General features: G+C 56.5%; 46 protein-coding genes and 1 tRNA gene (1 of these 47 cut by a window edge). 23 read left to right on the plus strand and 24 right to left on the minus strand.

The features are described from left to right. The first annotated feature begins 38 nt into the window (after window positions 1-38). On the plus strand, window positions 39-467 hold the full coding sequence (locus tag HY010_15230) for an STAS domain-containing protein (GenBank protein ID MBI3477084.1): 429 nt from the start codon (window positions 39-41) through the stop codon (window positions 465-467). Window positions 468-548: 81 nt separating this feature from the next. On the opposite strand, the gene HY010_15235 is transcribed toward HY010_15230, so the two are convergent. After that, entirely contained in the window at window positions 549-1,466 is a 918-nt protein-coding gene (locus tag HY010_15235; protein MBI3477085.1) for a LysR family transcriptional regulator, read from the minus strand. 185 nt (window positions 1,467-1,651) lie between these two features. On the opposite strand from HY010_15235, the gene HY010_15240 reads away from it, so the two are divergent. After that, the gene (locus HY010_15240; protein ID MBI3477086.1) at window positions 1,652-2,995 is read left to right on the plus strand and encodes a 2-isopropylmalate synthase; all 1,344 of its coding nucleotides are present in this window, start codon (window positions 1,652-1,654) and stop codon (window positions 2,993-2,995) included. A 192-nt stretch (window positions 2,996-3,187) separates the two neighbouring features. Then, on the plus strand, window positions 3,188-4,306 hold the full coding sequence (gene leuB, locus HY010_15245) for a 3-isopropylmalate dehydrogenase (protein ID MBI3477087.1): 1,119 nt from the start codon (window positions 3,188-3,190) through the stop codon (window positions 4,304-4,306). A 405-nt stretch (window positions 4,307-4,711) separates the two neighbouring features. Here leuB and HY010_15250 read toward each other — a convergent pair whose 3' ends face one another. Next, the gene (locus HY010_15250) at window positions 4,712-5,461 is read right to left on the minus strand and encodes a glycosyltransferase family 2 protein (protein ID MBI3477088.1); all 750 of its coding nucleotides are present in this window, start codon (window positions 5,459-5,461) and stop codon (window positions 4,712-4,714) included. 97 nt (window positions 5,462-5,558) lie between these two features. Further along, complete coding sequence (locus HY010_15255) at window positions 5,559-6,605, minus strand: response regulator (GenBank protein MBI3477089.1); 1,047 nt, start codon at window positions 6,603-6,605, stop codon at window positions 5,559-5,561. A 79-nt stretch (window positions 6,606-6,684) separates the two neighbouring features. On the opposite strand from HY010_15255, the gene HY010_15260 reads away from it, so the two are divergent. After that, window positions 6,685-7,368, plus strand: a complete 684-nt coding sequence (locus HY010_15260) for a hypothetical protein (GenBank protein ID MBI3477090.1) — start codon at window positions 6,685-6,687, stop codon at window positions 7,366-7,368. 119 nt (window positions 7,369-7,487) lie between these two features. Here HY010_15260 and HY010_15265 read toward each other — a convergent pair whose 3' ends face one another. The 7 genes from HY010_15265 to hemE form a co-directional block, all read right to left on the minus strand. Further along, complete coding sequence (locus HY010_15265) at window positions 7,488-9,218, minus strand: alpha,alpha-phosphotrehalase (GenBank protein MBI3477091.1); 1,731 nt, start codon at window positions 9,216-9,218, stop codon at window positions 7,488-7,490. Between the two features lie 154 nt (window positions 9,219-9,372). Continuing rightward, window positions 9,373-10,293 carry an EamA family transporter gene (locus tag HY010_15270; GenBank protein ID MBI3477092.1) on the minus strand — a complete coding sequence of 307 codons (921 nt, stop codon included), beginning with the start codon at window positions 10,291-10,293 and terminating at the stop codon, window positions 9,373-9,375. A gap of 146 nt (window positions 10,294-10,439) precedes the next feature. Further along, window positions 10,440-11,732 (minus strand): amidohydrolase, encoded by a 1,293-nt coding sequence (locus tag HY010_15275; GenBank protein MBI3477093.1) that lies wholly within the window; start codon window positions 11,730-11,732, stop codon window positions 10,440-10,442. Between the two features lie 138 nt (window positions 11,733-11,870). After that, the gene (locus HY010_15280) at window positions 11,871-12,383 is read right to left on the minus strand and encodes an outer membrane beta-barrel protein (GenBank protein ID MBI3477094.1); all 513 of its coding nucleotides are present in this window, start codon (window positions 12,381-12,383) and stop codon (window positions 11,871-11,873) included. A 293-nt stretch (window positions 12,384-12,676) separates the two neighbouring features. Beyond that, complete coding sequence (hemG, locus tag HY010_15285) at window positions 12,677-14,113, minus strand: protoporphyrinogen oxidase (protein MBI3477095.1); 1,437 nt, start codon at window positions 14,111-14,113, stop codon at window positions 12,677-12,679. A 90-nt stretch (window positions 14,114-14,203) separates the two neighbouring features. Further along, a complete protein-coding gene (gene hemH, locus HY010_15290) occupies window positions 14,204-15,190 on the minus strand; it encodes a ferrochelatase (protein MBI3477096.1) in 987 nt (328 codons plus the stop codon). Next, entirely contained in the window at window positions 15,187-16,230 is a 1,044-nt protein-coding gene (gene hemE, locus HY010_15295) for a uroporphyrinogen decarboxylase (GenBank protein ID MBI3477097.1), read from the minus strand. The genes hemH and hemE overlap by 4 nt, the downstream gene beginning before the upstream one ends. A gap of 110 nt (window positions 16,231-16,340) precedes the next feature. Here hemE and HY010_15300 point away from each other — a divergent pair, with 110 nt between their 5' ends. The 7 genes from HY010_15300 to pobA all read left to right on the plus strand — a co-directional run bounded on the left by HY010_15300 (window position 16,341) and on the right by pobA (window position 21,891). Beyond that, window positions 16,341-16,781: a cytochrome c gene (locus HY010_15300; GenBank protein MBI3477098.1), complete on the plus strand. Its 441-nt coding sequence runs from the start codon at window positions 16,341-16,343 to the stop codon at window positions 16,779-16,781. 69 nt (window positions 16,782-16,850) lie between these two features. Continuing rightward, complete coding sequence (gene pcaH, locus HY010_15305) at window positions 16,851-17,555, plus strand: protocatechuate 3,4-dioxygenase subunit beta (protein ID MBI3477099.1); 705 nt, start codon at window positions 16,851-16,853, stop codon at window positions 17,553-17,555. Beyond that, a complete protein-coding gene (pcaG, locus tag HY010_15310; protein ID MBI3477100.1) occupies window positions 17,556-18,128 on the plus strand; it encodes a protocatechuate 3,4-dioxygenase subunit alpha in 573 nt (190 codons plus the stop codon). It begins immediately after the preceding gene. A 10-nt stretch (window positions 18,129-18,138) separates the two neighbouring features. Beyond that, complete coding sequence (locus HY010_15315) at window positions 18,139-19,482, plus strand: 3-carboxy-cis,cis-muconate cycloisomerase (protein ID MBI3477101.1); 1,344 nt, start codon at window positions 18,139-18,141, stop codon at window positions 19,480-19,482. A 9-nt stretch (window positions 19,483-19,491) separates the two neighbouring features. Beyond that, window positions 19,492-20,286: a 3-oxoadipate enol-lactonase gene (gene pcaD, locus HY010_15320; protein MBI3477102.1), complete on the plus strand. Its 795-nt coding sequence runs from the start codon at window positions 19,492-19,494 to the stop codon at window positions 20,284-20,286. Then, the gene (pcaC, locus tag HY010_15325; GenBank protein ID MBI3477103.1) at window positions 20,279-20,692 is read left to right on the plus strand and encodes a 4-carboxymuconolactone decarboxylase; all 414 of its coding nucleotides are present in this window, start codon (window positions 20,279-20,281) and stop codon (window positions 20,690-20,692) included. Before pcaD ends, pcaC begins: the two co-directional genes overlap by 8 nt. Continuing rightward, window positions 20,689-21,891 (plus strand): 4-hydroxybenzoate 3-monooxygenase, encoded by a 1,203-nt coding sequence (pobA, locus tag HY010_15330; protein MBI3477104.1) that lies wholly within the window; start codon window positions 20,689-20,691, stop codon window positions 21,889-21,891. The genes pcaC and pobA overlap by 4 nt, the downstream gene beginning before the upstream one ends. Here the strand turns inward: pobA and HY010_15335 are convergent, their stop codons facing one another. The 4 genes from HY010_15335 to HY010_15350 are packed head-to-tail and all read right to left on the minus strand — an operon-like array spanning window position 21,892 to window position 28,509. Beyond that, window positions 21,892-22,344 (minus strand): acyl-CoA thioesterase, encoded by a 453-nt coding sequence (locus HY010_15335; protein ID MBI3477105.1) that lies wholly within the window; start codon window positions 22,342-22,344, stop codon window positions 21,892-21,894. Window positions 22,345-22,389: 45 nt separating this feature from the next. Continuing rightward, on the minus strand, window positions 22,390-24,027 hold the full coding sequence (locus HY010_15340) for an alpha-L-fucosidase (GenBank protein MBI3477106.1): 1,638 nt from the start codon (window positions 24,025-24,027) through the stop codon (window positions 22,390-22,392). Between the two features lie 12 nt (window positions 24,028-24,039). Further along, a complete protein-coding gene (locus HY010_15345) occupies window positions 24,040-26,139 on the minus strand; it encodes a beta-galactosidase (protein ID MBI3477107.1) in 2,100 nt (699 codons plus the stop codon). A gap of 15 nt (window positions 26,140-26,154) precedes the next feature. After that, window positions 26,155-28,509, minus strand: coding sequence for a glycoside hydrolase family 31 protein (locus HY010_15350; protein MBI3477108.1), 2,355 nt, complete (start codon window positions 28,507-28,509; stop codon window positions 26,155-26,157). Window positions 28,510-28,841: 332 nt separating this feature from the next. Here HY010_15350 and HY010_15355 point away from each other — a divergent pair, with 332 nt between their 5' ends. From HY010_15355 to HY010_15365, 3 genes are all read left to right on the plus strand, one after another. After that, the gene (locus tag HY010_15355; protein ID MBI3477109.1) at window positions 28,842-30,542 is read left to right on the plus strand and encodes a sodium:solute symporter family protein; all 1,701 of its coding nucleotides are present in this window, start codon (window positions 28,842-28,844) and stop codon (window positions 30,540-30,542) included. 9 nt (window positions 30,543-30,551) lie between these two features. Then, a complete protein-coding gene (locus HY010_15360) occupies window positions 30,552-30,755 on the plus strand; it encodes a hypothetical protein (protein ID MBI3477110.1) in 204 nt (67 codons plus the stop codon). A gap of 110 nt (window positions 30,756-30,865) precedes the next feature. After that, window positions 30,866-32,302: a fucose isomerase gene (locus tag HY010_15365; protein ID MBI3477111.1), complete on the plus strand. Its 1,437-nt coding sequence runs from the start codon at window positions 30,866-30,868 to the stop codon at window positions 32,300-32,302. Between the two features lie 35 nt (window positions 32,303-32,337). Here the strand turns inward: HY010_15365 and HY010_15370 are convergent, their stop codons facing one another. The 3 genes from HY010_15370 to HY010_15380 form a co-directional block, all read right to left on the minus strand. Then, complete coding sequence (locus tag HY010_15370; GenBank protein MBI3477112.1) at window positions 32,338-32,862, minus strand: cytochrome c; 525 nt, start codon at window positions 32,860-32,862, stop codon at window positions 32,338-32,340. A gap of 100 nt (window positions 32,863-32,962) precedes the next feature. Then, complete coding sequence (gene xylB / locus HY010_15375; protein MBI3477113.1) at window positions 32,963-34,456, minus strand: xylulokinase; 1,494 nt, start codon at window positions 34,454-34,456, stop codon at window positions 32,963-32,965. Between the two features lie 32 nt (window positions 34,457-34,488). Next, entirely contained in the window at window positions 34,489-35,604 is a 1,116-nt protein-coding gene (locus HY010_15380) for a LacI family DNA-binding transcriptional regulator (protein MBI3477114.1), read from the minus strand. Window positions 35,605-35,833: 229 nt separating this feature from the next. Here HY010_15380 and HY010_15385 point away from each other — a divergent pair, with 229 nt between their 5' ends. The 3 genes from HY010_15385 to HY010_15395 all read left to right on the plus strand — a co-directional run bounded on the left by HY010_15385 (window position 35,834) and on the right by HY010_15395 (window position 41,926). Further along, on the plus strand, window positions 35,834-37,225 hold the full coding sequence (locus HY010_15385; GenBank protein MBI3477115.1) for a M20/M25/M40 family metallo-hydrolase: 1,392 nt from the start codon (window positions 35,834-35,836) through the stop codon (window positions 37,223-37,225). Window positions 37,226-37,334: 109 nt separating this feature from the next. Further along, a complete protein-coding gene (locus HY010_15390) occupies window positions 37,335-39,041 on the plus strand; it encodes a D-aminoacylase (protein MBI3477116.1) in 1,707 nt (568 codons plus the stop codon). Window positions 39,042-39,637: 596 nt separating this feature from the next. After that, entirely contained in the window at window positions 39,638-41,926 is a 2,289-nt protein-coding gene (locus HY010_15395) for a VCBS repeat-containing protein (protein ID MBI3477117.1), read from the plus strand. Between the two features lie 502 nt (window positions 41,927-42,428). Here HY010_15395 and HY010_15400 read toward each other — a convergent pair. From HY010_15400 to HY010_15415, 4 genes are all read right to left on the minus strand, one after another. Further along, complete coding sequence (locus tag HY010_15400; protein ID MBI3477118.1) at window positions 42,429-45,929, minus strand: RHS repeat-associated core domain-containing protein; 3,501 nt, start codon at window positions 45,927-45,929, stop codon at window positions 42,429-42,431. Between the two features lie 1,250 nt (window positions 45,930-47,179). Then, window positions 47,180-47,986, minus strand: coding sequence for a hypothetical protein (locus tag HY010_15405; protein MBI3477119.1), 807 nt, complete (start codon window positions 47,984-47,986; stop codon window positions 47,180-47,182). 432 nt (window positions 47,987-48,418) lie between these two features. Next, window positions 48,419-49,030, minus strand: a complete 612-nt coding sequence (locus HY010_15410; GenBank protein MBI3477120.1) for a hypothetical protein — start codon at window positions 49,028-49,030, stop codon at window positions 48,419-48,421. A 4-nt stretch (window positions 49,031-49,034) separates the two neighbouring features. Continuing rightward, entirely contained in the window at window positions 49,035-49,430 is a 396-nt protein-coding gene (locus HY010_15415; protein ID MBI3477121.1) for a helix-turn-helix transcriptional regulator, read from the minus strand. A 123-nt stretch (window positions 49,431-49,553) separates the two neighbouring features. On the opposite strand from HY010_15415, the gene HY010_15420 reads away from it, so the two are divergent. The 3 genes from HY010_15420 (at window position 49,554) to HY010_15430 (ending at window position 51,443) form a co-directional block, all read left to right on the plus strand. Further along, window positions 49,554-49,928, plus strand: coding sequence for a hypothetical protein (locus HY010_15420; protein MBI3477122.1), 375 nt, complete (start codon window positions 49,554-49,556; stop codon window positions 49,926-49,928). A 160-nt stretch (window positions 49,929-50,088) separates the two neighbouring features. Continuing rightward, the gene (locus HY010_15425; GenBank protein MBI3477123.1) at window positions 50,089-50,319 is read left to right on the plus strand and encodes a helix-turn-helix domain-containing protein; all 231 of its coding nucleotides are present in this window, start codon (window positions 50,089-50,091) and stop codon (window positions 50,317-50,319) included. A 383-nt stretch (window positions 50,320-50,702) separates the two neighbouring features. Next, window positions 50,703-51,443, plus strand: coding sequence for a site-specific integrase (locus HY010_15430; GenBank protein ID MBI3477124.1), 741 nt, complete (start codon window positions 50,703-50,705; stop codon window positions 51,441-51,443). 45 nt (window positions 51,444-51,488) lie between these two features. Here HY010_15430 and HY010_15435 read toward each other — a convergent pair. The 3 genes from HY010_15435 to HY010_15445 form a co-directional block, all read right to left on the minus strand. After that, a tRNA-Ser gene (locus HY010_15435) sits at window positions 51,489-51,582 on the minus strand. 21 nt (window positions 51,583-51,603) lie between these two features. Next, window positions 51,604-52,707 carry a tyrosine-type recombinase/integrase gene (locus tag HY010_15440; GenBank protein ID MBI3477125.1) on the minus strand — a complete coding sequence of 368 codons (1,104 nt, stop codon included), beginning with the start codon at window positions 52,705-52,707 and terminating at the stop codon, window positions 51,604-51,606. Window positions 52,708-53,672: 965 nt separating this feature from the next. Next, window positions 53,673-54,107, minus strand: coding sequence for a hypothetical protein (locus HY010_15445; GenBank protein MBI3477126.1), 435 nt, complete (start codon window positions 54,105-54,107; stop codon window positions 53,673-53,675). A gap of 544 nt (window positions 54,108-54,651) precedes the next feature. On the opposite strand from HY010_15445, the gene HY010_15450 reads away from it, so the two are divergent. The 3 genes from HY010_15450 to HY010_15460 all read left to right on the plus strand — a co-directional run. After that, complete coding sequence (locus HY010_15450) at window positions 54,652-55,401, plus strand: hypothetical protein (protein ID MBI3477127.1); 750 nt, start codon at window positions 54,652-54,654, stop codon at window positions 55,399-55,401. Window positions 55,402-56,065: 664 nt separating this feature from the next. Continuing rightward, complete coding sequence (locus HY010_15455; GenBank protein ID MBI3477128.1) at window positions 56,066-56,398, plus strand: hypothetical protein; 333 nt, start codon at window positions 56,066-56,068, stop codon at window positions 56,396-56,398. Beyond that, window positions 56,391-57,671: the 5' portion of a hypothetical protein gene (locus HY010_15460; GenBank protein ID MBI3477129.1), read on the plus strand. The gene runs 99 nt beyond the window's last position; the window shows 1,281 of its 1,380 coding nt (coding positions 1-1,281); its start codon is at window positions 56,391-56,393; its stop codon lies off the right edge, out of view. Before HY010_15455 ends, HY010_15460 begins: the two co-directional genes overlap by 8 nt.

A 57,671-nucleotide genomic window follows, 5' to 3' on the forward strand; every position in this document is an offset into this window, starting at 1 on the left:
GCAACCACAGATTACTGCCCTCAGCCTAAGTTAGAGCTATGAAACCGGAAAATCTAGCTGGCGTCCTGGGTTCGCGGGGCCTCCCTGTTCCGCCGTCGCGGGGCAAGGGACTAAACCTCGATCTGGAGGCGCAGGGCGGAGCGGTTGTGCTGCACTGCCAGGGCCGAATTATCTTTGGACCGGAAGCTCGGGCGCTGAGCGACATCGTCGCCGATGTTCTCCCGTCGTCGCGCCGGATGATCGTGGATCTGGCTGGTATCGAGACTGTGGATAGTGCTGGCTTAGGAGAATTTGTACTTTTGCACATGTGGGCGGAGGCTGCCGGATATTCCCTGAAGTTCGCCAGCCCGCGCCAACCGGTTCGACGATTACTGGAGTTGACCAATCTGGTGGCCGTATTCGATGCCTACGGCAGCGTCGCGGAAGCGATGGACGCTATGCTCCAGGAAGAAGTCTGCTCGGCGTAGAGAAGCATTTCAGCACTCAGCACTGACCAAACGGAGCGGCGACAGGGCACGGGTTGGCTGAGTGCCGACTGCTGCCTCTCCTCACTTTTCCCGCTGGAAGCGATAGTGTCCGCCGCGTTCTTTGGCGAATTGTTCTGCCACTTTCAGGAAGGCGCGTCCGGCGTGGGACACAGTTGACTCCTGCCGGTAGACGAGGCGCAATTTTCGCTGGAGATGGATTTCGCGTACGGTGATGCGCACCAGTTCCCCTCTAGCGATTTCATTCTCCACGCTGATCGCGGGCACGAGCGCCACGCCATTCCCCATGCTGACAAAGCGTTTGATGGCTTGCAGCGTAGGCAACTCGACGTCCATGTGAAGGGGAGTCTTGTGTTGGCGAAAGGTCTCAATGACTTTGTCCCGGTAGGGAGAGGCCACGTTGTGCGCGACAAAGGATTCGGCGCCGAGCTGACGAATACTGACTTCTCCGGCCGATGCGAGCGCATGTCCCGGCGGCGCGACGAACACCAACTCATCCAGGTACACCACTGCCGAGCGAAGCTGCGGCTCCTGCGGATCGTAGGAGAGGACGCCGATTTCGACGTTATGTTTGAGGACGTCGTCGGGGATGGTGCTGCCCAACGAACGACGCACGGCGATGCGGATCATGGGATGCAGACGGCGGAACTCCGCGAGCACCGGCAGAAGATACAGAGCGGTGAATTCGTTGGCGGCCATTACCAGCCTGCCTTTTTGCAACTCGCGGAGTTCGACCAGCGCTTCCTGCGCGTCCTGTCGCAGATTGAGGAGCTTTTCGGCATACTCCTGAAGAACACGTCCGGCGTCGGTGAGGACCCCGTCACGCGAGGAGCGGTCGAAGAGAGGCTCGCCGATCTCCAGTTCCAACTTGCGGACGGTCTGGCTGACTGCGGACTGAGTGCGGAAAAGCTTCTCGGCGGCGCGGCCAAAGCGGCGCTCACGGGCGACGGTGAGAAATACTTCCAGTTGAGAGAGGTCCATAGGTAGATCTCAGTCCAGATTCAGCAATCGACTAGAGCGTGAATCGCACTACATTAATGAATGTCGTGCTGTCCATCAATATTACTAATAATAGTAATATATCTAATTATTATGTAAAGATAATAAACTTTTCTTTTGCCTCGCCGATTCTTACTCTATAGGAGTAGGTGAGGAGGATGGCATCCATGGATCGGCCGCGCATCACTATTTTTGACACCACACTTCGGGACGGCGAACAATCACCGGGTTGCAGCATGAACGTGCAGGAGAAGTTGCGCCTGGCACAGCAACTCGATCGCCTCGGTGTGGACGTCATTGAAGCGGGCTTTCCGATTGCCTCCGACGGCGACTTTGAAGCGGTACAGACAATTTCCGCTTCCGTACGACGGCCGATTATTGCGGCGCTGGCACGCGCGGTTAAGGGCGACATCGATCGGGCATGGCAGGCGTTGCAGGGAGCGGCGCATCCGCGGATTCACGTGTTCCTCGCTACCTCTGACATTCATCTCAAATACAAGCTGCGGATTACGCGCGAGCAGTGTCTGGAGCAGGCGCGGGAAGCGGTGCGGCATGCCAAGTCGCTGTGTCCGGATGTGGAATTTTCTCCGGAAGATGCGACCCGTACGGACCAGGATTTTCTGTGCCAGGTAGTGGAAGCGGTCGTGGCTGCGGGCGCGACGACGGTCAACATTCCGGATACGGTCGGCTACACCACGCCGGACGAATACGGCCGCTTGCTGCGGATCCTGCGGGAGCGAGTTGCGGGGATCGATAAAGTTACGATCTCGACGCACTGCCACAACGATCTCGGATTGGCGGTGGCAAATTCACTGGCGGGCGTACAAGCAGGGGCGCGCCAAGTGGAATGCACGATCAACGGAATTGGGGAGCGTGCTGGAAACGCATCTCTCGAAGAAATTGTGATGGCGATGCGCGTTCGGCCCGACCGGTATGCGTTCGAGACGGGCGTGGTTGGCGAAGAGATCTATCCGTCGAGCCAGATGCTGGCGGAAATTACGCGGGTCGCAGTCCAGCCCAACAAAGCCATCACGGGACGCAATGCGTTCGCGCACGAGGCGGGCATTCACCAGGACGGAATGCTCAAGAATCCGCTGACTTACGAAATCATGACGCCACATTCGGTGGGCGTTCCGGACTCGCGGCTGGTTCTCGGCAAACATTCGGGCCGGCATGCGCTGGCCTTGCGTTGCGAACAACTGGGCCATCAATTCGATCGCCGGGAACTGGATGAGGTCTATCGCAAGTTTGTAGTTTTGGCGGACCGGATCAAGAAAGTTCAGGACAGCCACCTGCTCGAACTGATCCAGGAAGTTTGCACGCAGGGCAAGAGGATTCCTCCAGCGCCTGCATCGATTCCCTTTACACGGGCGGCTTCGGCCGTCGGGGGATCTCACGAGACTCCGTTACCGTTTCCTGCTCCTGCGCCGAATCACAACGGGCCGGCATCCGTGCCCGTGACGTTCAGCGATCACCACAGCGAACAGGAAGACTATCTCTGGGGCGTGTAGCGGGAAGCCTGATCGGCGTCCCGCGTCCCCATACTTCTGCCGGCCACCCGGTCCCATAGCCACAAATCGGCCTGTGGTTGGCTCGCGCAACGGCTATTTCCTTTCGTTGCGATCTCTTACGAGTAGTGACAGTTTTTCTCACGCCTTGATTCGTTTTTGGCGTATCCTTGCACATTAATTTTTGAGGATTCCATGCAACTGCGCGTTACTTCCCTGCCTGGCGACGGAATCGGTCCTGAAGTTACTCTGCAAGCGATTAATGTCTTGAAGGAAGTAGCGGGTGGCTTCGGGCACGTCCTGGAACTAAGCGAAAAGAAAGTGGGTGGCGCGGCTCTGACTGCGGCGGGCGATCCCTTGCCAGCTGCCACGGTAGAGGCATGTCTTCGTTCCCACGCGGTGTTGCTGGGAGCGGTTGGAGGACCCGCTTTTGATCACTACGCGCGCGAACTTCGTCCCGAGGCAGGATTGCTCCGCCTACGGCAGGCGTTGGGTGCGTATGCCAATCTTCGCCCAGCCGTTTTCTATCCAGCATTGCGCGACTGCTCACCCTTGCGCGAGGAGATTGTCAGAGGAACCGACATTCTCATCGTTCGGGAATTGCTGGGCGGGCTCTATTTTGGTCAGCCTCGTTCCATTGCGGGCGAACCCGGGAGCCTGCAGGCGATCAACACCATGAGCTATGGCGAAGGGGAGATCCAACGAATCGCGCGCACTGCATTTACGCTCGCTCAGAGTCGTCGTAAGCGCCTGTTGTCGGTCGACAAAGCGAATGTGTTGGAATGTTCGCGCTTGTGGCGGGAAGTTGTGACGAACGTGGGTCGCGACTTTCCGGATGTCCACCTATCGCACATGTATGTAGACTCGGCGGCCATGACCCTGGTTCTGAAGCCGACAGAATTTGACGTGGTACTTACGGAAAACATGTTTGGCGACATCCTCTCGGATCAAGCGGGAGGCGTGGTGGGATCACTGGGCCTGCTTGCGTCGGCCAGCATCGGGGGGCCGGTTGGCCTCTACGAGCCGGTGCATGGATCCGCGCCGGATATTGCCGGCCAAGGCATCGCCAATCCGCTGGGCGCGATCCTGTCAGTTGCGCTGATGTTCCGGCATACCTTCCAGCTACATAAGGAGGCCGCTTGCATTGAGGCCGGCGTGATGTCGGTACTCAAAGGGGGACTCCGAACGCGGGACTTGGCGCGTAACGGAGAACGCACCGTTACTACCGAAGAAATGGGTTCGCAGATTGCGAGTTTTGTGAGGGCAGCTGCCAAGACGAATGGCTCGTACCAGGATGTGTCTGCGTCCGCGTGATTTGCAACCTGTCCAACAGGTCATTCCCAGTTACTGAAGAAGTTTGCGGATAGAAGAACTCCAACTGGAGTTCGGCCATGGACCTCCGTGTGGTTTTTCACACAGCCGACGACGAACATTAGTCGTACCATCGGACTATAGATTCCGAGTCGCCCGATGGTTTCGAAGTGCTCCAACCCGCTCTGTTCTGCCTCGTTTCGCTATCTGCATAGTGGGAAACTCTTTCGCTTCGACACGCCGAGCGGACCAATGGAAACGGGGTGGGACGCTCCGAAACCGCCAAAAAGAGTTGAGTTCTTCTGGTTGTGTGAAGCGTGTGGGACGAAATTCACGCTCGTAACGGATACTGAAGTTGGTGCTCGTGTCGTTTTACTTCCGGTGAGGGCGCGAGCTGCCGCCGCATCGTTATAACCTTTCGGGAGAAGCCACCGGCGTGCTGCTGTAGGCCCCCGTTAGAGAATTCCAACGAATCCGCATTACATCCCCAAACATCCGGATGCCGTCGCGAAATGGATGCAGGCGCGTGCCTTCGCTGTGCGCCCAGACCACCGGAACCTCAACGGTGCGGAGCTTCCGGCGGCGGGCCAGGAAAAGAATTTCGGGATCAAATCCCCAGCGTTCGATCTTCTGCATCGGGAGAATCTGTTGTGCGGCGTCGCGGCGAAACGCTTTAAAGCCGCATTGTGTGTCCATGAAATGCAATCCCAGAGCCAGTCGGAGCAGCAGGTTAAAGATTCGCCCGAAGAGCTGCCGGTAAAGAGGCTGACGCTCGGTTTGCAGTTCTGCGCGAAGCCAGCGGGATCCAATCGCGATGTCGGCTCCATTCCGGATAGCCGTGAATAGCTTTTCCGCCTCTTCAATGGGAGAGGACAAGTCGGCATCGGTGAACAAACATATCTCGCCGCGAGCGTGCATCATGCCGCTGCGCACGCTGAAACCTTTTCCGCGGTTTCCCGGATTTCGCACCAACTGGACTTGAGAATGGGAGCGGCTATATTCGCGAACGATTTCGGCCGTGTCATCGCGCGATCCGTCGTCAACGACCAGAATCTCGACATCCCATTTGTGTTCTTCGACGTAGCGTAGGATTTCGTCAAGCGTGGGACGAATCCGGTTGCTTTCGTTGTACGCGGGGATGACGACGCTGTAAGTCATGGAACAGTTTCTTAGTTGCCGGTTTCTTGTTTCTGGTCTTCGGTTCCCATCGAACAACTAGAAGGCCGTTTCCGAGAACCGGGAACGGACAACTGTACTACGCCACCTGGCTGCGCTGATCTAGCATACGGAAAAATTCGGCGACCAGTTCGTGGTCCCACAGGCCGGCCCGAGATTCTTCGTGCATGGTGATGGCGGCCTGTTCGTGTGTGAGTGCGGGCTTGTACGGGCGTGCGGTTCGCAACGCATCGTAGACGTCGACGACCTGCAGGATGCGCGGCAGCAGCGGGATTTCATCGTGACGCAGTCCATCGGGATAACCGCTGCCGTCGGAATGTTCGTGATGGCTGCGGATAATCGGCAGCACCAGGCGCAGGGACTTCAGCGGGCGGCAAATCGTTTCGCCGGTGACGGGATGCTTCTTCATGATCTCCCATTCGGCGGGAGTAAGATTACTGCCTTTTTTCAGAATTTCATCGGGCACCGCAATCTTGCCGAGATCATGCAGGAATCCGCCGCGCCGCAACGCGACGATGCTGTCTTCGTCTAATTGGAGGTGCCGGCCCATTTCGGAGGCATTCTGGGCCAGACGTTCACAATGTCCTTCGGTATAGGGATCGCGCGATTCGACGCTCAGGCCGAGGGAGCAGATCACCGACTCGGCAGTCTCCAGTTCGTCGGTAAATTCTTTCAGTTTCAGTAGCGAACTTACGCGCGCAAAGAGCTCTTCCGGACAGATCGGCTTGCTGAGAAAATCGTCAGCGCCGGCCTCGATACCTTGGAGGCGATCTTCGCGAGCGCTCAAACCGGTAATCATGACAATTGGAATGAGGCGGGTGAGCGGGTCGCCTTTCAGTTCACGGCACAGTTCGTAGCCAGTTTTTCCGGGCATGATAACGTCGAGCAAGATCAGGTCGGGAGGATCGCGACGAATTTCCACTTCGGCCGCGGCGGCATCATGCGCCACAACAATGCGATAGCCGCGAGTTGCGAGGAGTTCACTTAAGACCGACGCGATTTGCGGATTGTCGTCCACCACCAGGATGGATGACCTTCGCCGGCTTGTAAGCACGTCCCCCATACTCTGATAAGAGCTAGTCGCGGCAGAAATAGTTGTCCGGCGATGCCCGGGCCGAGGATTCATAGCTTTAAGTAGTGTAGATCATTCGAGGGAAACCGAACATTTTCGATGTTCATTCGTCATAGCAGGCTTCCGCCGGACTATGCCACGCTGGCCCACCATGCAGAAAACACTTGTGTTGCTGACCATCGTCCTTGGAGTCGCGGTTAGCGAGAGTCGCGCGCTTCCCAAGGCCCACGTGATCACGTTTGGCAAGTGGATCGCAGTGAAATGGCCCGATGCTTCCGGCAAGAAATTGCTGGACTTGAAAGTCCGTCCCTTATTTGTTGATACACGATTGAAGGAATACACCACCGGCACTGCTCACGATTTAACAGACCGGCTGTTTGGCGTGCGCCGCGTATTTCGCGTGAACGATGCGTTGCCCGAAGACACTGTCGCGCGCTGGCAATGGCAGCGTGGGGGATGGCTGCTGGTGGATCGGGCGAGTGGGAAAGTTTCGCAATTAACTCTGCCGGAGTTCGATCCGTTCTACTCCACGGCGAGCTGGTATCGCGACTACATCGCGTATTGTGGCGTATCGGAAGATGGAAAGAAACTGACCGCGATGGTGATGCAGGTCGGCCGCCGGAAACCGGTCCTGAAAAAAGTGTTGGGCGAACCGGACGGCGATGACGAGCCCGATTCGGAATGTCCTGCACCGAAGTGGGAGCGCGCACCTGCACGGGTAACCTTCGAGCCCGACGACACGCAAAAACTGATGTTTTCCATTCGCGGACGGGTCGTGGATATCGTCAGCGAACCGGATGAGGAGGGCGAGGAATAGTCAGAGGAGGAACGGTCATCTTCGCCGCATGGCCGGCTTCCTCGGTGCATGACAGGGAATCAGATCCTTCCCCCTCGGCTTCGCTCGGGGTCAGGATGACAATTCTGAGTGTGAGTTCGTTACTTGCTGCCACTCGCGACTTTGTAAACTCGAGCCTCCCAGGCCTTCAGATGGAGTTGGCCTGTCTGTTCTTCCGCCTTGCCTAGGTTCGAAAGTTGCAGTTCGCCGGCGGTAATCCCGCCTGGAACTGTGTATGCGATTTCTTCTTTCGAGAAATTCAGCACGACCAGGTACCCATCTTTGCCTGCGGTCCGCGTGTACGAAAAAATGTGCGAATTTGCTGGGTCGAGATCTTTGTAATCTCCGTAGAGGAGGGCGGGAGTTTTTCGGCGAAGGTCGATCATGCTGCGGTAGTAGTGATAGATGGAGTCGCGATCGGCGAGCGCCGACTTGGCATTGATTTCCGTGTAGTTCGGATTCAAGGCTAGCCACGGCTTCGCGGCGGCGGTGAACCCGGCGTTCGGCGCGGCGTCCCACTGCATGGGTGTGCGGGCATTGTCGCGGCTGGTCTTGCGCATGTTCGCGAGGAAGTCTCCGGCGCTGACTTTGTGTCCGAGCACATAATCCTTCCAGGCATTTTTCACGGCGATGTCGTCGAAGTCTTCAATGCCTTTGAAAGGGTAGTTGGTCATCCCCAACTCATCTCCTTCATAGACAAACGGAGTGCCTTTCAAAGTGAGGATCATGGTCGCCACTAACTTCGCAGACGGCACGCGATGGGCGGGCGAGTCATCTCCAAATGAAGAGACGATGCGCGGGTTGTCATGATTGGACAGGAAGACAGTGTTCCAGCAATGGGCGTCGAGCGCGGTGTCCTGGCGAGTGAAGATGGACTTGAGTTCGGGCAAAGTCCAGTTTTTCGAGACTCCGTTCTCCTGATCAATTCTGACCGCGTCGAAGTTGAAGATCATGTTCAGTTCGTGGCGACGGTCATCGACTAAGAGCGGGGTTTGCTGCAACGTCGTGCCAAACGCTTCGCCCACGGTCATGACGTCATACTTCGACAGCACTTCGCGATTCATTTCCTGCAGGTACTCATGCATGTGCGGTCCGGCCGCGTAGATGTATTCGGCGTGGCCATCGAAGTTAGCGGGGAAATCGGGGAACTTCTGGTCTTTCGAGACGAATGGAATGACGTCCATGCGAAAGCCATCGACACCTTTGTCGAGCCAGAATTTCATCAAGTCATACACTTCGTGGCGGACCTTGGGATTGTCCCAGTTGAGGTCAGGCTGTTTTTCCGCAAACAGGTGCAGATAGTATTCGCCGGTTGCGGGATCCAGCTTCCAGGCTGAGCCGGAAAAGAATGATGTCCAGTTATTCGGCTCCTTGCCGTTCTTACCGGGCCGCCAGATGTAGTAGTTGCGATATGGACTGTCTTTCGATTTTCGGCTCTCGACGAACCAGCGATGCTCGTCGCTGGTGTGGTTCACGACCAGGTCGAGCACGAGTCGCATATGCCGCTGTTTGACCGCCCGCAGCAGTTCATCGAAATCTGCCATCGTGCCGAATTCAGTCATGACTTTGCGATAGTCGCGAATGTCATAACCGTTGTCAGCGTTAGGGGAATCGTAGTGCGGACTGAGCCAGATTACGTTGACGCCGAGCCCTTGAATGTAATCAAGCTCTGATGTGATGCCTTTGAGATCGCCGATGCCATCGCCGTTCGAATCCTTGAACGAGCGTGGATAGACCTGGTAGACCACCGCTTCTTTCCACCAGCGGGGCTGATAGTTGTTGATCGATGCGTGCTCCGGAGAGTTTGGCTTAGTTTGAGCGGGTGAATAGATCGAGAACGGTACGAGTATAAGAAAGAAGGTTAGGGCGAACGAGATTCGGGAACAATGCACGGATTCCTCCTGCGCGAACGGTTATGAATGTATGTGAGCACATTCTATCGCCCGGTGGAGCCCCACGGCGTACAACTCTAACGACGGTTCGTTCTTAGTCGCCGGCAGCTTCTACAGGAGGAAGTTCGTCCGCGACGGTGCGAGTCTTGATTTTTGCGCTCGTAACAAGCACAACGGAGGTCACGACGATTGCGGTTCCGAGCAGAATGAAATGATCGATGCGCTCGTGTAACACGAGCCATCCCAGAAAAACCGCAACCACGGGATTCACGTAAGCATAGGTCGCTACTTTGGACGTCGGGACGTGCTGCAGCAGCCAGATGTAGGATGTGTAGCCGATCCAGGAACCGCACACCACCAGATAGAGCATTGCACCGATGCCGCGTGCGTTCCAGGTCGCGTCAGAAGTTCTTTCAAACAACATCGCAAAAATGAAGTTACCGATACCTGCGAACGTCACCTGCCAGGCTGTCGCGCTGAAAGGATCAGCGCTCTGCCATTTTTTCGAGAGCACGGAGCCCAACGCCCAACTGAACGACCCAGCAAGCAGGGCGAACGACCACCATAGTTCGCGGCGTCCGATGGAAGCGGGAGTGCGTAGTTCAGGCCAAATCAGCACCACAATCCCCGCAATCCCCAACACCAATCCAGCTTTGCCGCGCGGCGAGATGTGGTGATCCCCAAGCAGCAGGCTGTCGAGCACCATAAACCAGAGCGGGGTCACCGCAATCAGGAGAGCCGAAAGGCCGGTCGGAACCACACGCTCCGCATAGGAAAGCGTGAGATTGCCGCCCATCAAGAGCAATAGGCCGACCACGGCCATGTGAAATAGTTGGCTCGGAGAATGGAGGACGCGGCGTCCGGTGAGCGCGCACCATGCGAGCATCACGACGCCGGCAATCGTAAACCGCGTCGCGCACATCAGGGCAGGTGGAATATGTTCCACCGCAATGCCGATGCCGAGATAGGTCGATCCCCAGAAGACATAGACCAAGCCGAAGGCAAGGACAATCATCCAGCGACTTGGTTGCGTTGAGGTCATGGGAACAGGGGAGAATCAGGATAGCAGAGCGCCGTGATTTTTCAGCGCCACCAGGAATCAGTCGTAGAGACGCGGCTTGCCGCATCCCTACTCACCGGTTCGTCGATTCATTGCGAAGATTAGTGAAGCAGATTACGCAACGCTGCCACTTCTGCCTTGATACCGGCTCGTATCGCCGGCTCGGCGTCCGGCGCAAAAAACGGAGAGTGGTTGGAGGGCAATCCTCCTTCGACGCCCTTGGTCTCGGCGTATTTCTGCGGATCCGCGCCGCCCAGGCTGAAGTAGAGAGAGGGCACGCCCGCCAGAACGAATACGGAGTAGTCCTCGGAGGGCATGATTGGCTCGGTGGTGATCACATTCTCTTTGCCAAGCGCAGCTTCGAGGGGCGCGCGCAAGCGCTCGGCAAGCGCGGGATCGTTGTACACCGCGTCAGTGCCTTCGATCATCTCCACCAGCGGCTCCTTTTGCGCTCCGCCAGCGGCCGCTTCGGCCTTGGTGATTCGTTCGATGGCCGCGAGTATCTGCTTCCGCACGTCCGCGTTGCGAGTGCGAACGGTGATGCCGAATTCAGCCTGATCGGGGATGATGTTGTTCTTGGTGCCTGCGCGGATATACCCGACTGAGACTACAGCCGTAGCGCCCGGCTTTACTTCGCGGGAAACGATCGTCTGCAACGCGAGAATCGTGCGCGCCGCGATCACGATGGGGTCAATCGTCGTATGTGGCATCGACCCGTGCCCGCCTTTGCCGTAGATCGTGATGCGGACGGAATTGGAACTGGTGTTGTAGACGCCGGGCGTGATCCCGATTTGCCCGGCAGGAAGATTGTTGCCGACGTGGAGAGCGATACCGACGGACGGCTTGGGGAAGCGCGTGAACAAGCCATCTTTGATCATGTTGGCAGCGCCGCCAACCGTTTCCTCAGCGGGCTGGCCAATCAGCATGAGCGTGCCGTGCCAACTTTCCTGGCTGTGCGCCATGATGGCGGCCGTTCCAACGAAGGACGCCATGTGCAAATCGTGGCCGCAGGCATGCATGACGGGGACGTCGCGTCCGCCGTCGTCCTTGGCATGTACCTTACTCGCGAAGGGAAGCCCGGTTTTCTCTTCAACCGGAAGAGCGTCAAGTTCCGTGCGAAGCATGATCACAGGCCCGGCCCCGTTCTTCAGGATCGCGACCACTCCAGTGCCGCCGACGTGCTCGGTAACGTCGTAGCCAAGAGTCCGCAAGCGTTCGGCAACCTTGGATGCGGTCTGCGTCTCATGAGTCGAGAGTTCGGGATTCTGATGAAGGTCGACGTAAAGGTCATGAGCCGCGGGATAAACGGCGTCGACTTCTTTGGGAGTCGCTACATTTTGCGCTGCGACCGGTACTGCCAGAGAGAGGAGGAGAAAGAGCTTCGCTGTTTGCATAGTCACCGGGATGATATCCGGCTGATGCCGATCATGCAAAGTGTTTGCGGCCCTCGATTTGAGAAAGAGCGCGATCCGATCAAAAAGCCGCCCAGAGATCGGGCGGCTTCGCTTTCAACTACCGTGAGTGTTCCGGGATCAGAAGCGGATCAGAATGCCGGACGAGACGCGCACGTTCTTCTTGGACCACGAACCTTCCGCGTGCAGCCCTTCCCAATCCACTTGGGCCAGACGATAGCCCCAGCGGTCGTTGATCTTCGCATCGATGCCGCCGCCGGCGAATATTGCGAATCCGGAGGTGGCAGCACTGAGGCCGAATCCGCTACCGGAGACATGGAACCCGCCTACCAAAACATGCGCAAACGGAGTGATGCGCTCGTTCTGGCGCGCGGTGAATACCGGGCCGAACGTAAAGGTGTAGTTCTTGACGTTGACACCGCTGATTGTTTTATAAGCGCCGCTGAAATCGCCAGCTACACCGAACCACTTATTGACATTGCCAGTGAGCGACGCGTTCCAGCCGTTCAAGTTTTCTCCCTCAGCGTGGGTGAACTGATAGCCGCCGAAAATTTCAGCCTTCGGATAATCCTGCGCCATTACCGGCGTCACCACGACCGCCAGACACAGAATGGTAAGGCATAAGAAACGCATGACGATCCTCCTTAACTGTATTTGTGCATAGGTTGATTGTCGGAAACAAATGCCAGCTCGGGGTGTGCGTCGCCCCGGGCGGAAACTACACTTCGGGGGAAGGTGAGATGCACCAATTTCATGCGAACAGGAATCGGCTGCTATTTCAGTGAAGTACGTCACCGAGTCGTGTGCGGTTTCGAGAAGGACTCTGAAGCAGACGGTGCGTCCGCGCAAATCATGGTGCGAGTTCAGGTTCGCTCTAGTTGTGGGACGTCACTTCGACCAGGAAAAGCATTGCTGGTGCGAAGACCTCACGAACCGGTGGGCCGAATGGCGTCGGCTGAGCCCAAGCCGAACACACTGGACAATTGGTCGGCGGCTTGCGTGCCCGAGCGCACGCAATCGGGTACGCCGATCCCGCTGAATGCGTTGCCGGCTAGGACGAGTCCGGGGACGTTTTCGCAATGGGCCTGAATTCGCTGAATGCGTTCCAGATGTCCCACTTCATACTGCGCCATGGCACTGCGCCACTTGTAGACGCGCGCGAAGAGAGGTTCGGCGCTGATCCCGACGATTTCCTGTAATTCCTTGCGAACGATCCGAAGGATCTCGTCATCTTTGCTGTCGAGGACTTTTTCGTCACGAGCTCCGCCCAGAAAGCAGCGGACAATGGCGCGATTTTCGGGTGCGCGGTGAGGGAATTTGTTGTGGACGAACGTTGCCGCGAGCATGCGCCGGCCTTCACTGCGCGGAACCAGAAAACCGAATCCGGGTGGCAGTGCCGCTCGAACTTTCTCGTCGTATCCGAGTGTGACCGTCACGGACGAACTGTAGCGGATTCCGGCCAGTTCGGACGCCAGTTTTTCCTGAGTAAAGCGCAGCAAGTTCGCGGCCGCGGGCGCCGGAGTGGCGACGATGACGGCATCGAAGTGATCGCTATGGTAGCCGGCGGAGACGGTGAAGCCGCTATTTTCGGCCATCACACTTTCAACTTTCGTACAGAGACGCAGTGCGCCCGGATCAAGGCGGGCGACAAGAGCGTCCACCATTTGCTGCATCCCAAGCTTTAGCGAAGTGAAAAGTGGAGGAGCCGGACGGGAGGGACCGCTGGCCATTTTTTTTCGCGCGGCGAGCATGGCCCGTCCCAGGCTGCCATGTTTTGCTTCCATGTCAGCGAAGCGCGCGAGTACGGCTCGAACACTTAATTGTGATGCTTCGCCACCGTACACGCCCGAAAGCAGCGGGTCGGCAAGGCGATCGACCATTTCAGGGCCATAGTGGCGCGCTACCAATTCGGCTACGGTTTCGTCTTCGGATGCAGTACGCGGCGGATGAAACCACTCTGCCGCCATGCGGATCTTAGTGCGCAGCGAAAATAGCGGAGACAGCACGGTCGGCATGATCTTCGTCGGGACCATGAACATCAAGCCGTCGGGCATCACGACTAATTTGTTTTTTACAATGATGTACGTCTTGCGCTCGGAATCGTTGGAGCCGATAAGTTGATCGCCGAGATCGAGTTTCTTGCAGAGTTCAATCGCCCAGGGCTTTTCGGTGAGAAACGAATCCGCTCCCGCTTCCACCAAGCAATCCTGGACGCGGTCGGTGACAAGCACGCCGCCCAGCCGCCGGCCGGCCTCGAAGAGAACGTATTCCACCGACACTCCCCGCATGCGCCTCTCCTCAAGCGCGTACGCGGCCGCTAGCCCGGAGATTCCGCCGCCGATGATGGCAATACGTTTGGGCATTTGACAGTCCGTACTTGGCAGTTAGCACCTAGCTTCGTGCCGCGTGGGTGAAGCGCTTCGAGCTACGAGCCACGAGCCAAAAGCTGCGAGCTAAAGGCTAACAGCCGTTCTTCTGCTTCTTACCAACTCGGCCAGGGCTGCGGTCAGGGTTGGCGATCCATTCAGCGATTCGGCGCGCCAAAGGCGCATGCCTTCTTTCTCCGCAAAAGCTTTGAAGAAGATGTCGATATCGTAGAGTACTTCGACGTGATCGCAAAGAAAACCGATGGGATGAACGAAAACGCCGCGATGACCTTTCGCCTTCAGACCAAGAATCGTTTCTTCGACCGTCGGGCCAATCCAGGCGCCGCCCGACATGCCTTGACTCTGAAAAGCAAAAGTCCAGTCACCGGCAGACAAGCCCGCTTCTTTCGCGACGAACGCGGCCGTCTCTTTCGACTGCGCCTCATAGAGATCGCCATCGGTAATCGTGCGCTGGGGCACGCTGTGCGCGGTGAAGATGATCGGCAGCCTGCCGCCGTACTCGGCACTTGCTTTCTCGTGACCGGTCCGCAGTTTTTCCGCGAACGCCTTTGCGAGCAGAGGTTGATCGTGCCACTCTTCGACAAAATCCAATGTGAAGGGCAGTTTACGTTCGCCCAGCACGGCGCTGCGATAGAGTCCCACGCTGGTGCGCGAATTCTGCGGCGCGAGACAGACCGCGATGACGCGCTCGAAACCCTCATCCGCAATGGCTTTCACTGTGTCGGCAATGAAGGGCTGCCAATTTCTCATGCCTGCAAACACGGGCATCTGCAGAGCGTGCGATAGTTGATCCGCCTGCAGTAGAGTCCAGCAGGCGAGCGGTGAAAATCCGATCAAGGAATAACGGTGGCGAATTTCTTCGATCACCTGAGCCGGCAGAGGGCGTCCGCCGGTGACGTAGCGTAAGTATTCAGGGATCTGGCCGGGATTTTCGGGAGTACCGTGCGCCAGCAACAGGACAGCAGTCCTCGACGCTGGGCCTGGGAATGAACTGACGCGATTTGCGCAGTAGCATCGGTCGCCGCGACCGAGTGCGCAGTCGGCGTGTTTCATTTCTTGAACTCCGCAGAATGATCACGTACGAAATCGCACAGCGACTTCACATTCTCGACCGGAGTTTCCGGCAGAATTCCGTGACCCAGGTTGAAGATATGTCCGGGCCGTCCGGCGGCCGCGTGGAGAATTTCCTCTGCGCGCGATTTGAGGAATTTCCAATCCGCAAACAAAAGGACAGGATCGAGATTGCCCTGCACTGCGCCGCGATAGCCCAGGCTCTGCCATCCCGCGTCGATCGGAGTACGCCAATCCACGCCGATCACCTCCGCGCCGCTCTCTTTCATCGACGGGAGAAGAGTCGCGCTATCCGTGCCGAAGTAAATGATAGGCACGCCAGTCTTTTGGAGCCGCTTCACCAGGTCGGTGACGTGCGGTAGAGCGTAGCGGCGATAATCTTCGACGCTCAAGCATCCAACCCAGCTGTCGAATATCTGAATCGTGTCCGCACCCGCGCGTACTTGCTCCGCGGAATACTCAGCGGTTACCGAAACCAGTTTGCCCATCAGTTCAGACCACGCGTCCGGCGCGGAATACATCAACTTTTTGGTGAACACGTAGTTCCGCGAGCCGCCCCCTTCGATCATGTAGCTGGCGAGCGTAAAAGGTGCTCCGCAAAATCCGATGACGGGCAGATTGTTGCCAAAGTGTTTGCAGACTAATTTGACGGCTTCCGAAACGTATCCGAGATCGGAGGCCTGATCAGTGCGCAGAGCGGCAATATCCTGCGGCGTGCGAATCGGCTTTTCGATCTTCGGTCCTTCGCCGGCAGAGAAGTGAAACGGCAGGCCCATGACCTCGAGTGGCAGGAGCAGGTCCGCAAAAATAATCGCTGCGTCGACTTGCAGGATCTCTGCGGCTTCGATGGTCACCTGGGCAGCGATCTCTGGTTTCTTGCAGATCTCAATCAGGGAGTAGTTCTTGCGGATCGCCCGGTACTCGGGCATGTAACGCCCCGCCTGGCGCATGAACCAGACCGGCGTGCGCTCGGTGGTTTGCGCTTTCGCAGTTCGTACAAAGAGGGAATTGGGGGCCGACATGACCTTCCAATGTAGCATTTTCAGGGCATGGACAGCTTGCTTTCGCGGTAGCCGGCATTGCGTCTTCGCCCTGCGCTCAGCGACAATGGCTGGCAGGATAAGGAAGACTCATGACATCCAGCGAACGCGGGAAGACCCTAGCGTTGTTTCTGGTTTTGTTAGCGATATCCGCCACACTGCTCCAGGCGCGCCAGGGGCAGGTGAAACCGGCCTCGTCCTCGGCCCACAATCCGTTTGAAGGCGCGGAAATTTTTCGTCAGTACTGCGCTTCTTGTCACGGAGCGGACGCGCGCGGCCACGGGCCAGCGGCGGTGGCTTTGAAGCATGGAGCGCCCGATCTGACGCGTATTTCACAACGCAACAAAGGCGCATTCCCCGCGGAACGTGTGAAGAAATTGATCGAAGGGAAAGATGCCGGGCCAGTTGCGCATGGTGATCGTGAAATGCCGATCTGGGGTCCGATCTTTCACGAAGTGGAATCAGATCAGGATTTGGGCGAGGTACGCTTGGAAGCAATCACGAAATATGTGGAGTCATTGCAGCAGAAGTAGGCACAAGCGACTGCTTGACACTCCGCGGCTGCTTGCATACATTCGCTTTGCTTCCTCACGTCCATCGTCATGAAATTTGTCGCCGGTTACCGGCCGCCTGATCCTGGAACCCAGCCCGATCATCTCCATCCGGCATACGTGTCGTCGATCAAGCGGTCGCCAACGCAGCCGCAGGTCAAGATTCCTTACACGCTCTCAGAGATCACGGGGCCGTCATTTGATGCGGGATTAGTTTCGCCGGCAGCCCACGATCTGACCCGCCAACATCATGGAGAACCACTCGGGGAAAGGATCGTTATCAGTGGGCGAGTGTTGGATGAGGACGGCCGTTCGCAGTCGAACACGCTGGTAGAAATCTGGCAGGCGAACTCCGCCGGACGCTATCTGCATGAAGCGGATCAGCATGACGCTCCGCTTGATCCAAACTTCACCGGATGTGGGCAAGTCGTTACCGATTCCGAAGGCCGGTACCGCTTCGTCACGATTCGTCCGGGAGAGTATCCGTGGCGCAACCATCACAATGCGTGGCGTCCAGCCCATATACATTTTTCGCTCTTTGGCCCGGCGTTCGCCACGCGGCTGGTTACGCAAATGTTTTTTCCGGGAGATCCCCTGCTGCCGTTTGATCCCATTTTCAATTGCACTGCCGATGAAGCTGCACGCAACCGCCTGATCTCGACCTTTGACTGGGAGACGACCATGCCACTGCAAGCGCTCGGATACCGGTTCGATATTGTGTTGCGGGGACGCGATGCCACCCCGATGGAGAAATAATTGCGTCTTCAAACGACAACATCGCAGACAGTCGGCCCCTATTTCAAGATCGGCATGCAATGGCTCGACCAGAACAATCTGGCTGCCGCTGCTGTTCCCGGCGAGCGTGTGACCGTTCAAGGCCGAGTGCTGGACGGAGATGGCCTTCCCGTTCCCGATGCTGTGTTGGAGATCTGGCAGGCGAACAGTCATGGTAAATACGCGCATCGCGAAGACGCACAGGACAAGCCCTTGGAAAACGGCTTCACGGGCTTTGGGCGCGTGCCAACGGATCAAGACGGCGTATTTCGGTTCGCTACCATCAAGCCCGGCTCCGTGCCCGGACCGAATGGGGTGGAACAGGCTCCGCATCTGGTGATCTCGATCTTTATGCGTGGACTGCTGAAGCGACTAGTGACACGGATGTACTTTCCCGATGCGCGAACTGCGGTGGATCCGATCTTGCATCTGGTGGATCCCACGCGCCGCATGACACTGGTCGCGCATGCCACAGCTGGCGGCGCTGGCGTTCTCGAATGGAATGTCGTTTTGCAAGGAGCCCACGAAACGGTATTCTTCGACGTGGGATTGTGATCTCGCCCCGATGACCTTGCTCGATCCACTCTTCGGTTCGGCTGCGATGGACGACGTCTTCTCTGACGGCGTCCGCCTGCAGCGCATGCTCGATTTCGAAGCCGCACTTGCCATGGCCGAAGCTCGCTGCGGCATGATGCCTGTCGCTGCGGCGCAGGCCATCACGGCAAAATGCAAGGCGAGTTTGCTCGACTTGGATGCGTTGGCGAACGCGACGGCACTTTCTCTGAACCCTGCCATTCCATTGGTCAAGCAGCTTACCGCGCTGGTGGCGAAAGATGATGCGGATGCCGCCCGGTTCGTCCACTGGGGCGCGACCAGCCAGGATGCTAATGACACTGGGCTGGTTCTGCAGATGCGACAGGCCTTCGAACTACTCGATGCCGATCTGAATTCACTGCGCAGCAGCCTGGTTCAGTTGGCACAGAAACATCGTTCGACGCCGATCGCTGGCCGCACTCTCATGCAGCACGCGCTTCCTACAACTTTCGGAGCGAAGGTCGCAGGTTGGCTGGACGCGTTGAATCGCCACCGCGAACGTCTCGCCGAAACGCGAAAGCGCGCGCTGGTCCTGCAATTTGGAGGTGCAGTTGGAAATCTGGCTGCATTGCAGGACAAAGGATTGCAAGTTGCACAGGCGTTGGCGAATGAACTTCACCTGGACTTGCCGGTCACGCCCTGGCATGCGCATCGCGACCGGGTTGCGGAAGGAGCAACCACGTTGGGGCTGTGCGTCGGAACCCTGGGCAAGATCGCTCGCGACATTTCTCTGCACATGCAGACTGAGATTGCCGAAATTTCCGAACCCTCCGCGGAAGGGCGCGGCGGTTCTTCGACCCTGCCGCACAAACGAAATCCAGTAGGCGCAGGAATCGTGCTGTCGGCAGCGACACGAGTGCCGGCATTAGTCAGCACCATGTTGAGCGCAATGGTGCAAGAGGATGAACGCGGCCTCGGGAACTGGCATGCAGAGTGGGAAACGCTCCCACAGATATTTCGATTAGCTGGTGGCGCACTTCACCAGATGGCGTCGATTGTTCCCCGCCTTGCGATCGATGCGGATCGAATGCGAAGAAACCTCGATGCAACGCATGGCCTGATTTATGCCGAAGGTGTTGCGACGGCACTCGGGCGCCACATGGGCAAATCCGCCGCGCATTCTTTGGTCGAAACGGCCAGCAATCAGGCGCGCGAATCGGGGAAGCATCTGCGCGAGGTTCTGGCACAGTCGAAATCCGTTACGGAGAATTTGACGGCATCAGACTTGGACCGCCTATTTGCGCCCGAATCCTATCTGGGCTCTGCCGAGCAATTTGTCGATCGCGTGATCGCCGATACGAGTTTTAGTAAATAGAGAGACGTCATGCCGTTTGCCCAAATCGGAGATATACAGACTCGATACGATCTCACCGGCGAGAACGGACCGGTACTCGTGCTCTCCAATTCTCTCGGCACGAACTTCTCGATGTGGGACCCGCAGATGGCAGAGCTTGCGAGAAGTTTTCGCATCCTGCGCTACGACACGCGTGGACATGGCCAGACCTCGGTCACGGCGGGTGACTACACGATCGAACAGCTTGGGAGCGACGTCCTCGCACTACTCGACCATTTGCAACTGGAGCGCATTCATTTCTGCGGCCTGTCGATGGGCGGCATAATCGGCCTGTGGCTGGGGGTGCATGCGCCTGACCGATTGCACAAGTTGATTGTCAGTAACACGGCGGCGAAAATCGGTACCGCGGAGATGTGGAACGCTCGCATTGCAACCGTCCGCAAAGATGGGATGAAAGAAGTCGCTGCGGCGGTGATTCAGCGCTGGTTCACTCCCGAGTTTCGCGCGACATCGCCGGATCAAATTGCGCGGGCACAAGCGATGCTCGAGGCCTCGCCACCCGCGGGATATGCGGCATGTTGTGCCGCCATTCGCGACATCGATCTGCGCGACGCAGTGAGCTCGATCAGAGTCCCAACGCTGGTGAGCGGCGGCTCGAAGGATCCGGTCACTTCCATGGCGGACGCTCAATATCTGACCGAGCGTATCCCCGGATCCGTGCTGGCGGAACTCAACGCTGCGCATCTTTCGAACGTCGAGCAGGCGGGCGCGTTCACCAATGCGGTAGCCGATTTTCTGTCCAGGAAGGGAATGCACAATGGATGAAGCGCAGCGACATCGGGAGGGAATGAAGGTTCGGCGGGCAGTTCTGGGCGATGAATATGTCGATCGCGCGACCGCGTCCGCGACCGAATTCAATCGCGAATTTCAGGATTACATCACGCGCAATGCCTGGGGAGAAGTCTGGACTCGTCCCGGACTGCCACGCCGCACGCGCAGTCTGCTGACCATCGCGATGCTCATCGCCGTGAATCAGAAGGATGAATTGCGCCTGCACATCCGGGCTGCATTTAACAATGGCGTCACCCGCGACGAGATCAAGGAAGTCCTGCTGCAGAGCGCTGTGTACTGCGGAGTTCCCGCCGCGAACTCGGCGTTTCATATCGCCGCAGAAGTTTTCGGTGAGATGGATCAACCTGCAAACAAGCAGCTGAAGAGGAAAGCGAAGTGACTCGCACGCAGGTCGGCATCGTAGGTGCAGGGCCGGCAGGACTGGTGTTGTCGCACCTCTTGCATCTGCAGGGAATCGACTCCGTCATCGTTGAAAATCGCAGCCGGCAGCATGTGGAGGAGCGAGTCCGCGCGGGGGTACTGGAGCAAGGGACCGTCGACCTGCTCACCGAGATGGGCGTCGGCGAACGGATGAAGGCCGAAGGGTTGATTCACTATGGTGTTGAGTTGCGTTTTCAGGGCCGGGGCCATCGCATCGATTTTCAGGAACTCACGGGCGGCAAGGGGATCACGATCTACGCGCAGCATGAGGTAGTCAAAGACCTGATCCGTGCGCGGCTAGCAGATGGCGGGCAGATCCATTTTGACGTCGAAGAAGTCAGCGTGCATGACTTCGCTGATCCGGCGGGTGGAACGGCCGCCTCATCTCCCAGGATTCGCTATCGAAAAGATGGGGCTGTGCACGAAATCGTCTGCGACTTCATTGCCGGATGCGATGGCTTTCACGGAATTTGCCGGCCGAGCATTCCGCGTGGAGTGTTGACGGAATATGAGCGCGTGTATCCGTTCGGATGGCTTGGCATCCTTGCCGCAGCTCCTCCATCGACCACGGAACTGATTTACGCCTACCACGATCGCGGGTTTGCTCTTCACAGCATGCGTACACCCCAGATTGGACGCTTGTACCTGCAGTGCGATCCTGAAGAAGACATCGAACAGTGGAGCGATGAGCGCATCTGGACAGAGCTGCAGATTCGACTCGCTTCGGATGGGTGGACGCTCACCGAGGGGCCCGTTATCCAAAAAGGTGTGACCGGGATGCGCAGCTACGTGGTTGAGCCGATGCAGTACGGCCGCATATTTCTTGCCGGAGACTCGGCGCATATCGTGCCGCCCACCGGCGCCAAGGGACTCAATCTCGCCGTGGCCGACGTACAAGTTCTGGCGCGCGGGCTGAAGCAGTTCTACACCACGGGCAGCAAGGAACTCCTGCATCGATATTCGGAAATCTGCTTGCGGCGTGTGTGGAAAGTGCAGCGCTTCTCGTGGTGGATGACGTCCATGCTGCATCGTTTCTCGGACGAAAATCCTTTTGACCGCCGGCGCCAGCTGGCGGAACTCGATTACGTGACCAGCTCGCGCGCGGCTGCAAAAACACTAGCGGAAAACTACGTCGGCTTGCCCATGGATAAGATCTAGCTAGCGGCGGTTTCGCGCGGATTTCTTCCCAGCCTTCTTGTGCTTATCAGAAAGGCTTTCGATGACTTCCTTCGGCAGAGGCAAGGCTTTCATGCGGTTGGGTTCCGTCGGATGAGCCGCAGCCCAAACTCTCGTCTCACGTCCTTCGAGTAACAGCACCTTGCCGTGGAAAAATTTGTGTGTGATCACGAAACTGCTCTTGCGGATTTCTGCAACGCTCGATTCGACGAGCAATTCGTCTCCATGGGTGGCGGGAGCGAGAAACTGCGCGGTTGCCTCCACGACGGGAATGCCGAGGACTTTATGAGATGGGAAAAGTTCACGGATCGGGAGCCCGGCCGCCAGAAAAAGCGCGGTCGTGCAGTCGTCAAACCAGCGAAAGTAGTTCGCGAAGAAAACGATATGAGCGGGGTCGCAATCTCCGAATTCAACCAGAATACGTCTGCGGTTCACGAGCATGTTGGAATGCGCCTCTTCGTCATGTTCTTTCGCGGCTTGCTAGTCAAACAAAATTCGGAACGAGTAAGCATAGTTGCCCGGCGCGCGATCCGGTAGCTGCAAATGCAGACCGTCCGACTCCTGTTGCCACGGAATCTTCGCGTCCGAGCCAAGCAAACTGACACTGCGCACTTTCTGACTGCCGAGAGCTTCGCTAGTCAGCGAACGAATGATCACCCGGCCGTCCGCGGGCCATCCGAATTCGATCGCATAAAGAGTAGAGCCGTGCGTAGTGAAGCGAAAGTCCGCCGGAGTGTAGGGCTTGCTCGCAGTATCGTGAAACGCACCACCGACCACTACCGTTGGCCCCTCACCGAAATGTTTCCAGGGCCGCGTTCCGTAAATGGCTTCGCCGTTGACCTTGAGCCAGTCGCCCACCGAGAGCAGGATAGTCTTTTCTTCTTCGGGGATCGTGCCATCAGGGCGCGGAGTGATGTTCAAGAGAAGATTCCCATTCTTGCTGACGACATCGACAAGCTGGTGAATGATGAACTCAGGGGATTTGTAAGTGTCGTTCGGCACATATCCCCAGGACGCGTTGCTGATGGATGTATCCGTCTGCCAGTGCAGAGGCCGAATCTCGGATAACTGTCCACGCTCCACGTCGAAGGTCGCAGTGCCTTCCTGAAAAGCGTTTTGCTTGTAGTTAATGACAGCTGTGCCGCCACGCTTTGCTGCCTGGTTGTAGTAGTAGGCAGCAAAGCGGCTCACATAGTCGCGAAATGAAGGCTGGCCGATCCACCAGTCGAAGTACAAAAGGTCGGGATGATATTTCTCTGTTATTTCCGCCGTGCGCGCGAGCCAATCATCCTTGAATTCCGGCGAAACGTACGTCCAATCTTCCAGCAGATTCTCGTCGCCATTCCGCATCTGGCGAGGATGCGCGGGGCCGTAAAACGCCGCATAGCGAGGGTCGTTGACGTCGGAATCGAACTTGCGGCCGCCATCAAAGAACCAGTCATGCTCGGCGCGATGCGACGACAATCCCAAATGCAGCCCTTCGGCTCGAAGCGCTTTTGCCAGGTCTCCCACCACATCTCGCTTCGGGCCCATCTTCCCGGCGCACCAGTCGGTGAGGCTCGAGTCGTACATCGGAAATCCATCATGATGTTCTGCCACCGGGACGACGTACTTCGCACCCGCGGCGCGAAAGAGCCGCGCCCACTCGGCCGGATCAAAGTGCTCGGCCCTGAACATCGGGATGAAATCTTTGTAGCCAAACTGTTTTTGCGGACCGTAAGTCGCCACGTGATGCTTGAACTCGGGCGTGCCTTCGACATACATGTTGCGCGAGTACCACTCGTTCGCAAACGCTGGGACCGAATACAGTCCCCAATGGATAAAGATTCCGAACTTCGCGTCCTGATACCAATCGGGCGCACGATACCCCTGCAGTGATTCCCAGTCCGGGCGGAAGGGTCCGTTCGCCGCCTGCTCGTCCACCTTCTTGAGGAAGCCTGCGCGCGCATCGTCGTATTTGCGGTTCGCTTCTTGCCAGATGCGGTCGGTGGCAACAGGATCCAACGGAGTGGCCTGTGCTCGGCATTCACCGCCGGCCAGTAGCGCCGTCAGACACCACGCCGCGACACAAGGCAAATAGGTGCGCCAGCGGTACGCTGCGATTGCGAAATTATTCATGTCCCTTTCAGCCTACTGCGAGTCCGACAGAACCTCGACGCCGTAGGGAGGCAATTCAATCTTGTCCGCCTGCCGGTTTGCCAATAACGCCTTCATGGGATGCGGCAGTTTTACTTCGCGCTGTTCATGCGCATAGTTGATGAGGATGAATACTTTCTTCCCACCGCCCACCCTCCGGCTCACTTCCACACCGTCCGGCACCGGGCCGAACGCTGCGGTGACATGGCTCTGCTGTGCCATCCATTCGGCCGCGGACGAAGTGAGCTTGTCGTCGAGAACGGCGCCGATGTAGGTGATGCGCCCCTTGCCAAACTTGCGGCTGATTGCTGCTGGTTGATCATCGAGCCAGCCGTTGCTCTTGCCATATTTCAGAAGCACTTCAGAGTCCGGCGTCATGTTCTTCAGCTGTTCAGCCCAGATGCTGGCGATGCCACTGCCCCACGAGCCGGATACCGGGAAGTCTTTTTCGAGCGCGTAGTACTGTTCCACCCTGCCTCCCAATGCATCCACCAGGAATCCGGGTTGTCGTTGAGGCAACAGGCCATTGAACTCATCTTTCATGCCGGAGCGAGGTCCGAGCACCAGGTGGCCGCCCTGTCGCACATAGTCCAATAGATGGTCTGCGAGATCTTTGGGAAGTACGTTCAGGCTGGGAGCGACAACCAACTTGTAGCTGTCAAGCGGAGCATAGGCGCTGATGACGTCCACGGATTGGGAGATCTGGCGCAAGGCCCGGTAGTAATTCTTCAGGAGGCCGATGTCGTCGTATTTGTCGGTGTGCTTCTGAAACTGGACTGCCCAGTGGCTGTCATAGGAGTACAGCAGCGCGACTTCGGAGACTGGAACTGTATCGCGGAAGGCACCTTCGACTTGAGCAAATTCATGAGCCGTCTGGCTCACCTCATCATAAAAAGGCACGGGCGTTCCATCTGGACCGACGAGGACGCCGTGAATCTCCTCCTGCCCGTTGAGAGCACTGCGCCACTGCCAATAGTTGACGTCGTCGGCGCCATGGCCGATGGCTTGCCATGCCATAGCGCGGGCTTCGCCGCGATCCAGAAAATTGTTCAGAGACGACCAGTTCACCGCTCCGGGCTGCGTTTCCATTACCCAGAAATTCTTCCGCTTGAACCCTCGCGTCAGGTCGTGCGCGAGCCCGTTGTAGGTCGCATCGACATGCCCGGTGCCAACGTAGTCGTCCCAAGAAGCGAAGCTTAGCGCTTCGGTGATGGGATAGTGATCGAACCCATCAAAGAAGCCCATCAGGTTTCCGGTGATGAACTGGCGTGGATCCGCGTGCTGCCGGATCACGTCAACCTGAATTTGTTGATAGGAATTCCAGCTGGCTGTGACAAAACGTTTCCATTCGAGCATCAGGCCAGGGTTGTGACCTCCGATCGGGATTGGTATCTCAGTCCAGTTGTCGTAGGTCTGGCTCCAATAGGAAGTTGTCCAGCGGGTGTTCAGGTTGTCGAGAGTTTTGTATTTGCTGTGCAGCCAATCTTGAAACTGGTGTCGCGTGACATCGTCGTAGGACATCAGCGCGTAACCGTATTCATTGTCGATCTGCCATCCGACAACGTTGGGGTTATGACCGAAGCGAAGCGCCATCTGTTCGGCGATGCGGCGGCAGAAATCACGGTAGCGCGAAGATGTCGCTGACGCGTGCGCGCGATTGCCGTGGGCCACGCGCTGGCCGTCGGTCTCGACGCGCAGCGTGTCAGGATATTTCTGTGTGAGCCATGCGGGCGGCGTTGCCGTAGGTGTCCCCAGGACTGAAACAATATGATGTTTGGCCGCCAAGCTGACGGCGCGTTCCAGCCAGTCCAGATCGTAGTGGCCTTCGGAAGGCTCCATGCGGCTCCAGGCGAACTCCGCGATGCGAACGACTTTCAAATTCGCAGCTTCCATCAATCGCAGATCTTCTTCCCAGCGGGATTCGGGCCACTGCTCGGGATACCACGCGACGCCGATCAAAATCGCGTTCTTGCCCGGGATCTGGCTCGGGACGCCTTGGTTGGGAGTGCTGCTTGAGTTTTGAGCAGACGCAGAGATAAGGCATGACAATACGATCGTCGAAGATATACGTGCGAATAGTCTGGATAAGGACATAGGAATCTCTCGAATCTAACGAGTTATTGTGAGTGTCTTTCCCGTGTAACTAACGATGCGGTCTGGTGTCGCGAAGGGCGCGATACCTGCTCCGTGAGCTTCGGTCACGAAAACGACACGGAATGTGTGATTCGTCAGCATGCCGGGAAACTGACCCTGGCGCTCGCCGATCGTCAGCGTCTGTTTCCCTTCGTCCCAATGCAGCGGGATCGTCGCGTATGCGCCTTTCTCGTAGTTGTAATTGTCGTTTTCGTCTTCGTAGAGAGTAAAGTCGCCGTCCGCTCCACGGTAGACGCGCAGTTCGATTGGATCCGCTGCGACTTGCGTGGACCACTCGACGTCGGGTCCGAGCGGCACGATTGAGCCTGCCCGAACGAATAACGGAAGACGGTCGAGCGGTGCATCGGCCGTAATTTGTTTTCCACCTTCTGCGGTCACTCCGCTCCAGAAGTCGTACCACGTTGCGGCCGGCAGATAGACCGGGCGACCTGTGGCCGATGGCTCCGTTACTGGATTGACGAGGAACGCGGGACCGTACATGAATTGGTCCCAGGTGTTCTGGGCGCGCACATCTGTGCGGAAGTCCATCACCAGCGGCCGCATGGGTGTGTAACTCCGGTGGGTTGTCTGCCACGCCAGGGAATAGATGTAAGGAAGTAACCGATAGCGGAGGCGGTCGAAGCTAACCAGAATCTTCTGGGCGTCTGGTCCGTAGGACCACAACTCGTTCTGGTCAGTTTTGCGCGTGCCGTGAACTCGTAGAATCGGGTTGAACGTTCCGTACTGAAACCAGCGAACAAATAGTTCCCGGTAGGCTGGATCGTCGGGGTCTCCGAAAACGAAGCCTCCAATGTCGGTCGTCCAATATGGAATCCCTGAGAGCGCAAAGTTGAGGCCCGCCGGAATTTGCCTCCGATAACTGAACCAGTCGGAGTTGATGTCTCCGGACCACGCCGTCACCGCACTGCGCTGCGATCCGGCAAATGCGGAACGGGACAAGATGTATACACGCTTCTTGTCAGAGGCGCTGCGCTGGCCATCGTAGACGGCGCCCGTGGTGAGCATCGGAAAGAGGTTCACGTAGCGGTCGCCGCTCCCGGCGGCCAGTTTGTGGCCGAGTTGAATATTTTCTTCCTGACCTTCGGTCTCGGGCTCGGTCGTATCCATCCACCACGCATCGACACCGAGGCTGAACAGGCCCTGATTCACCTGGTCCCAATAAAACTTGCGTGCCCCGGGGCTGGTTGCGTCGTACGCAGCCATGGCGTCAGTGTGATAAGGCGGCTTCGCATACTTGAACTTGTCGACGAACCAACCCTGCTTGTCCATGAAGTCGTAATTGGCAGAGCCCGGCTCAAAGAATGGCCAGATCGAAATCATCAGGTGAAAATTGTCGTGGTGCAGTTCGTCGACCATGCCCTTGGGGTCGGGATAGTTCTTGTTGAAGACGAACTCGCCCTTGCGGTTCCACCAGAACCAATCCTGAACAATGTTGTCGACGGGGATGTGCAACTCGCGGTATTTACGGGCCACTCCAAGAATTTCTTCCTGAGACTTGTAACGGTTCTTGCACTGCCAGAAGCCATAGGCCCATTTGCCGAACAGTGGAGCTTGTCCGGTAAGGTCGCGGTAGCCCGCAATGACCGCGTCGAGTTCAGGGCCATAAAAAAAATAGTAGTCAACGACGTCCGCAACTTCGGAACTGATGTACAGGTAGTTGGCAAAGCGGTTGTTGAAGCGGCTGCGGGAAGCGTTGTTCCAGAAGATCCCGTAGCCGTTGCTGGAAACGAGGAACGGTACGGCGATGCTGGTGTTGTCCTGCGAAATGTCGACCGACTCACCACGATAGTTCCAGACACCGGACTGATGCTGTCCAAGCCCGTAGAGGCCTTCCCTGGATCCGTAGATGTTGAGGAAGGACTCCGCGCGATAGGTGTCTTCGCCATTGACGCGGACCGGAGTCAATTTCCGGGACTCTTCCTTTACCAACTGCTTGTCGTTGAGGTCGCGGTAGGTAATGGCGCCGTTCTTGCGGGCGACGACCACTTTGAGGCGTGCGGTGGTGAGAGTGAAATCTTCGGGATTCGACTGCATCGTCCACTTAACAGCGGGCCAGTCTTTCTTCATGATGACGGGGTCGAATCGCTCTGGGAAAGAAGCTGTACGGGAATAGAGAACATGAACGGCCGAGTCCGAGCAGACAAGAATTTTCAAGAAACCCGTCTTCATCGTGAAAACGACACCGTCCGCCTGTTGCTGGCTTCCGGTGACGGGATTCATGGGAGTCCACTGGGCCATCGCTGCCGAAACCAATCCCAACAGGATCGCGACGGTCAGGGACGCACGCTTGGATTGCGTTTTGAGCCACATATTTATGAGGACCTCACGGAAATATTGGGAATTGCCGTCATGTCATTGCGAGGAAACTCTGGCATCCACCTTGTGTTCTGTCAAACGCTCGAGGCACGTAAACGCTAACGGCGTCCTGAGCCTCGAAAGTCGTCTCAGCCGGAGCCGGAAAACCCCGACTGGCCTGCGTCATCACCATGAAATATTGGCCCGGACGCGACAATAGAACTTGACAAGCCCTGCAATAGAGAATAAACACTCAATCGGCGGGACCGTCAACGTTTACGGTGCGGCTATCTTTCAGATGACGACTTCATGGAAGGACATGCACTCCACTCGCTGACCTCACACGCATGATGGCTATCGCTCTTCTTCTCCCGCAACGACTGGTCCATTTGTCGACCGTCGATTCGATCATCATCGTCTTCTACTTCGCGCTGGTGCTTGCGATTGGCTGGTACCTGAAAGGACGGGCCAACACCGGCGAAGACTTCTTCATGGCGGGCCGCGAGATGACAGCCTGGGTGGCAGGCTTGAGTTTTCTGTCGGCGAATTTGGGAGCGCTGGAACTGATGGGCTGGGCGGGATCGGCCTACCAGTACGGCATTCTGGCGACACACTGGTATTGGATCGGGGCCATTCCGGCGATGCTGTTTCTGGCGCTGGTGATGATGCCGTTCTACTACATTTCCAAGACCCACTCGGTACCCGGTTATCTGAAGCTGCGTTTCGGAGAACCCGCCCGCGCACTGTCTGCGGTCTCGTTTGCCTTCATGACCGTGCTCATGAGCGGCGTCAACATGTTCGCCATGGCCAAGGTGATGCAGATCGTCCTGGGGTGGGACATCAACTTCAGCATCTGGGTGTCGTCGCTCACCGTTGCGGTGTATGTCACGTTGGGTGGGTTGCGTTCTGCCATTTTCAATGAAGTCCTGCAGTTCTTTCTGATCTGGGCCGGAGCGCTACTGATTCCGATTCTCGGACTCTATGAGGCGGGTGGCTGGGGGCATCTGAAAGTTCTGATCGCACAACGGGCATCCGAGCAATATGTACATCTCTGGTCAGGCCTGGGATCGTTCACCGCCAACCCAATGGGCATTCACTGGACGGGCATCGTCTTCGGACTGGGCGCGATTATTTCGATGGGCTACTGGACCACTGACTTTCTGGTGGTGCAGCGCATCTTGGCTGCGAAAGACATGCGCAGCGCGGAATTGGCTCCCATTATCGGCGCCGGATTCAAGATGATGGTGCCGTTCATCGTGATCCTCCCCGGCCTACTCGGTCTCGGGTTGCTGCCCGAGAAGTTGGTTCCGGAATCGGTGGCTACGGTCACCGGAGGTCATAGTTACAACGACGTGCTCCCGCTGATGCTGGCCCGTTATTGTGGGCCGGGTTTACTCGGGCTGGGAGTGACTGCTCTGATCGCCGGCTTCATGTCGGGCATGGCCGGGAACGTCAGCGCGTTTACGACGGTTTGGACTTACGACATCTACAAGCCACTGTTCAACAGCAAGGGCACGGACCATCACTACGTCAACATGGGACGCTGGACGACGGTGGTCGGGGTGCTGATCAGCGTGGGCACGGCGTATCTGGTGATGCGGTCGGCGAGCATCATGGATTACGTGCAGGCGTTGTTCAGTTTCTTCATCGCGCCTTTGTTCGGCACGGTCGTACTCGGCATGCTCTGGAAGCGGGCGACGGGGCCCGGCGGATTCTGGGGATTACTCTGCGGAACGCTATCTTCGATCTCGATGTGGGCGTGGGTAAAAATCGATCCTTCCGCGCTGCGCTATGTGGCGCTCTCACCCAATGCCAAGGCGCTGGCGCAGGATATGTACCAGGCGCTCTGGTCGTTCGTGGTGTGCGTGATCGTGACCGTGACGGTCAGCTTGGCCACCAAGCCGATGCCGCACTCGGCCCTGGCCGGACTGGTTTATGGGGAAACGGAAATCCCATCGATTGAGAATGTGCCTATGTATCAGAAGCCGCTGTTCTGGGCGGCAGTAGTGACAGTGGTTTTCTTTATCTTAAACATCATTTTCTGGTAGGGAGGGGTCATGATTTCGATCTGGTTTTTCATCGGCGTTTCGCTGCTGGGAAATGGTCTGTTGATTTTTGGAGCCGGCCTCTACCAGATTGCGCATCCCCCAGAGAACGCGGTCGTGTTGTTCAATTTGCACGCGAGCGTGTGGTGGGGCGCATTGCTGGCGATCTTGGGCGCGGTGTATTGCTATTTTTCCCGGCCGGGACGGGCGGCCTAACCCGGTTCATCGGCGAAGGAGACGAGGCAAGCCTCGTCTCTACAGATGATTTCTTTACAGAATTTCTTCACACGGTTTTCTGCAGAGCACTTTTTCGAGAGAGCACTCTTATGTCGAACTCCAAAAAAAGAATGACAGTTGGACTGATTGTTGGAACGCGCGGTTTCTTTCCCGATCACCTGGCAAAATCCGGACGGGAGGAGATGCTGCAGGTTCTTGATCAGGCAGGATTTGATGTCGTCGCGCTTAGTCCCGAACAGAGCAAACATGGTGCGGTTGAAACGCACGACGAGGCCAAGCGCTGCGCCGCATTATTTCGGTCGAAGAATGAACAGATCGACGGCGTCATCGTCAGCCTGCCCAACTTTGGCGATGAACGCGCTGTCGCGGATACATTGCGCCTTGCTCATCTGAATGTTCCGGTGCTGGTGCAAGCGACGCCGGATAATTCCGGCAAGATGACCATCGCCTACCGGCGCGACAGTTTCTGTGGCAAGATTTCGGTCTGCAATAACCTTCGCCAATACGGCATCCCGTACACCTTGACGGCGAACCATACGGTGAGCCCCACTTCCCCAGAATTTCGCGCGGACCTGGACAGGTTTGCTGGCGTCTGCCGCATCGTGAATGGACTAAAGAACCTTCGGGTGGGCAGTATTGGCGCGCGCCCGACTGCTTTTAATACGGTCCGCTACAGCGAAAAGATTTTGGAATCGAACGGCATCTCGGTCGAAACGCTGGATCTTTCGGAAGTACTCGGCCGGATCAGCCGCATGAAAGATAACGACGATGCTGCAGTTCAGAAGCTGCAGGCGATCAAGAAGTACGTCCCGACCACCAGCATTCCAGAGCCTGCGCTGGTGAAGATGGCCAAACTGTCGGCGGTCGTCGAACAGTGGATGAAAGCTACCGACGTTCAGGTCAGCGCGGTGCAGTGCTGGACATCGATTGAAGAAAATCTCGGTGTCGTGCCGTGCACGATGATGAGCATGATGAGCGACAACCTTCTCTCCAGCGCCTGCGAGGTGGACGTCTGCGGCGTCGTGAGCATGCACGCCCTGCAACTTGCTTCGGGAACACCAAGTGCGCTGCTCGACTGGAACAACAACTACGGCGACGATCCCGACAAAGCGGTCTGCTTCCATTGCAGCAATCTGCCCAAGCATTTCTTCCGCGACGTGCGCATGGACTTCCAGGAAATCATCGCCGGCACGCTGGGCAAAGAGAATACGTTCGGAACCTGCGTGGGCCGCGTGAAAGCGGGAGCGATGACGTATGCCCGCTTCTCCACCGACGACACGGCCGGCACGGTTCGCGGTTACATCGGGGCGGGAGCCTTCACGGACGACGACCTGAACACGTTCGGCGGGGCTGGTGTCGTGAAGATCGAGCAGATGCAGAAACTCCTGCACTACATTTGCGAAAACGGCTTTGAACATCACGTCGCCGCAAACTTCTCGACCGTCGCAGACGCCATGCACGAAGCAGCGACTCGTTATCTCGGCTGGGCGACCTACTGGCACGGGAGAGACGGAGCCGGCTGCTAGCTGCCGGTCCTCAGCGCCGCGACTAACCCTGTCGTTCAGTTTTGTTTTTTGTGCCACTCTGCATCGACCGCCGGTGGCAGAGATTCAAGACGGCTCAGAAACGTGGCCACTTTCCAGATGTTGTTGTCCGATACGGCCGCGTCATTTTGCCACTGCTGGTCAAATGCCGACATGCCGGAATAGCGTACTCCGTTGCGAATGATCCAGAACAGCTGGTAGTCGGGAAGGCGCGGCGGAGTTTTCGCAAATTGTGGAACGTTAGGATAAAAACTAGCACCGTAGTCGCTGGTGCCGTTCGGATCGCCATGACAGCCGGCACAGCCGTCTCTGAAAATTTTCATTCCAGCCAGCAGGTTTTCGTCAGTTAAGGGGAGTGGATTCTGCGTGCGTGGAGCATGTCGCGCCACATAGTTGTTCAACGCCATCTGCGCAAATGCCTTCTCCCACGCCGGTGGAGCCGTCTCAGCCTGGGTGGGCAAGAATCCAAGCCAGGCGGTTCCAAAAATGACTGCCGGAACCGTGACGACTCCGAGCACCCAGCCTGTCAGAAGCTTGCGCATAGCCACCTCCCGGTGTGTCGTATAGACGGGGCGGAGGTGAATTGGTCTCGGCTAATGACGAATATTGCCGTTCGGGTGGGCTCGGCTGCTGGCGCTAACGCTAGCCCGCAATCTGTCGCAACGCCGGATAAATCCGTCGATAGGCGCTGTATCCTTGATTGAGAGTCGTCACATCCCGCAGGTTCGGCTCGATCTCCAGCGCCGTTCTGACGACCGCGTCACAGGCTTCATCCACTGATTTCCAGGATCGCGCGCCGACTCCGGCCAGGATTGCCGCTCCGTAGGCAGCGCCCTCTTCAGCCTCGACAATCTCGACCGCGTGGCCGTAGACATCGGCTTGAATCTGCCGCCATAGCGGGGATCGTGCGCCGCCGCCGCCCAATCGAATGCGGTTCACAGGAACTTTCATCTCCGCAAAAATCGTGAAGCTATCGCGGAGACTGAAGGCGACGCCCTCGAGAATCGCACGGACGATATGCGCTCGAGTGTGGGTCGCAGCGAGACCGAGCAACGCGCCGCGAGCATTCGGATCGCAGTGCGGCGTGCGCTCGCCCATCAGATAAGGCGCCCATAACGCGCCGTCCGAACCAACGGGGGCAGTGGCCGCCTCTTCCGATAAATGCTCGTACGGATCGCGTCCATCATCGGCTCCGGCTCCGAAGCGGTCCCGAAACCAACGCAGAGATAAGCCTGCCGCTTGCGTCACTCCCATCACGTGCCAGCGCTGCGGGATGGCATGGCAGAAAGTATGAAGACGTCCTTGCGGGTCGAGTGCCGGACCGTCCGTGGCCGCAAAGACGACACCGGACGTGCCAATCGTCGCGCTTACCGTTCCGGGACGGACGATGCCCATGCCCACCGCGCCTGCAGCTTGATCACCTGCTCCCGCGACTACGGGAGTGCCCGCCTTCAGGCCCGTGGCCGCCGCTCCCTCCGCGGAGATTTTTCCGCAGACGTCTGGCGATTCTCCGAGCGCAGGCAGCAACTCGCGATCGATCCCGGTCTTGCTCAGCACTTCTGCCGACCAGGCGCGCCGGGCAACGTCGAGCATCAGCGTGCCGGAAGCGTCGGCCATATCGATTGCGCGTTCCCCAGTCAAGCGGAAGCGAACGTAGTCCTTCGGCAACATCACATGTCGAACTCGCTGCCAGTTGTGCGGCTCGTTTTCGCGAACCCAAAGCAGCTTGGTGAGCGTGAAATTCGTGAGTGGAGGGTTACAGGTGAGCTGGATCAGTCGTTCGGTCCCGAAAAGATCCGATAACTCTTGCACCTGCTTTTCGGTGCGCTGATCGCACCAGATAAGAGCAGGCCGTACGACCTCGTCTTGTGCGTCGAGCAGAACGGCGCCGTGCATCTGCCCGGAGAAGCCGACGCAGCCGATTGCTCCTCCACCCGCGCCGAGTTTCGCAAGAGCCTGAGTGACGGCGTGCCCGCAGGCCTTCCACCAATCGCGCGGGTCCTGCTCCGCCCACCCGATCTGCGGAGATTGAAAGGGTATGTGCTCCGCGTTTCCGGATGCGATTACCTTTCCACGCTCGTCAATGATCAGCGCGCGCGTTCCGCCTGTACCGACGTCGATTCCTAGGAAGTAAATAACGCCCCCAGTTGATCCCGGAAAATTTGGAGCTAGCCGAAGAACTCAGCGAGTTCGGGCGGTGCCGCCCGGTGTTTGGCACCTTTTTCCACGTTTGACTCCAGCGATTGCCGTTGCAGAAAGAAGTCCAGATTTCCTCGCATCACGAGATGCGGCGCGAGCGTCACCTGGAAGGAAGGGCATTCCCCTTCCACCAGAAACTCATGGAGAACGCGGAATGCGATCCGTCCCTGCGTCCGGGGCCTCTGATAAATCGTCGCCGCCACGGCCCTCGATCGGATCTCGGAAACCAGGGCTGGAAAAAGATCGGTAGTGATGATGGTCAGCCGGTCCAGCATGTTCGCGTCGCGAGCCGCATTCAGGACGGGGATCGAAGCTTCCGTTGTCACGTATACTCCGGCCAGATCCGGATGCTTATCAAAGAGCTTCCGGCATTTTTCATACGCCTCGTTCTCCACATCGTGGTCTTCGATCGGTTCCTGCAGCATCATCTCCGGATAGAGCTTTTGCAGCGTGCTCTCGAACGCTTTGTATTTCTCGGCATGCTCGGTGATCGCGAGAGCGCTCATGGTGACCGCAACCTTACCTGCGCCCCGCAGCAGGCTTCCCATGAGGTCGGCCGCCAGGGATCCGCTGGCCATTGTGTCAATCGATACCACGGCAAGTCGACCGGTATGCGGAGCGTCCGTCGCCACGCAGACGACAGGGATACTGTTCCGCGATGCCCGCCGCATCCAGGAGTGCAGGCCCTGGGGCCTGCTCGGGAACGTGATGATGCCATCGACTCCAGCTTTCAACGCGGCGTCGAATGCTTCTTCTTCGCCTTCTCCCAGACTGGGGTAAGTGCGGAACTCGATTTCCACGTTTTCCATGACGAGCGTACGAGCTTCTTCATTGATGCCTTCCCGTACTTCGTCCCAAAACGAGGTTGTTCCCTGCAACGTGTTGACCGAGACGCGGAGATTACGCTGTGAAGAGAGGTAGCGTGCGGCGAGGTTGGGACGATAGCCAAGATTCTTGGCCATCTGCTGTACCCGGGCCTTGGTCATGGCATTGACGCCGGCATGATTGTGCAAGGCGCGATGAACAGTGCCCGTGGATACGCCGAGAGCCTCGGCGATATCAATCAGTTTGACTTTTCGGCTCATGGCAGTGACGGACCGATCACGCTGCGAATCGAAGACCTGAGGAATAGGCCCGCTGCGGGCGGATTGGAGGAGATCGACAAAATCACGTAAAAACCGTAAACGTTCACGAAACTACGCTGCCCGACCAGCGCTGTCAACTGGTTTGTCAGCAACCGGATGCCTACGATGCCCCTATCTAGCCTCGGATTGTGAGGGTTGCGGCAAAACCCCTGTCATGGAAGAATGCCGCATGGTTCGATCCCTGCTTCCGGTTTTTCTGCTGCTGAGCGCGCTCGCGTCGAGCGCTCAGACCATGGCGCCACCCGCTGATAAACAACTTGCCCACGATATCTACAAGGAATTCGTGGAGATCCAATCCGGATTTACGACCGGCTCGACGACACCGGTTGCCGAAGCTGCGGCGGCTCGTCTGCGAGCGGCTGGATTTTCCGACTCCGACATCTTTGTGGGCGGACCAAATCCCAAGAAGGCGAACCTGGTCGTGCGCTACCGCGGCACCGGGAAGGCGCGCCCAATCCTTCTTCTCGCTCACGAGGATGTGGTGGAAGCGAAGCGCGAAGACTGGAGCATGGATCCTTTTCAATTCATCGAGAAGGACGGTTTCTTCTACGGTCGCGGCACCGGCGACGACAAGGCTCAGGCGGCAGTCTGGATTGCGAATCTCATCCGTTACAAGCGCGAAGGATTCAAGCCGGATCGCGACATCATCGTCGCGCTGACCGCTGACGAAGAAGGAGGCGGTCCCTTCAACGGCGTGGATTGGCTGCTCAAGAACCATCGTGACCTGATTGACGCGGAGTTGTCGCTCAATGAAGGCGGGTGGGGAGAATCGTCGGGAAACAAGAAGATCGCGAACTACCTGCAGGTGAGCGAGAAGTACGTGATCAATTTTCGCTTCGAAGTGCGCAACAAGGGCGGGCACAGTTCGCTTCCGGTTGCGGACAATGCGATCTACCATCTGGCCGCCGCACTCGACCGGCTTGCGCATTTTGGATTTCCACTGAAAACGAATGAAGTGACGGCCGCGTATTTCGCGCAGATGGCGAAGCTTGAAACCGGCCCGATCACCGCCGACCTTGTCAGAATTGCAGATGGTTCGCCGGATGCGATGGAGAGAGTTGCCGCTGCCGCTCCACGGTGGAACGCGACTCTGCGGACGACTTGCGTGGCCACCGAACTGGAAGGAGGCCACGCCAAAAATGCCCTGCCGCAACTGGCGGCCGCCAATGTCAATTGCCGTGTCCTTCCCGAGGATTCGGCGGACTATGTACTCAGCACTTTGCGAAAGGTCGTAGCCGATGACCAGGTTGCAATCACAATTAACGGAGACGCCGGTAGAGGGCCAGCCTCCGCGATGCGGCCCGATGTCCTCAGTGCGGTGAAACGCGCAACCGAATCGCAGTGGCCAGGCGTGCCCGTTGTGCCCACCATGGTGATGGGAGCGACCGATGGCAGATCGCTTCGCGAAGCCGGCATTCCAACCTACGGTGTCCAGGGCTTCTTCATCGACCGGGACGATATCCGTTTTCACGGGCGAGATGAACGAATGGGCGTGCAGTCGTTTTATGAAGGCCAGACTTTCCTGTATGAACTGGTCAAGACTCTGGCCAAGACGCAGTGACGGTGCGGGTCCGGGAGCGGCACGATGCGACTCACCTGGCAGACGGCAAGGAGAGGTGTCTTCTGCGCTATGTCGCTATAATGCCTGAACTCCAGCCTCCGGGGCCGCCATGATAGTAAGACATCGAGTATTTTCATCCCTGCTACTCGTCGCGGTGCTATTTGCCACCGTGTCCGGTTGTGCACAAACTACCAACTACGATTTCGTCATCGAGCGGGCCCACATCGTCGATGGCACTGGTGCTGCGTGGTTCGCCGGGGACGTCGGTATCATTGGCGACCGCATCGCTGCCATCGGCGATCTTCACGATGCCCCAGCCAAGAAACGCATCGACGCAAGTGGTCTGGTAGTGTCACCGGGTTTTATCGACACTCTCGGCCAATCGGAATTCAATCTCCTCGTCGACAACCGCGCGGCCAGCAAGATTACGCAGGGCGTGACTACTGAAATTACGGGGGAAGGCACTTCTGACGCACCCCTCAATGATCGTGTAGTCGATGCTCTGGATCTCAAAGCCCAGGCGGAGCAGTATCACGTCGCCCTCGATTGGCACACGTTCGACGAATTTTTGCGTCGTCTGGAGCGCGCCAAGCCCGCCATTAATCTGGGCATGTTTGTGGGTGCTGGAGGTTTGCGCTCCTACGTAATTGGCAACGATAACCGTCCGGCCACGCCCGCGGAACTGGCGCAAATGCGTCAGTTGGTCGCGCAGTCTATGCAGCAGGGAGCGCTGGGCCTGAGTTCGGCTTTGCAGTACTTGCCCGATAACTACGCCTCCACGGACGAGATTGTTGAACTCGCCAAGGTCGCGCGTGGCTACGGCGGTGTTTATTTCACGCACCAGCGTTCGGAAGGAGACCGCATATTCCCGTCGCTGGACGAAGTTTTCACTATCTCGCAACGCGCCAACATCTCGACCACGATCTGGCACCTGAAAACCATGTTCCCTGAGAACTGGGGAAAAATGCCGGAGGTTCTCAAAAGAATCGAGGCAGCGCGGGCGCGAGGAGTTGACGTCGCCGCGAGCGTGGAGTCGTACACGCGGGGCGAGAACGGCCTCAACACATGTTTTCCACCCTGGGTATTGAGCGACGGTACCCCCAAGATGCTGGAACGCCTGAAGGACCCCGTCCAGCGCGCCCGCGTTAGGAAGGAAATGAATGAGCCCGCCGCTGATTGGGAGAACTACTGGCTTGGTTCCGGCGGAGGTCAGGGCATCCAGCTCATTCAGGCGATGCACCCGGAGCTGCACAAGTACGAAGCCATGAACTTTGCCGAGATTGGACAAAAGATGGGCAAGGATCCCACGGACGCTGCTATCGATTTTGCGATCGCCGATGAAGGCCTTAGCGAGGTAGTGATGGCAACTATGTCGGAGGATGACGTGCGCGCCGCCGTTTCAAACCCGCTCTCGACCTATGGTTCTGATTCCGCTGCCCAGGCGGAGGATGGGCCATTGAGCAGGGTGAAGGCACATCCTCGTGCCTTCGCCACGTTTCCCCGTGTGCTGGCACAGTATGTCCGCACTGAGCACACGATGAGCCTGGAGGAGGCCATTCGCAAAATGACCTCGTTTGCCGCAAGCCGAGTCGGAATCATGGATCGGGGAATTCTGCGGCCTGGCATGATGGCCGACATTGCTGTCTTCGACCTTGGTGCGGTCCAAGAAGTGTCCACCTACCAAGACCCTCTCCATTACGCGACAGGGATGAAATATGTTTTTGTAAATGGAGAGCCGGTTGTGCTTGATGGCAAGATCACCGGGGACCGCCCAGGACGCGCCTTGAGGGGCCCTGGATACACACAGGCTCGATAGCATTTCTCAACTGGCGAAAAAACGCGATTTCACTAACAACCCTGGCCGGTTCTTCTTCTGTTCAAGTCCGCCAATTCTCAGTGCCGCACGACGCTTGGAGATGGACGAAAAACGCATAGCCGGGGATGTTCCGATCCCATCGGACACCATTGGGACACCAAATCGCGCTTTTTCTGTAGGGCCATCTACGGCGAAGGGTGTGCGACAGGTAGATAAGTGGTTGGGATCGACAGACTGGCGGAGAGGGAGGGATTCGAATCCGCATGACAACAACGATTCAACAACATACAGGGACACGGATGGCGCCGAAGTACATGAAAAGCAGCGGTAGACCGACAAACGGATTGCGAACGGATCGCAGATTTCCGAACAGCACTCCAGCACGACTCCTTTCTGGACAATGTTATTACTCTGCTGTGTAATTGCTGCGAATGATTGTTGTTCGTCAGTTGATGTGCGTTAGCCTCGCGGTCGCAATATTTGCACTGTGCGCTTGCGGCGGGGGCTCTGGCGGGTCAGGTGGAGGCGGTGGGGGAGGTGGCGGCGGTAGTAGCCCGACAATCAACCGTCTGGCACCTTCTAGCCTGATGGTGAATGTGCCGCTTGGCACTTTGCTTGTTACCGGGGCGAATTTCAAAGGTGATGCTCTGGTCGCGATTGACGGGCAGCCAGTACCAACCTTCCTATTCGACGCGCATACGCTGGAAGCCGAAATTAGTTCGGACTTTGACACTACCGCCGCTAACCATCAAATCACGGTACAGCAGAGCACTGGTACTTCCAACGCCATTCGTCTTGCGGTTTATGCGCCCCAGCAGGGTCCGTTTGTTATGAATGCGATCCCTGGTTTTCTGGTAGGCCCGGAGAGCAGTCCGCTCTGGATCGCGGTCGCTGACATTGAAGGTGACGGCTTCGCTGATGTGCTCATGCCCAACGATGTCCCGAACGGTTCTGGTGGGATTGCGATCTTGAAGGGCCGCTCGGATGGCTCCCTCGCTCCTGCTGCCGTCCTCTCGATACAGACTCCATACGCGCTTTTGATCGGCGATATTGACGGAGACGGCATCGCTGACCTGGTTTCGGTCACCCAAGTTGGGAACAACAGCCTGGTAACAGTTCTGCGCGGCGATGGACACGGCAATTTCCAACCACTCGCCTCGTCGGAGGTGCCTTATCTCGGTGTCCTCATCACCGAGTATCTGTCGGACCTGGACGGGGATGGACTCCTGGACCTCGTCGTCACGGGTGCGGACGGCTCAGGAGCAACTAGCGACCTGCAATGGCTGCGAAATACGGGTGGAGGGAACTTCTCTTCCGGAGTATCGCTGGCCACGATCAATACGTTCAGCTACTTCACTCTTGGCGACCTCAATCGCGACGGGAAGCCCGACATTGTTTATTCGACACAGACTTCGCCGACAGGTCCGATTGTTGTTCACACCTTGATGAATCTGGGATCGGGCCACTTCTCCGACAGCGTGACGCCTGGGCTCAACGGGGTCGGCGGCCTGGCTACTGTCGGCGACTTCAATCTGGATGGAATTCCAGACTTGGTGGTGCAGGCAGTTCAAAACACCGTTCTCCAGCTCTATTCTTTCGCAGGCAAGGGAGACGGGTCGTTTCAGCAGCTTGGCAGCGTAACGATCTCCCCGCCTGGATATAAGGTCTATCAGCTTGTGGTCGGAGACTTCGACCATGATGGTTTCCCCGACTTGGCTGGCACAGACGGCGAGACCGAGCCGTCGCATATTCTCTACTTGTTCGGCGACGGACGCGGAAACTTCACGCCCCAGCAAGTCGTCGGGCCACAAGGAGGTCCTTCTGTCACAGCAGACATCAACGGCGATGGCCTGCCTGACTTGATTGTCCCGGATCGTTTCAACTTCGTGTCGGTGGCGCTCGGGCGAACTGACCGCAAGTTTCCCTCGGCACTTGCCTTGGCTCCGCCACTGGCTTCACCTCCGTATGCAGGCGACATCAATGGCGACGGCCTGCCCGAAATCTTCTTTGGCGGATTTCCCGACACTATCTTCGGGAATGTCTTTCAGAACCAAGGCCACAATGCATTCCAGTTGGCAGCCAGCACAGACCCGCGTGGTTTCATGGTGGCGGACCTGACGGGAAGAGGCGTGGTTGATCTGATCGGATTTTCAGACAGCGGAATGATTATCTGGCCAAACAATGGGAGTTTCAATTTTTCGTCGTCCCCGATTACCCTGCCACCGATCAGCGGCCCAATCATGATTGCTGACATGGACGGTGATGGGCACCCTGACATTGTTGGCTCTGGTCAAATCTTCTTCGGCAACGGAGCGTACCAGTTCACGCCGGTTGCCACGCAAAACATTTCTTCTGGACCCTATCTCATTGGCGATTTCAACGGCGACGGCAGGCTGGATATTGCTATCGGCGGAGCGACCTTGCTCAATGCAGGCAATCGGACATTCAATCTTGTGACCAGCGAAGCGCTACCACTGGTCAACGGAGCAGTCGCTGCTGTCGCAGACTTCAACGGAGACGGCAAAGACGATGTCGCGATCTCTGACGGCGGACAAAGCGTGGGTATCTTTTACAGCCAAGGTGACGGCACTTTTTACGTGGCCACCGAACTCGACACAGGAGGATTTGTAGGCGGAGTGGCGGTGGGAGACTTCAATGGCGATGGCCGCATCGATATTGCGGCGGGTCTGATGTTCGCCCAACAGGCAGTGATTCTGTTCAACAATGCCAACGGCCAGTTCAGCCGGTCTTTCTTTGCTTCTGGGGCAGATACCGCGTCAATGACCTCTGCCGACCTTAATCACGGCGGGAAGAGCGACTTGATTTTCTCGAACTTTGAATTGGACTTTCGGCCGCCCAATGCGAATGTGGTGTTTCACAAGTAGCTATCCCCGCCTCTATAGTCCCGAAATCGCGAACAACAGAGTGCACCGTCTCTCACTTTAAGGTTTACGGCAGAGCCCAAGTTGAACCATCCTCGAACTCAACCTGCGTTACAACCAAACTCGCTCTCCTCTTCTGCACGCACTCCAGTTTTTCGTCCACTATGCTGTCAAGAGTACCCGATGTAATTGTGCTCCCAGAATCAATTTGAATCGCCACTGCAGGAAACAGGTGTCGGATGCTAAACGCGCCCTTCGCACGGAGCGCACACGCGAGTCGGTATCCAGCAATTCGTCTTTCGGAAGTATTTCTCAAGTCGAAACCATTTCCATAGGTCGTCAGCTTCAAGGGGCACGTTCTTGTATTAATTGACCACGATTTGGGTTGAGGTACAGGTAGTACACCCGACTCTTTTGTTTGTCCGTACAAATGGCTCATGGGCAACATAAGAGAGCCGATCTGGCTGATCATCACCAACAGCATTGTCCGTTTCATCGCACAGTCCTATTTTGGGCTTGGGTTGTCTTGAATCAATTTTTCCTGTACTTCTTTTTCAGCGTCTTCCTCTGTCATCGAGTTGGGTTCTTTGCCGGAGTTCTCGACGCTGGCGGCATCATTCTCCATTCTGTCCTGAACCGCTTTGTCCCCGTGTTGATATTGCTTGGCGTCTTCCGGCGAGTCTTCTATTTGAACTCCGTGGTGGATCTCATGGCGGGTAACGGCCGATTGGTCATCCTTATAGTCTCCACCCAATCGCGTTAGGTCAAAGCTGATTGTGTTCTTCTTCAGATCAGCCTTCCCGTCCTTGTTGGTTTCGATCTTAGGATCATTCGTGCCGAGCACAGTGTGCCAAATTGGTGTTCCGGGGACCTGGCTATCCTTCGATCGAAGGTCCTTATTGCCTATTTCGTGAACGGTCTTGCTGTCAGACAGTTTGTTGAAGTCCTTTCGGAACGACTCCTTCATATATTCTTTAGCGATCATCTTTACGAGCTGATCGTACTGCTGTCCCTGTAGGGGTGTACGAACCTCACGCCCGTCCGGGTCGACAAATGCGAGGGGATTGTTCCTGGTGTACGAGTACATGTTCCACTGCTGAGGATCACGGACTCTTTGTTTCGTGATGCTCTTCGGATCGGCAGAATTGAACCGAGCCATACCTGACCCGTAGTACCGCGCACCGAGGTAGTCTAGGCCAGATTCGGAATCCCGTTCTTTACCCGTGAACTTGTAGTTCTGGGCACAGGTATTTGTGTAGGCGTGTTCCCCGCCAAAAGGTTCGAAATCAGCGTCGTAGCAGAACACCGTCTGCCCTCCCTGAACGATCGCTCGTGAGGTGCCCAGTTGGTCCGCCAGATAGTAAAACACATTGTTCGACGAATCACGCCGGGCGATGCGATTTCCGCCAAAGAACACGTATTCATTGAAACTGCCATTTGTGACGCTTCCCGTCAGATCGGTTTCGTCCAAAACTTCGCTGCCTGCATACCAGTAAATCTTGCTGCCAGACTTTTCCACTCGATTGCCGTCGCCATCATAGATGTACTGGGTACTCGAATTCGAGGTCGAGGTCATCTGGTTTTCGGTGTTGAATACATAGGTAGCCCCGCCCGTGCCCGGTATGGTCATCAGGTTCCCGGCAGCGTCGTAGGTGTCGGTGGAAATCTGGTTCTTCGTGGTCACGCTGACGCTGAGACTCCCCTGCGTGCATCCAGTGTAGGCCGACGACGACCCGGCAATCGAGAGTAGGTTGCTCCAGTTGCCAGTGGAATCGTAGCCGAATGCCTGCCCCCAGCAAAGGGTGGGATCGCTGGCGTGACTCCCCGTGGTTTGAGCGGTCGAGACGCGATTCAACTGATCGTAGGCGAACGTCTGGCCGCGGCCTGAAACGCGATTGTTCGCGATGCTGACAGGATTCCCGTTGTCCGTTCCAAGGTTGAAGTTGTATTTCAGGTCCAGCATGTTGGCGGTGGTCGCCGTATCTGTGCATAGACGACTGGTAGCCAGGGCTGTTCCAGTGGTTGAATACATCCAGCAGGGCTGGAGCCGCTTGTTGTAGATATGAGTAGACACCAGCGATGTCCCGTTCTGGAGGAGCGCCGTTGCCCCTTGCGGCGCGTAGCAGGCCCCATTCCCTAGGATGCCGTTGGCACAGGTGCCCGTTGCGTAGTAGACGCTCGTAGTGTTGTCCTTGGCGTTGCTCAGGCGTCCGGCAGTATCGGGCGTGTACGTGATGATGCGCCCGCTGGGATAGGTCAGAGTGGCTACTGAGCTATCGAGATTGTAGGTGTAATTCGTAGTCTTGGTTTTCGTGGCGGTCGTACGTGACTGGACAACGGTTCGTCCCACTTGATCGTATGCCCAAGACTCCGAACCCGCCGGGTCCGTCATCCCGGTGCGATGCCCAATGTTGTAGCACGAGGCCTGCCCCAGACAGCCGCTCCCGTCATAGGTGTAGGTCGCGACGGGAGTGGACATAGTGCCTGCGGTACATGCCTGCACTCCATATCCCTTGGCCGTCAGCCGATTCAGCGAGTCATAGCAATAGCTAATCGCTGTGGTGGTAGCCGGATTGGTCTGGTTCTGCAACGGGGTTGTCTTGGTGGTCACATCCCCGTCGGCGTCGTAGGTATACGCCAGATGGCCGGATTCTGGATTGTCGGCAGTGAGGATGCGCGATAGTGAATCATACGAAAAGCTGCGTGCGCGGGAACCGGCTTGAAGGACGCCTATGAGGTTGCCCAGCGTGTCGTAACCGTATGTCGTGACCCAGATTGGTTCACTGGTTCCAGGACAGCCGTTAGCGTTAACGGTTGCCGTCGTCGAATTGGGCTCGTCCACTTCAATCAAACGGCCTAATCCGTCAACGATGCTACGTCGCCAGTGGCCTGCTTCATCGGTAACCAGGGTCGAATTTCCACAATACGCCGTCTTAAGAAGCGAGCCATCTGCCTGGGTGACCTGCGTCCCGCGGTGCAGGGCATCATAGGCGTTGGTGGTAATTCCGTATGTCGTGTCGGATGTCGTGCGATACGGATTCGTGGTAGTGGACTTGTTTCCCGCTGCATCGTAGGTATCGTCGGCATAGACGACGCCCTCGGGATCGGAATTTAGCTGGGTATGCGCCAGCCTTCCCATGCCGTCCACGATGGCAGTAGCGGTCTCGTTGACCGTGCTCGTGATCGCCTTTGTAATCACGACTTGATACGGTGCGCTGCCTTGACTACACGTGGAACCGCCAAGGTCGGTGTAGCAGAACGACGTTTGCCCGCCGCCCGCCGGGCGGCTGACGTTCGTCAGACGAGAAACTACGTCGTAGCTGTTCGTGGTGATTTGACCGTTCGGGTCGGTGGTCGAGATTAACAACCCCGTGTTGTAGTCGTAGTTGGGATAGCTGCTCTGGTTTAACGCGTTTTTGATCTGAGTCGCATACGCGCCTTGGAACGTGCTCGAATATTGGTAGGTCGTTGGATTGAGCAAAGGGTCTTTGGCGACAGACGGCATTCCAGTGTCGTAGTACGTCGTGGTACTGGTCAGGGTTTGCACCGACGGCAGATTCCGCCAGCGATTCACGGAGGTCCGATTTCCACGATAGAGACCTGTCCAAGGTGCGGTATCGAGATTCTGAGCGGCACTCATTCCCGAGGCAATCGTGGCCGTTTCGTCGTACCCGTATTGGGTGAACGCCTTTTGACTCGTCCCGTCCGTGATCTGGCTTGAGTAAACCAGATTCAGCATGTTGTTGCTGAGATAGTTGGAAAAGTGCGGATTGGGGCTTTGCCAGACGTAGCTGGTGTTCGTTTGGCGTAGCAGAGGCCCCGGCACGCCAGAGCTAGTGCCGTAGTCGTATTCTTTTTGCGTTATGACTTTGCCGTAGAGCCCGGTGTAGCCTGCCCCGCTCCCTGTGGGGTTTGGAAAGGTGAACCCAGAATCGTAGCTCATGGTTACTTGGCTGGTCTTGCCATTTGCCCAGGTAGTAGTCGTTTGGGTTGGCAATATGTTCATGTAGATTGCAGGTCCTCCCGGGCCACCAAATGGACCAAGGGTACTGGCGTATGTTGTTGAAACAGTCTTGAGCAGGTTCGCGGCTAGGACAGCGCCTTGGTAGTACTGGACTTTTGTCGTGTAGAGGGAACAATTGGACAAAAGGGTATTCGTATAAACAGTGTTATTCCCAAGGGGGTCGGTGACAGTGGGATTGGAACTAGCGGAATACGTCCAAGTATGGTTTCCGGTTCCATCGTTGGCGTTTACTGTCCGCGAAGCTACTGCACGGGGGTCGATTAGCGAAGTTGAACAACCGGCTCCGTCGCGCCACGCATAAGAGATCGTGCCTCCAGTAGGAAATGTAATCTGAGTAAGATCAGCATTTCCGTCGTTGCTATATTGAAATATCCAGGCAGTGCCGTTCGGCAGTACTACACTCTGGAGGTAGTTCGCATTCCGAGTCTGCTGTGTTCCTTGGGTTATGTTGTAGGAGAAAATCTCAGTGACCTGCGCCCAACAGAACCAAAACGTCTGCGATCCACCATTTGGCCCGGGTATCACCCATTGAGCAGATAAATTGACCGGGAGCGGGCCGCTTGGACAATTGCCTGGCCCACTGGATCCTAATGACGAGGATGGCGGACTGGCTATGGACCTACCGACCGTATCCGTCACACTGAGCTGATTTCCGTTGGCGTCTTCCGATACTCTGTTCCCGTCCGCATCTGTGACGACCGGGCTTCCGCTCGTGGGAATGTAGGCTTGTATCGCGGTTCCATCCACGGTTTCATAGTTCGTTGAGGTTAGTGCTGCCAGTTGATGGCTGGCCCCATCGGGGGTGGCCACGGAGTAGCTCGTGAACTTAAGATTTCCGAAATTGTCGTTAACTGGTGCGGACTTAATTGCAAACGCTCGCTCGGGGAGTGGCATTAGCCCCCCTGCACCATTGAAGAAAGGAAATGATGTGTCCGGGACCATGAACATGGTACAGCCGTTCATGTTGCAAATGTTTTTTTGCTTAAATGGCCTTCTGTTATAGATGAGCTTAAATCCTAGCTTTAGGTTCCCGCGCTGCGGGTAAGAACCCAGCGGAACGTCTACAATCAGATTCCCGTTTGTCATGCTCACGGAATCAATCTCACCGCCACGATAGCTTCCATAGGCTTTGATTCCCAGTTGAATGTCGTCGGGGTCTTGTGCTACTGATTTGACATTTAAAATAAGGACACTAACAAAAATTATCCCGAGATAGAAGGCGGTTCGCCAAGTCATCGCGATCCTCCCTGCGGATCGAAAGTATTCGGGGAGACACCTGAATTGAAAGTGACCGCACCGATGCTAATAACCTCACTTGACGAGTCGTTAAAGTAGGAAATCGTCTGTGGGATCATCACACTGTTGACTACAACGAATTGCGACATGTCATAGGTTGCAGTTTCGTAACTGGCTGCGTTCTCATTGGCTGGCTCACGAACCTGGACTCGCACCGGCAGAAACGAGACCGGATCGAAATACCATTCCTGCGGCGTCACGAGCGTTCCCATCGGGTCCGAATCGTCGCTGATATGAACCTGAACAACCTTTGCGCCATTCAGGGAGACAACGCCAATGTATTTAAGCGTATATACAGGATTGTTCAGTTCTTGTAGCAGCACATACGGCGGCAGGTAAAAAGGGAGATTCGCCCTCGCCATGTAGGGATTTAGAGAGGAGGTCTTTCTCTTAAAAATCCAGGCGGGTGAGCCATGCCCACTAAGGAAAACATTGGTCCCTCCATCCGCCGTGGCTACCTCTATTCGAAATTCGCTCGCTGCGGTCGTCCAGGTAAATGATCTATTCGTGCCATCGCTGTTTAGTATTGACCCGGTCACAACGCAGTCCTGAATAGCCGCCAAAGCATCAGCGCCGCCAGAAGCAGCGACGGCACTCTGCAAAGTCTTGATAGCCGCATTGTCACGCTGAGGAGTTGCGGCAAGCGCTGGTATGGCCAGTCCGATGATGACAACGATCACGGCGATGGCAGATACCGCCATATAATTGGTTTTCCTCGAATCTGTAATAGCTAAATTCGTCATGTCTGGTTCCTTTCCATCAGCGTGCTCGCTTGAGGCATGGTGACCTGATGGGTCTTATCAGAGGACTTGCCAGCGAGGGTGCCCAGAACAATCGGGCGGTCAAGATGACCTTCAGAAAGCGCGAGGGAGCAAATTCCAGCCGGTGGCTTTGTCATCTTGTTCCATTCCGCCACTAGCTGTGACGGCATTCGGAAGTTCTCTACCCTCAGCAAGTCACGCCTCCCGCGCCCCCTCAGGGCGGGATTTGTTTGTTGGGTAGACTCGCCAAACTACGCGCTACATCAGGGAAGTGTCAAGTACGAAACCAGACACGGTCAGTTCTTTACACACCATTCACCAACAGCCGATAGTGTTCAGACACCGCCATCGGTCTAGCAGTCTTTGGTTAAAGGACAGTCGATTTCCCGCGTGAAGGATACGCGGATACTAACGTTACGTACGTACGTAACGTTGGCGGTCGATTTCGGCGGCGATGTTTTCCATCTGAGGCAGAAAAATACAATCAAAAAAATAAGCGACACCGAAAACAGCTATAAGGGAATAAGCAATATAGCGAGGCCATTTCCTTTCCACACTTCTGGCCATTTTAATAAAAGCGGGTAATTCACGTTCAGCTGCTTTCATTCGGCAGGACATCGCAAAATGCTCGGCGTGCTCTTCCAAGTCCTTCGGACCGATAGTTGGCTGTCCAAGTTCACCAAACTCGTGTTCGATCATCTCCCGAAATTCATGTAAGAGAGTGTGCAGGTCAGAAAATGGAGCCATCGCAGTTTCGCTTATGACAATTTCCCTCTTATCTTGAAATGTGCAATTAACGCCGCGAACATCTTTTGGAAGGGATACAAAGGATAGATTCACGCCTTTGGAGCGGCACAATTCCTTCATGGCGTCTTTTGTGAGAAAGGAACTTAAGCCCAGCCAGTTTACAAACTGTCGTGCCAAGACTTCTTCTGCGGGTGGCCAGTTCTCGCCATGTTCGGAAATTACGGTCAGACAAAAACCCAAGAGTGGTTTTTTCTCACTTCCATCTGTGAGTAATTGCACGATTTCAGGCCCCTTTCAGCAGGCTTCGTCGCGTTAACTTCTCGTACATTTCCACAATAAAGCGCTTCGTTTCCAGACTGACGTGCGTTCCCTTTAGCCGAGTACCCTGTTTAAAGGTGGGGTCAGTCCTGACGTGTTCGTATGCTTCCTCGATCTGCCTTCTCTTGGCGGTTTCCGCCGAATCCTCTTCCAGGTACCCGGCTGCAATCAAAAGCTCACGATGCTCCACATCGTAGGACTTCGCCAGCCGTTTCAAAATGTCAGGGTGCGGCGGTCTGCGCAGTCCCCGCTCGATCTGAGAAATATAGGCATTCGAGACTTTGGCCTGGGTTTCGACCTGTTTTAAGGTCAAACCCCTCGATTTCCGCAATCGGCGCATGTAGCTTCCGAAGGTTTCCATAGCTCATCCATCATAGCACGATATTAACAATTGCAAGAGTATTCGTTGTGGTGTTGACAGGCCGGTGAGCGTATTGCACAATCAATACTGTTGTTAGATTGTGTTAACAACTGGAGTGCTCACTTGCCTCTCACCTTGACTCCACAACCGGCGCTGTTTCCTTGTCCCCTCTGCGCCAAGGGCCTCGACGTGCGCCAGACCAAGAAAAAGAAGCCGTACGTTATCTGTGATCCTTGCGGCGTCCAATTGTTTATTCGCAGCAAGGCTGGAATGCAGACCTTCAACCACCTGGTCGCAGATGCAGAACAGCGCAACATCTGGAAGAGGCTGAACGATTTGCAGGCTCGGTATCTTCGAAAGTGCCCGGACTGCAAGAAGGACTTTTGGATTGTCCCCGACCAGCTTAAAACCAGCTGGGTGGACGGCAAGTTTGAGGGATATCGCTGCCCGGAACGCGGATGCAAGGGCGTTGCTGGTTGGGAAAAAGAGAAAAAATGAAGATCACAATGCTTGGAGTGCTGGGCTTCATCGCGATTGCTACGCTGCTGGTCTATGCCGGATATGAGTTGGGCAGAATGCCAGAGAAGCCGCAGTCACCACTGAATCCCACGTTGCCGCCGAACTCATGACCACAACGCCGTCACAAGTCGATGCAGGTTTGACTACCGAATGGTTCACGGCTGCCGAGGCCGCTCTATATCTCAAAGTCAAGGTTCGCACACTCTTGCTCTGGGTCCGGCAAGGCAGAGTGAAAGCGTTTGCACTGTCCGGCATAAAACGCCACGTGTGGCGCTTCCGTCAGCGAGACTTGGACGCTGCCCTTCTGGGATCTCCCGTGCTACTCTGCCAGACGCCATCCGTGCGCCCTGCGGAAAGGACGGAGCAATGAAAAGGGCAGCACGGCACAAAACGGGAAGTGTAGTTTTCGACAAAAGACGCAAAACGTGGAATTACTTATGGTGGGAGGACGGCCAAAGGCGGTCCAAGCAGATTGGCACCCTGAAAGAGTTTCCAACCAAGGGTGCTGCTTGGCACTCCGCTCAGTCCATCCAGGCTGAGGCTTTCGAGCCACTGGCTAGCTCAAGCAAAGTGGAAGGAACCACGGTGAGAGCACTGGCAGAGCGTTACGAGCAGGATCGATTGCCTTCGCGCCATTCCACGGCGCGGATGTATCGTTCCTGGTTGCGTAATCACATCTTGCCTAAATGGGGTGACGAGTCGATTCGCGCTATACAACCACGAGCAGTCGAACTGTGGTTGCGAGAGTTGGATTTGTCGCCCAAAAGCAAGTCTCATGTGCGGGGCATGTTGCACCTGCTCATGGAGTTTGCCATGTGGAGCGGAGCACTGGAAATTTCGCGAAATCCCATTGATCTTGTCGTAGTCAAAGGGGCGACCAAGCGTACACGCCAACCGCGTAATCTCACTGTGGATGAGTTCCGAAAGTTTGTGAAGCATCTTGAGGAACCCTTCCGCACAGTTGCGCTGCTTTCGGTGTGTTTCGGTTTGCGAATTAGCGAATGTCTGGCTCTGAGGTGGAGTGACGTGGACTGGTTGAACGGCAAGTTGCGAATTGAACGGGCAATTGTCCGGCAACATGTCGATGACGTGAAAACAGTCTACTCGCAGAAACAGATGAGCATTGATCCCGAACTATTGGCAAGGCTGAAAGCGTGGAAACAACTTTCACAGTTCTGCGCCGAGGGAGATTGGCTCTTTGCATCTCCGGTTCAGCTTGGACGCTTGCCCTGGTCCTACCCTTGGATTTTAAGGGTCTTTCACAAGGCAGGCGACAAAGCCGGGATCGGTAAACTGCCAACTCACACCCTGCGCCACAGCTATCGTTCGTGGCTCGATGCCGTGGGAACATCAATCGCCGTGCAGCAGAAGCTGATGCGACATAGCGACATTCGCACGACCATGAATCTTTACGGAGATGTGGTCACGGATGAGATGTCTCAGGCTCACTCCAAGGTAGTTGGCTTGGCACTCGCACCACAAAGTTCCAACTAACGGATTGCAGGTGCGGATTGCAGTTCGCGTAAATCCTTGAAACTATGGCGGAGAGGGAGGGATTCGAACCCTCGGTACAGGTGTTAGCCCGTACAACGGTTTAGCAAACCGCCGCATTCGGCCACTCTGCCACCTCTCCGACCTTTTTAAAACGTGGGACTTACGCGGAACTGCTCGACTCCTCGCGGCCTGCATTCGCGGGCCTATTCACGGCCCGCTCCAGCGTTTGCATTGCGGCTTCGACTTTCGGGTCACGCACCTTCACGTATCTATCCCTCGTAATCGAAACCCGGCTGTGCCGGAGGATTCGCTGTACCACTTTATCACTCACTTCCAACTCAAACAAATTCGAGGCGAGTCCGCGCCGGAACGAATGCCACCCGCGCCACGTCAAACCGACCGTCTTCATTGCGGCCTTGATAGGCCCGCGTCCGGCATTCTCTAGAGACTCGGAGAACAGACGCCCAGAGACGGGAGCGGAGCGGCGATACTCATTCAGTATATCGCGGAGCGCGGGAATGACCGGAACGAAGCTGCCGGATGCCTTGGACTTCGGCGGAGAACGATAACCGCGCCACTCCGTCTCTTCGACCGTAAGCGCGTCGTCCGCGTAACAGTCCCACGTCAGCCCTTGAATCTCCGCGAGCCTGAGCCCAGCGTACCCGGCGATAGCGACCGCTGCCCGGTGTTCCAGGGTGAGGAGAGGAAGGATTTGCTCAATCTCCTCCAGTGTGTAGACGCCGGTTTCCCGCGAAGCCAGAGCGCGGGCGGGAAGGAATACCCCGGTCACTGGGTTCGCCTCCGTATAGAAGCCGTAATTGCGAGCGTGGTTGAAGATCACGCTGAGGAAGGCTTTGAGGTGCGAGTACGTGGTGCGCCGGAGTGTTCGTTTGCGATCTGCTGCAATCTCGTTGAGCAACTGCTGAATGTGATACGGACGGATCACCCACAGCCGGATTCCAGCGCGTTCTTTTAGGTATCGCTCGAACAGCCCCTTATACCCGGCATAGGTGGATGGGCGAAGGCGCGGCTCCACTTCGGGAAGGTAGTGATGCTCAATGTAGTTCGCGAGCGTCATGCCCAAACGGTCTGCATCGACGGCGAGCCGCAGGCGGGCGCGTTCTTCCTCAGCCCTTGGGCGAATCAGCCGCAGGGTAGGGAAGTCCTCTAGACGACCCAGCCAAATCTTCTTGCGCTTTTTCCCTTCGTAGTAGCGGAGGTACCACGCGCCGTGATCCTTTGTGAGAGTTCCGTTCTGACCCATGTGTACTCCTTAGTAAACAGCCGGGAGATCATAGCGCGGATCGTTGAGAGGTCAAAATCGTCTATACCGAGCGATATTTTCTTTGCGCACTCCTATCTTCCGCGCTCTACGCTGCCAATGCGGGCCGTGACCGGGTGAGCCGAGAGCGTGCGCAATCTCGTGGCGTATCACGTCACGGATTAACGACCAAGGTGCCCGCTCAATAAGCTCCTCATCGAGAAGAATGGCCTGCACATCGTATTCACACTGGCCCAAAATTTTTGTACCCGGTTCGCTCGGTATCGGCTGAATCGCAACAACCCAACCGGCCACGTCTAGGCCGTACTTCGCCAAGAGACGCCACGCGTAGTTCCACGCACGATCTTCCATGTTGCCTCCTCGTCCTTGAAGGAATAGAAGCGCCCCAGCGCGAAGTCGAGGCGCTTGGTGGGGTTAGTTGGCGAACTGTTGCTTGCGAATCCGGTCCGCGTCCGCTACCCGTTCTGGAAAAGGCGGGAAAGCGTATACAACATCCACGGCGGCTTCGAACAGCTCAACGATTCGTTCATCAGTGATGTTGAACGAACGAGCGCGGCTAGCGGCTCTATAGAGGAGACGATCTAACTCCTCATCCACAGCGCATTCGTTACAAGAAAAGTTAGGCATGTCAGACGGACGTTCTTCACAAAAGGGACAGATTGGCAATTGAATCCTCCTTTAGAGCGCCGTCGCGACGATGGATTCGGAGCGCGAGCGGGCGCAATACGGCCTAGTTTTTTGGGGTTTTTGGCGTAGCAGGTAGTCCGCTATGACCAGTTGAATCGGGACGAGCAGCGCCAGACTCTGGAGAACTGCGTTCTGGCTTGAGCGGTATAGGCTCCCGTAGGAAGCTCAGTGACCAGTTACAGATTGTCACACGAACTTACTCACGTCAATGACAAAGATTGTCAAGGTCGAAGCAAAGGACGGTGGTGACTTAGAGCCGCCTAAAAACCCAGTTGTCTACAAAGCGCCAGAAGATTGGTCATTCCTCGTTCCGCCAGATAGTTGAGCAAAGCTTCTCTGGGAGGTTGATTGCTGCGATAGGGAGTGCTGCTCGGACCTGTATAGCGACCGCCTCCCGGTCCCGTGTAGAGCCCACCGCCCGGTCCCGTATACAGTCCTCCACCTGGTCCTGTGTACATACCGCCTCCAGGCCCAGTGTAGAGTCCTCCACCGGGCCCAGTGTAAAGACCTCCGCCCGGACCCGTGTACATACCGCCTCCGGGTCCGCTATACATTCCACCGCCCGGACCTGAGTACGCTCCACCACCGGGACCGGTGTACATTCCACCGCCCGGACCTGTATACAAGCCTCCGCCCGGTCCAGTGTAAAAATCGCGCGGCCAAGTACCTTCTTCATCCTCATTCCTATTACGCATATACAAACACTCCTCAGCTTGTTATGATAACACAGCGGCGAACAAATGCCGAAAGACTGTGGCGGTCACTTAACAACACTTACTGATGACCTTCACAATTCCTGACGTGGGTACGCGCCAATATGTTCTGGTCAATTGAGTGACTGACGAATTCAAAGAGATTGCCCATAGCGGCGGTCGCCTCACTATCCGTATAGGAACGGACGACAAGAATCGACGAGGCTACCAGTTAAGTTGGCATCACGAACGGCCTGTGGCAGCAGGCATCTTTGCCGTGTACGCTCTTCCCCAAGGAGTCGCGGTTGGACAAATGGATCTCGGAGGAATTGGATCTGTCCCTAATCCGCCTCCCGTTCGAGGGTGTTTTCAAGTCTTCATTGGCTCGGACAGCGAGGGGAGATACGGTCACGAATGCCCCCTCTGCCAAGGCTACTGGAGAGATCGAGCGGGAACTCACTTCTGTCCGTATTGCGGTGTCCGTCAAGAAGTACACAACTTTTTGACAAAAGCGCAGAGGTCATACGTTGAGCAATACTGCGCAAAGATGCGGGAAGTTCTGGAAGCTGACGTGGACGGAGACTATGTAATTGACATGGACGCGGTTGCGGATGCCGCTGGGAAGGACGGAGAGAAGCCGCCTTTCTACTACACCGAGGAGAGCCAACAAAACAAATTCGACTGCAATGCTTGCGGCGCTTTCAACGACATTCTCGGCAAATTTGGATACTGTTCGCGTTGCGGTACGAGGAACGATCTACAAGAACTAGGCGACAAGATCATTCCCGCGCTACGTGAGCGGATCAATTCCGGCACCGGAGCCTTTGAGACGTGCGTCAAAGAAGTCGTCGCAGCGTTCGACTCGTTTGTTGGTCAATATGCAGCGCAACTCGTGAATCTTGTTCCACTGACGCCGGGTCGCAGGAACAGACTGACAGAACGACGGTTCCACAATTTAGAAAACGTCGCAGCGGACATTAAAGAGATATTTGATATTGACATACTCGACGGGATCGACGCTGCCGATCTAGCGTTTGCCAAGCTGATGTTTCAGAGGAGGCACGTATATGAGCACCGAGGCGGCGAAGCTGACGAAAAGTACATAGCCGATAGCGGCGACACCTCAGTTCGTCCTAAGCAAGCACTCCGCGAGACGCAAGAGTCAGCCCATCGAATTGCTGGGCTAGTATTGAAGATGGCGCGGAATCTCCATGCTGGCTTCCATAACATTCTCCCTCCAGACGACGGTCCAATTAAGCAGTATCAGCGATGGAAGAACCCGACCGGGCTCGCCTAAAACGGTTCCCTGAACCGCCGCTGAATGCAGGTTTACTTTGTTAGCGAGCAGAACGCGGGCCTAAAGCGCGGACCGATTGACTCGGTGACTGGTGATCGGCGACGCCTCGCAATTATTGACGGCGGTCAATACATCTGGTGACTGGTGAATGGCTCCGGCGTGCCGAGTGAGAGCGTCCGGGCGCGGAAAAGCGGGAATCGTTGCTGCATATACTGATCGTTGTCAATGCAGTCCCCGCCATTCGTCCCGGCTCCTTGGGGCTACTCGGTTTCCCAGCGTTTCCATTTGGGGAGACTTAGCTAACCTCCAGAATCTTCTATATTTAGAGAAAAAGGCTCCCAAGTTTTCCTAATGTACGCATACCGGGGTATTTTTAACTTTCTAAATAAGAATATAAGAAGTCCATTTTGGGAGCCTTTGGGAGCCTCGTATTTCGGACGATCTACCTCCCCACCTTGCACCACGCACTAGTCGCCGATCACCACGAAGCGCTGGTTTATTCAGCGAAAATAATCGTAGCTTTGTAACATGGTTTCCGGAGATAATTAACCGTTCACTGGGCTCCTTCGGGGTCTATAACGCCTAAGCCGGAAAGTTCCCCGGCGCTCGGCTCGTTCCAGAGCCACCAAGCGGCGCTATCCCAAATTGTTTGTAAAGGACCCAGATGCCAGACGTTATTGCTCGTTTCCGCTCAGACTCCCGTCGTATCTCACCACCCAAGATTGACGCCTCCGTCCCGAAGTACGCGACGGCACAGCTCAACTTCGCCAGCTACCTGATTGCTCTGAACCTTCTCCAGTACCAACGCGCATACCTCAGCGCGGACTCTCGCAGCGTCACCTTCGAGTTCACGGACCCGGACGGACTGTCGTCTCTCTACTTGAGCCGGTTCAACGCCTCGATTGGCGAATGTAACGCGAGAGTGTTGCTGGAAGTTCGCAATTACCTGCTGAGCGAAGCCAAGCGCGTTCAATCGAAGGTGGCCAAAAGTGACTAACTTCGAGCGCGCAAGAGATCAAGCCATCGTTGAGTTGAACAAAGAGGTCGCCATCAACGACCGAGGCGTCATGTTCAATATCGTTACCCGCGAAGTCATGTCCAGCGCCACGTTCCGGACTTCCTTCGCTCACCGCACGTTCGCCGTGGGTGACAAGACCTATCGCACCATTGACCATTGGCTGGAGTCGCCGCACCGTCGCGAATATAAGGAGTTGGTGTACGAGCCGCAGACCACCGCGAACGCCTTCAATCTCTATCCCGGCTGGGGAGCGAAGTCGAAAAAGGGTGACATCAAGCCGTGGGTCCGCTTGATGGACTCTATCTATGGCGCGGGCACGCCGGAGCGGAAATTCGCCGAACAATGGAACGGCTACCCCATCAAGCATCCGGGCACGAAGCTGAACACGGCGCGGCTCGTCATGTCCGCAGCCTACGGCACCGGGAAGACGAGCGAGACTTACGCGCTGGCTCGCGTCTACGGCAAAGAGAACGCCGTGGAGAACCTCACGCAAGACGAACTGGGCTCCCAGTTCAATCCGTGGGCTGACCGCAAACAACTGATCGTCGTACAGGAGTGCTTGATTACGCGCTCGAATCTTCTGAACAAGATGAAGACGCTGATCACTCACGACTCCGTGACGATCAATCGCAAGAATCAGCCTTCGTACTCGATTGGAACTTGCGCCAACTACATCTTCCAGTCGAACTATCCGAACGCCATGCGGCTTCCCAGCGGCGAGCGCCGGATTCACGTGTTCGAAATGGAAGGCGAAGGTTACAAGAATGATCCTGCGTTCTGGGAGGAGTTTTATACGTGGTCGGACTCAGAGGAAGGACCGGCAGCGTTGCGGTGGCACTTCGAACATCTGGACTACTCCGGCTTCAATCCCTTCGCAGCAGCTCCGCTAACCGCAGCCAAGTGCGACATGATCGAGGCGACCGCTTCAACAACCGAACTTTGGTGTGCCCAACTCAAGGCTGATCCGACTGCGACGCTGGGTGGGGAGTTCGAGTTGGCTACCACCACGGACCTACTACGTAAGGCGCGGAAGGCGCTCAACAATAAAAACCTGACCGTGTCGGAACTCCGCGCCGCTCTGAAGTCCGCTGGAATCCGAAAAGCCATACCAGAGAAGATGAATCTCGATCAGCCGGACGGTGACGATCTGGACCCTTGGGGCAGACCCAAAAAGAGGAAGCGAATCGAACAGGTCAAGTTTGAAGGTGAGAATCACACGTTCTGGGTGTTAAAGGGTAACGCCGCGTACACA

This window comes from Acidobacteriota bacterium, from assembly GCA_016196065.1.
GTDB lineage: Bacteria > Acidobacteriota > Terriglobia > Terriglobales > Acidobacteriaceae > Acidiflorens.

Excerpts from the sequence above, each read along its gene's own strand:
- HY010_15230 (MBI3477084.1), top strand. The coding sequence starts at position 39 with ATGAAACCGGAAAATCTAGCTGGCGTCCTGGGTTCGCGGGGCCTCCCT.
- HY010_15235 (MBI3477085.1), bottom strand. The coding sequence starts at position 1,466 with ATGGACCTCTCTCAACTGGAAGTATTTCTCACCGTCGCCCGTGAGCGC.
- HY010_15240 (MBI3477086.1), top strand. The coding sequence starts at position 1,652 with ATGGATCGGCCGCGCATCACTATTTTTGACACCACACTTCGGGACGGC.
- leuB (MBI3477087.1), top strand. The coding sequence starts at position 3,188 with ATGCAACTGCGCGTTACTTCCCTGCCTGGCGACGGAATCGGTCCTGAA.
- HY010_15250 (MBI3477088.1), bottom strand. The coding sequence starts at position 5,461 with ATGACTTACAGCGTCGTCATCCCCGCGTACAACGAAAGCAACCGGATT.
- HY010_15255 (MBI3477089.1), bottom strand. The coding sequence starts at position 6,605 with ATGAATCCTCGGCCCGGGCATCGCCGGACAACTATTTCTGCCGCGACT.
- HY010_15260 (MBI3477090.1), top strand. The coding sequence starts at position 6,685 with ATGCCACGCTGGCCCACCATGCAGAAAACACTTGTGTTGCTGACCATC.
- HY010_15270 (MBI3477092.1), bottom strand. The coding sequence starts at position 10,293 with ATGATTGTCCTTGCCTTCGGCTTGGTCTATGTCTTCTGGGGATCGACC.
- HY010_15275 (MBI3477093.1), bottom strand. The coding sequence starts at position 11,732 with ATGCAAACAGCGAAGCTCTTTCTCCTCCTCTCTCTGGCAGTACCGGTC.
- HY010_15280 (MBI3477094.1), bottom strand. The coding sequence starts at position 12,383 with ATGCGTTTCTTATGCCTTACCATTCTGTGTCTGGCGGTCGTGGTGACG.
- hemG (MBI3477095.1), bottom strand. The coding sequence starts at position 14,113 with ATGCCCAAACGTATTGCCATCATCGGCGGCGGAATCTCCGGGCTAGCG.
- hemH (MBI3477096.1), bottom strand. The coding sequence starts at position 15,190 with ATGAAACACGCCGACTGCGCACTCGGTCGCGGCGACCGATGCTACTGC.
- hemE (MBI3477097.1), bottom strand. The coding sequence starts at position 16,230 with ATGTCGGCCCCCAATTCCCTCTTTGTACGAACTGCGAAAGCGCAAACC.
- HY010_15300 (MBI3477098.1), top strand. The coding sequence starts at position 16,341 with ATGACATCCAGCGAACGCGGGAAGACCCTAGCGTTGTTTCTGGTTTTG.
- pcaH (MBI3477099.1), top strand. The coding sequence starts at position 16,851 with ATGAAATTTGTCGCCGGTTACCGGCCGCCTGATCCTGGAACCCAGCCC.
- HY010_15315 (MBI3477101.1), top strand. The coding sequence starts at position 18,139 with ATGACCTTGCTCGATCCACTCTTCGGTTCGGCTGCGATGGACGACGTC.
- pcaD (MBI3477102.1), top strand. The coding sequence starts at position 19,492 with ATGCCGTTTGCCCAAATCGGAGATATACAGACTCGATACGATCTCACC.
- pcaC (MBI3477103.1), top strand. The coding sequence starts at position 20,279 with ATGGATGAAGCGCAGCGACATCGGGAGGGAATGAAGGTTCGGCGGGCA.
- HY010_15340 (MBI3477106.1), bottom strand. The coding sequence starts at position 24,027 with ATGAATAATTTCGCAATCGCAGCGTACCGCTGGCGCACCTATTTGCCT.
- HY010_15345 (MBI3477107.1), bottom strand. The coding sequence starts at position 26,139 with ATGTCCTTATCCAGACTATTCGCACGTATATCTTCGACGATCGTATTG.
- HY010_15350 (MBI3477108.1), bottom strand. The coding sequence starts at position 28,509 with ATGTGGCTCAAAACGCAATCCAAGCGTGCGTCCCTGACCGTCGCGATC.
- HY010_15355 (MBI3477109.1), top strand. The coding sequence starts at position 28,842 with ATGATGGCTATCGCTCTTCTTCTCCCGCAACGACTGGTCCATTTGTCG.
- HY010_15360 (MBI3477110.1), top strand. The coding sequence starts at position 30,552 with ATGATTTCGATCTGGTTTTTCATCGGCGTTTCGCTGCTGGGAAATGGT.
- HY010_15365 (MBI3477111.1), top strand. The coding sequence starts at position 30,866 with ATGTCGAACTCCAAAAAAAGAATGACAGTTGGACTGATTGTTGGAACG.
- HY010_15370 (MBI3477112.1), bottom strand. The coding sequence starts at position 32,862 with ATGCGCAAGCTTCTGACAGGCTGGGTGCTCGGAGTCGTCACGGTTCCG.
- HY010_15380 (MBI3477114.1), bottom strand. The coding sequence starts at position 35,604 with ATGAGCCGAAAAGTCAAACTGATTGATATCGCCGAGGCTCTCGGCGTA.
- HY010_15385 (MBI3477115.1), top strand. The coding sequence starts at position 35,834 with ATGGTTCGATCCCTGCTTCCGGTTTTTCTGCTGCTGAGCGCGCTCGCG.
- HY010_15390 (MBI3477116.1), top strand. The coding sequence starts at position 37,335 with ATGATAGTAAGACATCGAGTATTTTCATCCCTGCTACTCGTCGCGGTG.
- HY010_15400 (MBI3477118.1), bottom strand. The coding sequence starts at position 45,929 with ATGAACATATTGCCAACCCAAACGACTACTACCTGGGCAAATGGCAAG.
- HY010_15405 (MBI3477119.1), bottom strand. The coding sequence starts at position 47,986 with ATGACGAATTTAGCTATTACAGATTCGAGGAAAACCAATTATATGGCG.
- HY010_15415 (MBI3477121.1), bottom strand. The coding sequence starts at position 49,430 with ATGGAAACCTTCGGAAGCTACATGCGCCGATTGCGGAAATCGAGGGGT.
- HY010_15440 (MBI3477125.1), bottom strand. The coding sequence starts at position 52,707 with ATGGGTCAGAACGGAACTCTCACAAAGGATCACGGCGCGTGGTACCTC.
- HY010_15445 (MBI3477126.1), bottom strand. The coding sequence starts at position 54,107 with ATGCGTAATAGGAATGAGGATGAAGAAGGTACTTGGCCGCGCGATTTT.
- HY010_15450 (MBI3477127.1), top strand. The coding sequence starts at position 54,652 with ATGCGGGAAGTTCTGGAAGCTGACGTGGACGGAGACTATGTAATTGAC.
- HY010_15455 (MBI3477128.1), top strand. The coding sequence starts at position 56,066 with ATGCCAGACGTTATTGCTCGTTTCCGCTCAGACTCCCGTCGTATCTCA.